Annotated in this window: 56 protein-coding genes and 1 riboswitch (2 of these 57 running past the window's edge); of the genes, 30 read left to right on the forward strand and 26 right to left on the reverse strand. The window is 64.3% G+C overall.

The features are described 5' to 3' along the window. The 3 genes from GR138_RS22955 to GR138_RS22965 all read left to right on the forward strand — a co-directional run. Window positions 1-121 carry the 3' end of a zinc-dependent alcohol dehydrogenase family protein gene (locus GR138_RS22955; RefSeq protein ID WP_160861588.1) on the forward strand. It extends 830 nt beyond the left edge of the window, so 121 of the gene's 951 nt are visible here — the last part of the coding sequence; its start codon lies off the left edge, out of view; it ends in the stop codon at window positions 119-121. Between the two features lie 69 nt (window positions 122-190). Then, window positions 191-1,117 carry a histone deacetylase family protein gene (locus tag GR138_RS22960; protein ID WP_160861589.1) on the forward strand — a complete coding sequence of 309 codons (927 nt, stop codon included), beginning with the start codon at window positions 191-193 and terminating at the stop codon, window positions 1,115-1,117. Between the two features lie 2 nt (window positions 1,118-1,119). Beyond that, a complete protein-coding gene (locus GR138_RS22965) occupies window positions 1,120-1,377 on the forward strand; it encodes an exodeoxyribonuclease VII small subunit (protein WP_160861590.1) in 258 nt (85 codons plus the stop codon). Between the two features lie 3 nt (window positions 1,378-1,380). On the opposite strand, the gene GR138_RS22970 is transcribed toward GR138_RS22965, so the two are convergent. Further along, on the reverse strand, window positions 1,381-1,767 hold the full coding sequence (locus GR138_RS22970; protein ID WP_160861591.1) for an ester cyclase: 387 nt from the start codon (window positions 1,765-1,767) through the stop codon (window positions 1,381-1,383). Between the two features lie 163 nt (window positions 1,768-1,930). Here GR138_RS22970 and GR138_RS22975 point away from each other — a divergent pair, with 163 nt between their 5' ends. The 8 genes from GR138_RS22975 (at window position 1,931) to GR138_RS23010 (ending at window position 7,491) form a co-directional block, all read left to right on the forward strand. Next, window positions 1,931-2,854, forward strand: coding sequence for a pirin family protein (locus GR138_RS22975; RefSeq protein ID WP_160861592.1), 924 nt, complete (start codon window positions 1,931-1,933; stop codon window positions 2,852-2,854). A gap of 180 nt (window positions 2,855-3,034) precedes the next feature. Continuing rightward, window positions 3,035-3,358 (forward strand): metalloregulator ArsR/SmtB family transcription factor, encoded by a 324-nt coding sequence (locus tag GR138_RS22980; RefSeq protein ID WP_160861593.1) that lies wholly within the window; start codon window positions 3,035-3,037, stop codon window positions 3,356-3,358. Beyond that, the gene (locus GR138_RS22985; protein ID WP_160861594.1) at window positions 3,355-3,783 is read left to right on the forward strand and encodes an SRPBCC family protein; all 429 of its coding nucleotides are present in this window, start codon (window positions 3,355-3,357) and stop codon (window positions 3,781-3,783) included. Before GR138_RS22980 ends, GR138_RS22985 begins: the two co-directional genes overlap by 4 nt. A 12-nt stretch (window positions 3,784-3,795) precedes the next feature. Next, window positions 3,796-4,002, forward strand: coding sequence for a hypothetical protein (locus GR138_RS22990; RefSeq protein ID WP_160861595.1), 207 nt, complete (start codon window positions 3,796-3,798; stop codon window positions 4,000-4,002). A 9-nt stretch (window positions 4,003-4,011) separates the two neighbouring features. Beyond that, window positions 4,012-4,434 (forward strand): DUF1801 domain-containing protein, encoded by a 423-nt coding sequence (locus tag GR138_RS22995; RefSeq protein ID WP_160861596.1) that lies wholly within the window; start codon window positions 4,012-4,014, stop codon window positions 4,432-4,434. 20 nt (window positions 4,435-4,454) lie between these two features. Further along, window positions 4,455-4,859, forward strand: coding sequence for a DUF1801 domain-containing protein (locus GR138_RS23000; protein ID WP_160861597.1), 405 nt, complete (start codon window positions 4,455-4,457; stop codon window positions 4,857-4,859). Window positions 4,860-5,088: 229 nt separating this feature from the next. Further along, complete coding sequence (gene dxs, locus GR138_RS23005; RefSeq protein WP_160861598.1) at window positions 5,089-7,008, forward strand: 1-deoxy-D-xylulose-5-phosphate synthase; 1,920 nt, start codon at window positions 5,089-5,091, stop codon at window positions 7,006-7,008. 210 nt (window positions 7,009-7,218) lie between these two features. Next, window positions 7,219-7,491 (forward strand): hypothetical protein, encoded by a 273-nt coding sequence (locus GR138_RS23010; protein ID WP_160861599.1) that lies wholly within the window; start codon window positions 7,219-7,221, stop codon window positions 7,489-7,491. Window positions 7,492-7,551: 60 nt separating this feature from the next. Here GR138_RS23010 and GR138_RS23015 read toward each other — a convergent pair whose 3' ends face one another. Beyond that, the gene (locus GR138_RS23015; RefSeq protein WP_246200636.1) at window positions 7,552-9,735 is read right to left on the reverse strand and encodes a methyl-accepting chemotaxis protein; all 2,184 of its coding nucleotides are present in this window, start codon (window positions 9,733-9,735) and stop codon (window positions 7,552-7,554) included. Between the two features lie 244 nt (window positions 9,736-9,979). Between GR138_RS23015 and GR138_RS23020 the strand changes: the two genes are divergently transcribed. Together GR138_RS23020 and GR138_RS23025 are read left to right on the forward strand one after the other, a co-directional pair. Next, window positions 9,980-10,732: a TlyA family RNA methyltransferase gene (locus GR138_RS23020; RefSeq protein ID WP_160861600.1), complete on the forward strand. Its 753-nt coding sequence runs from the start codon at window positions 9,980-9,982 to the stop codon at window positions 10,730-10,732. Then, window positions 10,729-11,979 carry a class I SAM-dependent RNA methyltransferase gene (locus GR138_RS23025; RefSeq protein WP_160861601.1) on the forward strand — a complete coding sequence of 417 codons (1,251 nt, stop codon included), beginning with the start codon at window positions 10,729-10,731 and terminating at the stop codon, window positions 11,977-11,979. Before GR138_RS23020 ends, GR138_RS23025 begins: the two co-directional genes overlap by 4 nt. A gap of 16 nt (window positions 11,980-11,995) precedes the next feature. Here GR138_RS23025 and GR138_RS23030 read toward each other — a convergent pair whose 3' ends face one another. Together GR138_RS23030 and GR138_RS23035 are read right to left on the reverse strand one after the other, a co-directional pair. Beyond that, on the reverse strand, window positions 11,996-12,754 hold the full coding sequence (locus GR138_RS23030) for an SDR family oxidoreductase (RefSeq protein WP_160861602.1): 759 nt from the start codon (window positions 12,752-12,754) through the stop codon (window positions 11,996-11,998). Window positions 12,755-13,051: 297 nt separating this feature from the next. Continuing rightward, window positions 13,052-13,729: a helix-turn-helix transcriptional regulator gene (locus tag GR138_RS23035; protein WP_160861603.1), complete on the reverse strand. Its 678-nt coding sequence runs from the start codon at window positions 13,727-13,729 to the stop codon at window positions 13,052-13,054. An 83-nt stretch (window positions 13,730-13,812) separates the two neighbouring features. Between GR138_RS23035 and GR138_RS23040 the strand changes: the two genes are divergently transcribed. Next, complete coding sequence (locus tag GR138_RS23040; RefSeq protein WP_160861604.1) at window positions 13,813-14,430, forward strand: hypothetical protein; 618 nt, start codon at window positions 13,813-13,815, stop codon at window positions 14,428-14,430. Between the two features lie 116 nt (window positions 14,431-14,546). On the opposite strand, the gene mcpU is transcribed toward GR138_RS23040, so the two are convergent. The 4 genes from mcpU to GR138_RS23060 form a co-directional block, all read right to left on the reverse strand. Then, complete coding sequence (gene mcpU, locus GR138_RS23045; RefSeq protein WP_160861605.1) at window positions 14,547-16,643, reverse strand: methyl-accepting chemotaxis protein McpU; 2,097 nt, start codon at window positions 16,641-16,643, stop codon at window positions 14,547-14,549. Between the two features lie 199 nt (window positions 16,644-16,842). Further along, window positions 16,843-17,598: a crotonase/enoyl-CoA hydratase family protein gene (locus GR138_RS23050; protein ID WP_160861606.1), complete on the reverse strand. Its 756-nt coding sequence runs from the start codon at window positions 17,596-17,598 to the stop codon at window positions 16,843-16,845. A gap of 9 nt (window positions 17,599-17,607) precedes the next feature. Next, on the reverse strand, window positions 17,608-19,380 hold the full coding sequence (locus GR138_RS23055; protein WP_160861607.1) for an acyl-CoA dehydrogenase family protein: 1,773 nt from the start codon (window positions 19,378-19,380) through the stop codon (window positions 17,608-17,610). A gap of 184 nt (window positions 19,381-19,564) precedes the next feature. Continuing rightward, window positions 19,565-20,110 carry a BA14K family protein gene (locus GR138_RS23060; protein ID WP_246200638.1) on the reverse strand — a complete coding sequence of 182 codons (546 nt, stop codon included), beginning with the start codon at window positions 20,108-20,110 and terminating at the stop codon, window positions 19,565-19,567. A 196-nt stretch (window positions 20,111-20,306) separates the two neighbouring features. Here GR138_RS23060 and GR138_RS23065 point away from each other — a divergent pair, with 196 nt between their 5' ends. Together GR138_RS23065 and GR138_RS23070 are read left to right on the forward strand one after the other, a co-directional pair. Then, window positions 20,307-21,398, forward strand: a complete 1,092-nt coding sequence (locus GR138_RS23065; protein WP_160861608.1) for a glycoside hydrolase family 25 protein — start codon at window positions 20,307-20,309, stop codon at window positions 21,396-21,398. A 35-nt stretch (window positions 21,399-21,433) separates the two neighbouring features. Then, window positions 21,434-22,087 (forward strand): metallophosphoesterase family protein, encoded by a 654-nt coding sequence (locus GR138_RS23070; protein ID WP_160861609.1) that lies wholly within the window; start codon window positions 21,434-21,436, stop codon window positions 22,085-22,087. A gap of 27 nt (window positions 22,088-22,114) precedes the next feature. On the opposite strand, the gene GR138_RS23075 is transcribed toward GR138_RS23070, so the two are convergent. Both GR138_RS23075 and GR138_RS23080 read right to left on the reverse strand, forming a co-directional pair. Then, window positions 22,115-23,218 carry an FAD-binding oxidoreductase gene (locus GR138_RS23075; protein WP_160861610.1) on the reverse strand — a complete coding sequence of 368 codons (1,104 nt, stop codon included), beginning with the start codon at window positions 23,216-23,218 and terminating at the stop codon, window positions 22,115-22,117. Between the two features lies 1 nt (window position 23,219). Beyond that, the gene (locus GR138_RS23080) at window positions 23,220-24,464 is read right to left on the reverse strand and encodes an aromatic ring-hydroxylating oxygenase subunit alpha (protein ID WP_160861611.1); all 1,245 of its coding nucleotides are present in this window, start codon (window positions 24,462-24,464) and stop codon (window positions 23,220-23,222) included. 111 nt (window positions 24,465-24,575) lie between these two features. Then, window positions 24,576-24,772, reverse strand: a riboswitch (cobalamin riboswitch). 299 nt (window positions 24,773-25,071) lie between these two features. Here GR138_RS23080 and GR138_RS23085 point away from each other — a divergent pair. Next, window positions 25,072-25,677 carry a DUF6656 family protein gene (locus GR138_RS23085; RefSeq protein ID WP_261001966.1) on the forward strand — a complete coding sequence of 202 codons (606 nt, stop codon included), beginning with the start codon at window positions 25,072-25,074 and terminating at the stop codon, window positions 25,675-25,677. Here GR138_RS23085 and GR138_RS23090 read toward each other — a convergent pair. Beyond that, on the reverse strand, window positions 25,674-26,732 hold the full coding sequence (locus tag GR138_RS23090; protein WP_160861613.1) for a diguanylate cyclase domain-containing protein: 1,059 nt from the start codon (window positions 26,730-26,732) through the stop codon (window positions 25,674-25,676). The two genes, GR138_RS23085 and GR138_RS23090, sit on opposite strands and share 4 nt — an antisense overlap. Before the next feature lie 159 nt (window positions 26,733-26,891). Between GR138_RS23090 and GR138_RS23095 the strand changes: the two genes are divergently transcribed. Both GR138_RS23095 and GR138_RS23100 read left to right on the forward strand, forming a co-directional pair. Beyond that, window positions 26,892-27,866, forward strand: coding sequence for an L-threonylcarbamoyladenylate synthase (locus tag GR138_RS23095; RefSeq protein ID WP_160861614.1), 975 nt, complete (start codon window positions 26,892-26,894; stop codon window positions 27,864-27,866). Window positions 27,867-27,879: 13 nt separating this feature from the next. Next, window positions 27,880-29,310: an FAD-binding oxidoreductase gene (locus tag GR138_RS23100; RefSeq protein WP_160861615.1), complete on the forward strand. Its 1,431-nt coding sequence runs from the start codon at window positions 27,880-27,882 to the stop codon at window positions 29,308-29,310. 18 nt (window positions 29,311-29,328) lie between these two features. Here GR138_RS23100 and GR138_RS23105 read toward each other — a convergent pair whose 3' ends face one another. Beyond that, a complete protein-coding gene (locus GR138_RS23105; RefSeq protein WP_160861616.1) occupies window positions 29,329-30,117 on the reverse strand; it encodes a glucose 1-dehydrogenase in 789 nt (262 codons plus the stop codon). 179 nt (window positions 30,118-30,296) lie between these two features. Next, complete coding sequence (locus tag GR138_RS23110) at window positions 30,297-32,618, reverse strand: DUF1217 domain-containing protein (protein ID WP_160861617.1); 2,322 nt, start codon at window positions 32,616-32,618, stop codon at window positions 30,297-30,299. Between the two features lie 283 nt (window positions 32,619-32,901). Between GR138_RS23110 and GR138_RS23115 the strand changes: the two genes are divergently transcribed. From GR138_RS23115 to GR138_RS23125, 3 genes are all read left to right on the forward strand, one after another. Next, window positions 32,902-33,465 carry a DUF6101 family protein gene (locus GR138_RS23115; protein ID WP_160861618.1) on the forward strand — a complete coding sequence of 188 codons (564 nt, stop codon included), beginning with the start codon at window positions 32,902-32,904 and terminating at the stop codon, window positions 33,463-33,465. A 156-nt stretch (window positions 33,466-33,621) separates the two neighbouring features. Continuing rightward, on the forward strand, window positions 33,622-33,792 hold the full coding sequence (locus tag GR138_RS23120) for a hypothetical protein (RefSeq protein ID WP_160861619.1): 171 nt from the start codon (window positions 33,622-33,624) through the stop codon (window positions 33,790-33,792). Window positions 33,793-33,906: 114 nt separating this feature from the next. Beyond that, the gene (locus GR138_RS23125; RefSeq protein WP_160861620.1) at window positions 33,907-35,280 is read left to right on the forward strand and encodes an SAM-dependent methyltransferase; all 1,374 of its coding nucleotides are present in this window, start codon (window positions 33,907-33,909) and stop codon (window positions 35,278-35,280) included. Here the strand turns inward: GR138_RS23125 and ubiA are convergent. Together ubiA and GR138_RS23135 are read right to left on the reverse strand one after the other, a co-directional pair. Beyond that, a complete protein-coding gene (gene ubiA, locus GR138_RS23130; protein WP_202402791.1) occupies window positions 35,277-36,230 on the reverse strand; it encodes a 4-hydroxybenzoate octaprenyltransferase in 954 nt (317 codons plus the stop codon). The genes GR138_RS23125 and ubiA overlap by 4 nt on opposite strands. Window positions 36,231-36,286: 56 nt before the next feature. After that, window positions 36,287-37,090, reverse strand: coding sequence for a MipA/OmpV family protein (locus GR138_RS23135; protein ID WP_420853704.1), 804 nt, complete (start codon window positions 37,088-37,090; stop codon window positions 36,287-36,289). A gap of 170 nt (window positions 37,091-37,260) precedes the next feature. On the opposite strand from GR138_RS23135, the gene GR138_RS23140 reads away from it, so the two are divergent. From GR138_RS23140 to GR138_RS23150, 3 genes are all read left to right on the forward strand, one after another. Further along, complete coding sequence (locus GR138_RS23140) at window positions 37,261-37,500, forward strand: hypothetical protein (RefSeq protein ID WP_160861621.1); 240 nt, start codon at window positions 37,261-37,263, stop codon at window positions 37,498-37,500. Window positions 37,501-37,575: 75 nt separating this feature from the next. Continuing rightward, window positions 37,576-38,847 carry a phosphoribosylamine--glycine ligase gene (gene purD, locus GR138_RS23145; RefSeq protein ID WP_160861622.1) on the forward strand — a complete coding sequence of 424 codons (1,272 nt, stop codon included), beginning with the start codon at window positions 37,576-37,578 and terminating at the stop codon, window positions 38,845-38,847. Window positions 38,848-38,951: 104 nt separating this feature from the next. Continuing rightward, entirely contained in the window at window positions 38,952-39,428 is a 477-nt protein-coding gene (locus GR138_RS23150; protein WP_202402792.1) for a plant virulence effector HPE1-like domain-containing protein, read from the forward strand. A gap of 100 nt (window positions 39,429-39,528) precedes the next feature. Here GR138_RS23150 and GR138_RS23155 read toward each other — a convergent pair whose 3' ends face one another. From GR138_RS23155 to GR138_RS23175, 5 genes are all read right to left on the reverse strand, one after another. Further along, on the reverse strand, window positions 39,529-40,023 hold the full coding sequence (locus tag GR138_RS23155) for a 2-thiouracil desulfurase family protein (protein ID WP_160861623.1): 495 nt from the start codon (window positions 40,021-40,023) through the stop codon (window positions 39,529-39,531). Between the two features lie 13 nt (window positions 40,024-40,036). Continuing rightward, entirely contained in the window at window positions 40,037-42,151 is a 2,115-nt protein-coding gene (glyS, locus tag GR138_RS23160; RefSeq protein ID WP_160861624.1) for a glycine--tRNA ligase subunit beta, read from the reverse strand. A gap of 1 nt (window position 42,152) precedes the next feature. After that, window positions 42,153-42,611 (reverse strand): endonuclease domain-containing protein, encoded by a 459-nt coding sequence (locus GR138_RS23165; RefSeq protein ID WP_338091146.1) that lies wholly within the window; start codon window positions 42,609-42,611, stop codon window positions 42,153-42,155. Window positions 42,612-42,808: 197 nt separating this feature from the next. Then, the gene (locus GR138_RS23170) at window positions 42,809-44,740 is read right to left on the reverse strand and encodes a DUF2207 domain-containing protein (protein WP_160861625.1); all 1,932 of its coding nucleotides are present in this window, start codon (window positions 44,738-44,740) and stop codon (window positions 42,809-42,811) included. Window positions 44,741-44,757: 17 nt separating this feature from the next. Then, complete coding sequence (locus GR138_RS23175; RefSeq protein WP_160861626.1) at window positions 44,758-45,306, reverse strand: LemA family protein; 549 nt, start codon at window positions 45,304-45,306, stop codon at window positions 44,758-44,760. A 217-nt stretch (window positions 45,307-45,523) separates the two neighbouring features. On the opposite strand from GR138_RS23175, the gene GR138_RS23180 reads away from it, so the two are divergent. Both GR138_RS23180 and GR138_RS23185 read left to right on the forward strand, forming a co-directional pair. Then, entirely contained in the window at window positions 45,524-45,721 is a 198-nt protein-coding gene (locus GR138_RS23180) for a hypothetical protein (RefSeq protein ID WP_160861627.1), read from the forward strand. Between the two features lie 106 nt (window positions 45,722-45,827). Then, window positions 45,828-46,721 carry an alpha/beta fold hydrolase gene (locus GR138_RS23185; RefSeq protein WP_160861628.1) on the forward strand — a complete coding sequence of 298 codons (894 nt, stop codon included), beginning with the start codon at window positions 45,828-45,830 and terminating at the stop codon, window positions 46,719-46,721. A 4-nt stretch (window positions 46,722-46,725) separates the two neighbouring features. On the opposite strand, the gene GR138_RS23190 is transcribed toward GR138_RS23185, so the two are convergent. The 6 genes from GR138_RS23190 to GR138_RS23215 all read right to left on the reverse strand — a co-directional run bounded on the left by GR138_RS23190 (window position 46,726) and on the right by GR138_RS23215 (window position 51,615). After that, window positions 46,726-47,688, reverse strand: coding sequence for a glycine--tRNA ligase subunit alpha (locus GR138_RS23190; protein ID WP_160861629.1), 963 nt, complete (start codon window positions 47,686-47,688; stop codon window positions 46,726-46,728). Window positions 47,689-47,876: 188 nt separating this feature from the next. Next, complete coding sequence (locus GR138_RS23195; RefSeq protein WP_160861630.1) at window positions 47,877-48,947, reverse strand: dTDP-glucose 4,6-dehydratase; 1,071 nt, start codon at window positions 48,945-48,947, stop codon at window positions 47,877-47,879. Window positions 48,948-49,159: 212 nt separating this feature from the next. After that, window positions 49,160-49,351, reverse strand: a complete 192-nt coding sequence (locus tag GR138_RS23200) for a hypothetical protein (RefSeq protein ID WP_160861631.1) — start codon at window positions 49,349-49,351, stop codon at window positions 49,160-49,162. Window positions 49,352-49,428: 77 nt separating this feature from the next. Continuing rightward, window positions 49,429-50,304, reverse strand: a complete 876-nt coding sequence (locus tag GR138_RS23205) for a S49 family peptidase (RefSeq protein ID WP_160861632.1) — start codon at window positions 50,302-50,304, stop codon at window positions 49,429-49,431. Window positions 50,305-50,376: 72 nt separating this feature from the next. Beyond that, complete coding sequence (locus GR138_RS23210; RefSeq protein WP_160861633.1) at window positions 50,377-51,162, reverse strand: tRNA1(Val) (adenine(37)-N6)-methyltransferase; 786 nt, start codon at window positions 51,160-51,162, stop codon at window positions 50,377-50,379. A 231-nt stretch (window positions 51,163-51,393) separates the two neighbouring features. Then, complete coding sequence (locus tag GR138_RS23215; protein WP_160861634.1) at window positions 51,394-51,615, reverse strand: putative signal transducing protein; 222 nt, start codon at window positions 51,613-51,615, stop codon at window positions 51,394-51,396. 108 nt (window positions 51,616-51,723) lie between these two features. On the opposite strand from GR138_RS23215, the gene GR138_RS23220 reads away from it, so the two are divergent. From GR138_RS23220 to GR138_RS23230, 3 genes are all read left to right on the forward strand, one after another. Then, window positions 51,724-52,740, forward strand: coding sequence for a polyprenyl synthetase family protein (locus tag GR138_RS23220; RefSeq protein WP_160861635.1), 1,017 nt, complete (start codon window positions 51,724-51,726; stop codon window positions 52,738-52,740). A gap of 163 nt (window positions 52,741-52,903) precedes the next feature. Further along, window positions 52,904-54,745: a tetratricopeptide repeat protein gene (locus GR138_RS23225; RefSeq protein ID WP_160861636.1), complete on the forward strand. Its 1,842-nt coding sequence runs from the start codon at window positions 52,904-52,906 to the stop codon at window positions 54,743-54,745. Further along, on the forward strand, window positions 54,746-55,446 hold the 5' portion of the coding sequence (locus GR138_RS23230) for a 4-(cytidine 5'-diphospho)-2-C-methyl-D-erythritol kinase (protein ID WP_160861637.1). 199 nt of this gene lie beyond the right edge of the window; 701 of the gene's 900 nt are visible here — the first part of the coding sequence; its start codon is at window positions 54,746-54,748; the stop codon falls past the right edge of the window. It begins immediately after the preceding gene.

Here is a 55,446-nt window from a genome sequence, read left to right on the forward strand (position 1 = left end):
CATCCGCGCCGGTATCCTCGGCTCCGCCGTCGACAGTGTTTTCGCCCTGTCAGACCTTGCCGCGGCCCTTGCCCGGCACGATGATCCGGCACGCGACGGAAAACTCATCCTTGCGCCGTGACGGTTGAAAAGGGTGGACACTGGCCCATTTCCCGTGGACCTCGCCAACCGCAATGGATAGCTTCCGGCCATGACGACGTTTCTCTTCGAGAACCCGATCTTCCTCGAGCATCACACGCCTGAGGGCCACCCGGAGCGGTCGGACCGCATCCGGGCGATCAATCTCGCCCTGGAACACGAGCGCTTTTCGCCCCTCGTGCACGAAAAGGCCCCGCAGGCGAACGAGGACTTCGTGCTGCTCGCCCATCCGGAAAGCCATCTCAGGGCGGTGATGTCGGCGATCCCCGAAGAGGACACCAACCAGGTCGAGGCGGATACCTATGCCAGCCCCGCCAGCTTGCAGGCCGCGCTGACCGGCATTGGCGGCGCGATTGCCGCCGTGGACGCGGTGTTTTCCGGCAAGGCGGACAATGCCTTCGTCGCCGCCCGCCCGCCCGGCCACCATGCCGAGCGCAACAAGGCGATGGGCTTCTGCTTCTTCAACAATGCCGCCATCGCCGCCCGCCATGCGCAGAAGAAGCACGGCGCCGAGCGCGTCGCCATCGTCGACTGGGATGTGCACCACGGCAACGGCACGCAGGACATTTTCTACGACGACCGATCCGTGCTGTTCTGCTCGACGCACCAGATGCCGCTCTATCCCGGCAGCGGCGCGAAGGACGAGACGGGGGCCGGCAACATCGTCAACGCGCCGCTGTCGATGAACGACGGCAGCGATCATTTCCGCGAGGCCTTCAAGTCGCGCGTGCTGCCGCGCGTCGCGGACTTCAAACCCGACATCATCATCATCTCCGCCGGCTTCGACGCGCATCACCGCGATCCGCTGGCGCAGATCAACCTCGTCGCCGACGATTTCGACTGGGCGACGGCAAAGCTGATGGAACTTTCCGAAAAATCGGCGAGCAACCGGGTGGTCAGCCTGCTGGAAGGCGGCTACGACCTGACCGGCCTTGCCGAATCCGCCGCCACCCATATCTACCGCCTGATGAGAGGCTGACCATGAGCAACCCCGCCCCTGCCGCCCCGGATGTTTCCGCCCTCACCTTCGAACAGGCCGTCGAGGAACTGGAAAAGATCGTCGCCGCCCTTGAGCGCGGCGACGTGCCGCTCGACCGCTCGATCGAGATCTACGAGCGTGGCGAAGCGCTGAAGAAACATTGTGAAACGCTGCTGTCGGCCGCCGAAAACCGCATCGAAAAGATCCGCCTCGACCGCGCCGGCAAGCCGCAGGGTACGGAGCCGCTCGACGGGGCGTGAGCCTCAGAGCTGTGCGGCGATCGCGGCCTTGTCGATGATAGACCAGACAGTGCGGATGCGTGCATCCTCGAACTCGTAGAAGACGTTTTCCGTGAACGAGACCTTCCGGCCGCTGACCGGGAGGCCGAACAGGTCGCCGACGGGCGTGCAGTCGAACAGCAGCCGGCTGGCGATGTGCGGCGGGTCGGCGACCAGGAAATCAATGGTGAAGCGCAGGTCGGGAATGGCGCGAAAATCGCCTTCCAGCATGGTGCGGTAGCCTGACAGGCCGATGCGCGCGCCATTGTAATGCACGTCCTCGTGGACGAAGCTGCCGAGGTTCGGCCAGTCCTGCTTGTTGAGGCAGCCGATATAGCCGCGATAGAGGGCTGCAATTTCGTCCCTGGTCATGCGTTTTCTTCCTGCTTCCGGCAGTGGATGCCTCCAATATGGCGCGGCCCGCCATAAAGGCCAGAGGCATGAAAGACTTACCACAGCGTCAACAGGGGCCACCCTATCCCTCCCCCTCCGCGCCCGTTAGCATGCGGGCACCAACCAACGACAGGAGGGCGCAATGAGCTTCTTTCCCGGCAAGGACCCCGAGGCTGGCGATGCACCGGCATGCGACGCGCTGGAGCTGCTGATCATTCCGCGCACCAGCGATATCGGCGGACTGGAGGTGCGGCGTGCGCTGCCGACGGCAAAGCGACGGCTGGTCGGCCCGTTCATCTTCTTCGACCGCATGGGTCCGGCGCTGTTGCGCGCGGGCGAGGCGATCGACGTCAAGCCGCATCCGCATATCGGACTTTCCACCGTCACCTATCTCTTCGACGGCGAGATCAAGCATCGCGACAGTCTCGGCACCGAAATGGTGATCGCCCCCGGCGACCTGAACCTGATGACGGCCGGGCGCGGCATCGTGCATTCGGAGCGCTCGCCGGAAAACCTGCGTGGCCATCCACAATCCATCTCCGGCCTCCAGACATGGCTTGCGCTGCCAGACAGCCATGAGGAGATGGCGCCGGTCTTTGCCCACACGACGAAGGCCGAGCTTCCGTCTTTCTCCGCCGACGGCATCACCGGACGCACCATCATCGGCAAATACGAAGGCCACGCCTCGCCCGTCAGCGTGCCGACCGATACGCTCTACACCGACCTGATGCTGGCGCCGGGTGCTGCCGCGCCGCTTGCAGCAGATTGGGAGGAGCGCGCGGTCTATGTGCTTTCCGGCACGCTCGACGTGGCCGGCGATGTGTTCGAAGCGGATCGCCTGCTCGTCTTCCGCCCCGGCGATGCGATCACCTTGAAGGCAGGGCCACAGGGCTGTCACATCATGCTGTTCGGTGGCGCGGCGCTCGGCTCGAAGCGCTACATCTGGTGGAACTTCGTCTCCTCCTCCAAGGAGCGCATCGAGCAGACCAAGGAGGAATGGCGCACCGGCCGTTTCGATATCGTGCCCGGCGACGAGGAAGAGTTCGTGCCGCTGCCAGCGGGATAATACATAGGCGATTGGCTATTTAATTGAGATGCGACCTGCATCTCTCCCGCCCGCACCCGCTATCCTGTTATGCCCATCCGCTCTATCATAGCTGTGGACGAGAAAGAGGAAGCAAGAGGGCTTGACCAATCCATAGCCATACGGCTATAAGAAAATCCATAGCCATTGAGGTATGGATTAGTGACCGAACCGCAAGATACCCTGTTCCGCACGCTGGCGGACCCGACACGCCGGGCGCTGTTCGAGCGGCTTTGCCGCGAGGGCGAAAAGACCGTCGGCGCACTGACGGCCCAGGCCGGCGTTTCACAGCCGGTCGTCTCCAAGCACCTCAGTCTGCTCAAGCAGGCCGGCCTCGTGCGCGACCGTCACGAGGGTCGCCAGACGCATTACAGCGCCCAGCTCGGCGCCCTTGCCCCGCTGGTCGACTGGACCAGCCAGATGGCGCGGTTCTGGGAATCGCGGTTCGATGATCTTGAAAATTTGCTGAGGAGAATGGACCAATGACCGTTGCATCAGAAACGCGTTCCGTCGTCGTCGAGCGCGATATCGCCCACCCGCCGGAAAAGCTCTGGCGCGCGCTGACGCAGCCGCACCTGATTACGGAATGGCTGATGCGCAACGACGATTTCCAGCCCGTCATTGGCAAGACCTTCCGGCTCAGCGGCGACTGGGGTGGTGTCGATTGCGAGGTCTTGACCATCGAGCCCGGCAAAACGCTGACCTATACCTGGAACCACGCACACGAGGATCCTGCCTTTGATCTGCGCAGCGTGGTATCCTTCACACTCACGCCAACGGCCAGCGGCACGCTTTTGCGCATGGAGCAGACAGGCTTCCGGCCAGAACAGAAGCAGGCCTTCGGTGGCGCCCGCCACGGCTGGCAGGCGCATTTCACGAACCTCGAACGGGTTCTGGCGGGACTGGAATAAGGAGGAACGGCAATGCGCTGGAACATGCGGATCCGCCAGATTCACCGCTGGCTGTCGATCATCTTCACGCTCGCCGTGATCATCAACATCGCGGCAATGACGCAGACGGAGCCGGCCATCTGGGTCGGCCTGCTCGCGCTCTTCCCCCTCATCCTGCTGTTGCTCAGCGGGCTCTACCTGTTCGCCCTGCCCTATCTGACCCGGGCACAGAGGGGCTAGGAGGACCCTATGGCAGACAAGACACCGGAAAAGCCCGTGCTTCTGTCGGGCGGCAATCCGCAGATTGCCAAGGGTTACGGCGATGGCCCGATCCAGGCCTATATAGCCGCCATGCCCGGCTGGAAGAGTGATGTCGGCCGCAGGCTCGATGCGTTGGTCAAGAAAACAGCGCCGAATGTCTACAAGGCGGTGAAATGGAACTCGCCGTTCTACGGCATCGAGGGCGAAGGCTGGTTCCTCAGCTATCACTGCTTTGCGAAATACATCAAGCTGACGTTCTTTCGCGGCACCTCGCTCGATCCGGTGCCGCCGGTCGCCTCCAAGACGCCGGAAACGCGGTACTTTCACATTCATGAAGATGACGATCTCGACGAAGCGCAGCTTGCCAGCTGGATCAAACAGGCGAGTGAGCTTCCCGGCGAGCGGCTGTAGGAAAACGAGAGGATACAACCATGGACCAGGCCAGCAGCGAAACGGAATCCCCTTCCAGGCAGATCGACAAGAGGATCGAAGACCTCGCCGACTGGCGCGGCGAGACGCTCGCCCGGCTGCGCGCGCTGGTGAAGGAGGCAGACCCCGAGGTCGTCGAGGAGTGGAAATGGCGCGGCGTTCCGGTCTGGGAGCACGACGGAATCATCTGCACCGGCGAGACCTACAAGGCCGTGGTGAAGTTGACCTTCGCCAAGGGTGCGTCGCTCGACGATCCGGCCGGCCTGTTCAATTCCAGCCTTGAGGGCAATACACGCCGCGCCATCGATCTCCATGCGGGCGAAGCGATCAATGAAGAGGCCTTTAAAGCGCTGATCCGCGCGGCCGTCTCGCTCAACAGTGCGGCCCGCGCCAAGAAGAAGAGATAGCGCGCCCTCCACCGCTGTCTGCAAAATGCCCGAATTGCCGGACAGAAGGCGGCCCTGCGTCGGTTTGCATAGTATCAATCCGGCGAAATACGCTCTAGACTTGCTGAAACGGTTGAAATTGCGCGCCGCATTCTGCATGTGACAGGCTAGCGCACTATATAGACCGCATGCCCGGGCCGTGCCTCCGCAAGGGAGCCATCGCCAGCGGGCGTGACAACGAGGCATGAGAGTGACACAAACGCCAGCCACCCCGCTGCTCGACAAGGTTCGCATTCCCGCGGACCTGAAGGCCGTCGATGACCGTGACCTGCCGCAACTCGCCAGCGAGCTGCGTGCGGAAATGATCGATGCCGTGTCGCGCACCGGCGGGCACCTTGGCGCGGGCCTCGGCGTGGTGGAACTGACCATCGCCATCCACAAGGTTTTCGACACGCCGAAGGACCGGCTGATCTTCGACGTCGGCCATCAGTGCTATCCGCACAAGATCCTCACCGGCCGGCGCGACCGCATCCGCACACTGCGCCAGGAAGACGGCCTGTCCGGCTTCACCCGTCGCGCGGAAAGCGAATACGACCCGTTCGGCGCCGCCCATTCCTCGACGTCGATTTCCGCCGGCCTCGGCATGGCGGTGGCGGCCGATCTTTCCGGCGACCATCGCAACGTCATCGCGGTGATCGGCGACGGCGCCATGTCGGCTGGCATGGCCTATGAAGCGCTGAACAATGCCGGTGCGCTCGATGCGCGCCTCATCGTCATCCTCAACGACAACGACATGTCGATCGCCCCGCCGACGGGCGCGATGAGCGCCTATCTCGCCCGCCTCGCCTCCGGCCGCACCTATATGGGCTTCCGCGATTTCGGCAAGAAACTGACGGCCTATCTCGGAAAGAAGGTCGACCGCGCCATCACCCGTGCCGTCGAGCATGCGCGCGGTTATGTGACGGGCGGCACGCTGTTCGAGGAAATGGGTTTCTACCATATCGGCCCGATCGACGGTCACTCCTTCGAGCATCTGCTGCCGGTGCTGCGCAATGTGCGTGACAATTCCAAGGGTCCGGTGCTGATCCACGTCGTTACCCAGAAGGGCAAGGGTTATCCGCCGGCCGAAGCCGCCGCCGACAAGTATCACGGCGTCAACACCTTCGACGTCATCACCGGCGCGCAGGCCAAGGCCAAGCCGAATGCACCGGCCTACACCTCCGTCTTCGCCGAAGCGCTGGTACAGGAAGCCGGTTTCGACGAGAAGATCGTCGCCGTCACCGCCGCCATGCCGAACGGCACCGGCCTCGACAAGCTTGCCGCCGCCTATCCGTCGCGCACCTTCGATGTCGGCATTGCCGAGCAGCATGCCGTGACCTTCGCCGCCGGCCTCGCCGCCGAGGGCTACAAGCCGTTCTGCGCGCTCTATTCCACCTTCCTGCAACGCGGCTACGACCAGGTCGTGCATGATGTCGCCATCCAGGGCCTGCCGGTGCGTTTCCCGATCGACCGCGCCGGCTTCGTCGGCGCGGACGGCCCGACCCATGCCGGCTCCTTCGATACGACCTATCTCGCGACGCTGCCCGGCTTCGTGGTGATGGCGGCTGCCGACGAGGCGGAGTTGAAGCACATGGTGCGCACGGCCGCTGCCTATGACGACGGCCCGATCTCCTTCCGCTATCCGCGCGGCGAAGGTGTCGGCGTGGAAATGCCGGCGCGTGGTGAAATCCTCGAAATCGGCAAGGGCCGTCTGATCAAGCAGGGCAGCAAGGTCGCCCTCCTCTCCTTCGGCACGCGCCTGGCCGACTGTCTGCTGGCGGCTGAAGACCTCGATGCTGCCGGCCTTTCTACGACGGTCGCCGATGCGCGTTTCGCAAAACCGCTCGACCACGATCTTGTTCGCCAGCTCGCCCGCCACCACGAGGTGCTGATCACCATCGAGGAAGGCGCCGTCGGCGGCTTCGGCAGCCATGTGCTGCAGTTCCTCGCCATGGAAGGCTTGCTCGACCACGGCCTGAAGGTGCGCCCGCTGGTGCTGCCGGATATCTGGATGGAACAGGCCAAGCCCGACGCCATGTACGCCAAGGCCGGCCTCGACCGCGCCGGCATCGTCTCCACCGTCTTCCAGGCGCTCGGCCAGAAGGCTGTGGGTATCGGCGCGGCGGGCTGATCGACCACCCCTCGAAGACCCAGGGCTTTCCGCTTCTCTTCTGACGCGGGATGCCCTTCCAGTCTGCTGTAAGCGACGGTGACACCCCGTCACGCTTTCTCAACCATCCCGTTTTGCAACCGCGTAACCACGTCCCTTGGGCGTCCGGAAACCTCCGGCTGCTAGTGTCCCGTCCAACGATAAAAACGACCGGACAGGGATTTCCACACCATGCGATATGCACTGCTTGCGGCTGTTGCCGCCACGCTTTGCCATGCCTCCATCGCCGCTGCCGAAGAGCGGCCTATGCACGACCCCGCCATCGAGGCGGCGGCGATCGCCATTCTGCAGAAGAAGCTGCCGGACATTCGCAAGACGCATGATATCGGCGACAATCCGCGTTTCGTGCGCGAGGCAAGGCCTCACACGCAGCCGCAGGGCATTTCCGCCCTCGCCGGCCTCGATGCGCTGGATGGTCTCGCAGGCCGCATCATCTGGCTCTAGGCGCAACGTCCCAAACAAAACGCCCCGGTGATGAGCCGGGGCGTTTTTGGTTCTGTCGCTTCAGAATTCCGTCCATTCCTGCGCGACAGCGGCGTTTCCATGGCTGGCCAGCGACCGTCGTGGCGTGGGTCTCGCCGCCGTCTCCATCTGGCGATGGACGGCGCGCAGGTCCCGGGTAACGCCGGAGACATTGGGCAGCGCGAAGCGGGAAATCTGCTCGCGCAGCCGCACCGCTTCATTGGCGAGAGACGCGCTGGCGGCATTGGTTTCTTCGACCATCGCGGCGTTGCGCTGCGTCACCTGGTCCATCTGGTTGACGGCGGTGTTCACCTCGCTGAGGCCGACCGACTGTTCGCGAGCGGAAATGGCGATGGCATCCATATGCTGGTTGATCGTGCCGACATGCACGCTGATCGCCTGAAGCGAGACGCCGGTATCCTGCACCAGCCGCACGCCGCCCTCGACCTCGGTGCTCGACTTGCGGATCAGCTCCTTGATCTCGCGCGCCGCCTGGGCCGAGCGCTGCGCCAGTTCGCGCACCTCCTGCGCCACCACGGCAAAGCCCTTGCCCGCCTCGCCCGCCCGTGCGGCCTCGACACCGGCATTGAGCGCGAGCAGGTTCGTCTGGAAGGCAATCTCGTCGATGACGCCGATGATGTTGGAAATCTGGCCGGACGAGTGCTCGATGCGCTTCATCGCCTCGATGGCGCCGGCGACGATTTCGCCGGATTTCTGGGCGCTGCGGTTGGCTTCGCCAGCGACGGCGCGCGCCTCGTCTGCCCGCTTCGTCGAGTTGGCTACATTGGCGGTGATCTCGTCGAGCGCTGCGGCGGTCTCTTCCAGCGAGGCGGCCTGCTGCTCGGTGCGCTTGGAAAGGTCGTCCGCGCTCACGCTGATCTCGCGCGAACCGTCGTCGATCGAGCCGCTCGAGGTCGCCACCGCGCCGAGCGTCTCGCCAAGCTGAGCGACCGCCGTGTTGAGGTCATGGCGCAACTGCTCGAAATCCGGGGCGAAGGCCTCAGTGAGCTGGAAGCTGAGATCGCCGGCCGCCAGACGGCGCAGGCCTCCGGCAAGGCCGGAGGTCGCCTGCTGGAGCCGCGCCTGGGCGGCGGCTTCCGCATCCTCCTGCAGGCGAATACCTTCCGCCTCCGCGCGGCTGCGGTTTTCCGCGGCTTCCGCTTCGAGCCGGCGATTGGCGATGGCCGCCTGCCGGAACACTTCCACGGCACCGGCCATCTCGCCGATCTCGTCGCGGCGGCCGGCATAGGGGATGGCCGAGGCGGTATCGCCGCCGGCAAGCAGCGTCATCGCCTTCGTGGTGGCAACGACCGGCCGGGACACCGACCGGCCGATGAGAAGCACGGTCGCGGCAATGGTGGCGATCGCAGCGAGGATTGCGGCGATTGCGATGGTCCGGGTCTTGGCAAGGGCGGCGACGCTGTCCGCTTCGGCCTTCGCCTTGTCGCTCGCGATGCCGGAGGACATCTGGTCGAACACCGGCTCGACCGCGGCGAAGGCATCGGAAACGCCCTTGCTGGCGGCGGCTTCCGTGCCGGCAATGGCGGCGTAGTCGTCAAACGCCTTGCCGTAGTCGTCAAGCGCCATGAGGATCGCTGCCTGGTTTGCCGCGCCGCCAAATTTTTCGGCCGGCGTCTTGGCAAAAGACGCCCGCTCCTCGGTATGTTTCGCAACATATTTCGCATCGCGCCGCATGATAAAATCCTTCTCGTGGCGGCGCATCGTCAGCATGCTCGCCTGAAGGCCCTTGTCATCGACGGACTTCAGCAGTTCCTCGATGGAGTGCACCGCCGCGCGCATGGCGCCTTCGCGGCCCGAGGACGGATCGAGACCGAGCGCGATGCTGGCGTCGGCCAGCGTTGCAAAGCTCTGCTGGTAGGTGGTGTAGCCATCGGAGATTTTCTGGAGGTCGGCGCGCGTCGCCGGGTTGTCGACAAGACCGCCGAGCGTGGCGAGCGTCTTTTCCGCGCGTGCGGAAATCTCCTTGTGGGCGGCGACATATTTTTCATCGCGGCGCAGCAGAAAATCCTTCTCGGCCCGCCGGTTCTGCAGGAACTCGATTTCCAGCGCGCGCAGTTCCGTCTCGGCACTGCGATGGCGCTCGACCCTTGCGCGATAGTCGTCGGCGATGCGTTGCTCGACGGAAAAGATGCCGACGATAAGAAGAATGCCCGCGACGGCTATCGGCGCCATCAGGCCGATCCGGTGGGACAGACGTAGGGTCATGCGTGCTCCTTGTGCCCGCTTGCCACGGGTCCAATCCACAAAAATGTTCGAGAAGCCCCCTTCGCGTGGGGCAGACGCCGGCCTCATGCCAGCATAGGCTTAATGAATCCTGACTGTCATAATTTAAGGAAATGTGAATGTAGCGGTGCCGCTTCTTGTCTTTCCGACCGTCCCGGCGATTCATGTGGGGCGGAATGCGCCGGACGGGGCTTGCCACCTGCGGCGCAAGGCGTCATGAGAGGCAATGTCCCAACCTGTAGAAACCATCCGCCTCGACCAGCTCCTGCTGAATGCCGGCCTCGTTGCCAGCCGTTCGCGGGCGCGTGACGCCATCTCGCGCGGCACCGTGCGCGTCAACGGGCGCGTCGTCACCAAGCCGAGCTCGACCTTTCCCGCCTCCGCCGCCATCGAGATCGACGACCCCGCCCAGGCCTATGTCTCGCGTGCGGCGCTGAAATTGAAGGCCGCGCTCGACGCATTCGGCCTCGATCCCGCCGGCCTCGACTGTCTCGACATCGGCGCCTCGACGGGCGGCTTCACGGATATCCTGCTGGAGCGGGGCGCTGCCCATGTCATCGCGGTCGATGTCGGCCACGACCAGCTTCACCCGCGGCTGCGGGCGGATGAGCGCATCACCAACTACGAAGGCCTGAATGCGCGCGTGCTCGACGAGGAGCATCTCGAAGACCGCGCGATCGGCGCGGTCGTCTCCGACGTCTCCTTCATCTCGCTGAAGCTGGCGCTGCCGCCGGCCCTCGGCTTCGCCGAGCCGGGCGCCTTCTGCGTGCTGCTCGTCAAGCCGCAGTTCGAAGCCGGCCGCGAGGCGATCAGCAAGGCGGGGCTTCTCAAAGATCCCGACAGCGCGCCTGCCGTTGCAGCCGAGCTGGAACGCTGGCTCACCGAAGACATGGGCTGGCAGAGCCTCGGCCTTATCCCCTCGCCCATCACCGGTGGCGACGGCAATGTCGAGTACCTGCTCGGAGGCCGCAAGCCATGACGACGGAGACGCTCACGATCGCCCGTCTCGGCAGCGGCGGCGATGGTATTGCCGAGACGGCGGACGGTCCGGTCTACGTGCCCTTCACCCTGCCCGGCGAGACGGTCGCCGTTGCACGCGTGAAGAACCACGGCACTGTCATGTCGATGACGGTCGCCTCGCCCGAGCGGGTGGCGCCGCCCTGCGTGCATTTCGGTCCTGAGGGCAAGAACGGCACCTGCGGCGGCTGCACCTTGCAGCATGCCGGCGATGCGCTCTATCATCATTTCAAGCGCAACCTCGTCGCGCAGGCCCTCAAAACGAAGGGCCTGACGCCGGAAGTTGCGCCGCTGGTCATCGCCCGTCCCGGTGAACGCCGCCGCGTCGTCTTCACCGCGCGCAGGACGGAAAAGGGCGTGCTGCTCGGCTTCAACCAGGCCGGCAGCCACCATATCGTCTCCATCGATCACTGTCCGATCTCGAGCGAGGGCATCATCTCTCAGCTTGCGGCAATCCGCCGGGTGGCCGGCGCGATCGCGACCTCGGCCGAACCGTTCCGCGTAACCGTGCTCGAAACCCTTCCCGGCCTCGACCTCGCCTTCGAGGGCGTGAAGAAGGTGGGGGACAAGGAGCGCCGCGCTGTTACCGAATGCGTGCTTTCGCTCCGCGGCATCGCCCGCGTTTCCAGTGACGGCGAAATCCTCATCGAGCCGCAGAAGCCGGTGATCGATTTCGGCGGGGTGCGCGTCTCACCGCCCGCCGGCGGCTTCACGCAGGCAACCAAGCCCGCCGAGGATGCCATGGCCGAACTGGTGCTGACGGCCCTCGGCAAGGCCAAGCGCGTTGCCGACCTTTTTGCCGGCTCCGGCACGTTTGCCCTGCGTATCGCCCGGCAGGCGAAAGTGCATGCGGTGGAAGGTGACGAAAAGGCGTTGAAGGCGCTCGATCACGCCGCGCGCAACACACAGGGCCTGAAGCCCGTGACGGTGGAAAGGCGCGACCTCTTCCGCCGGCCGCTGATGGCCTCAGAACTGAAGGTCTATGACGCCGTCGTCTTCGATCCGCCGCGCGCGGGGGCGGAAGACCAGTGCAAGGAACTGGCCCGCTCCGGCGTGAAGACGATCGTTGCCGTCTCCTGCAATCCCATCAGCCTTGCCCGCGACCTGTCGATCCTGACCGCCGCCGGCTACCGCATCCGCCTCGTGACGCCGGTCGACCAGTTCCTCTGGTCGGCGCATGTCGAGGCGGTGGCGGTGCTCGACAGGTAGGTCACCGCAAGCCGCATCAGGGTAGCTGCGCGGGAAACACCCCGCCGTCATCCGCATCCAGCACGATGGAGAGCGAGATGTTGCGCGGGCGCGTGACGGCGAAGAGGACCGCTTCCACCACATCCCGGTTGGTGGCGCGCGCGCTCTTCGCCCGCGCGGGCGCCTCGGCCCATGCCGGGTCGGCCGGCTGGATGTCGTCGAGATCGGGCGGATGCAGGATGATCGAGCGGACCGGCGTTCCCGCCAGCATTTGCCGCAGACCTTCCGCAACCGCCGTCTGGCCCCGCTTGGCGGCGTAGAAGGGAACGGAAACGCCGTCGAGCAGCCCATTCGGCAGACCGCTGACCGAGCCGATGGTCACTATATCCGGGGTGGCGGAGCGTCGGAGAAGCGGCAGAAGACCTTGCGTGAACAGAAACGTGCCGGTGATGGCGGAGTTGATCACGCCGAGGACCTCTTCGGCCGTGTGCGGCTCGTCGCGCGCTTCTAGCCACATCGCGCCGTTGTTCACCAGCAGATCGATATGCTCGTGCGACCGGGCGATCGCCTCGACGGCCTGGCGCACGCCGTCGTTATCGGCGAGATCGACGCTGATGCAGACCGGGCGAAGGCCGGTCGTCGCCGCAATACCATCCGCCACTGTTTCGAGTGCCGCCTGGTTGCGTCCGCACAGCACGAGATTGGCCCCGGCCTCTGCCAGAGACACGGCAAGCGCCGCCCCAAGCCCTCTGCCCGCACCGGTGATGACGACCGTCCGTCCCTGCAAATCCGCCATTTTTCATGCCCCCAAAATATCGACACACGATGAACCCCGTGTAGATGGGCATTCCGCTGATGCGTAGCAACCCTTTGGCATCATTGCAGAACCAAAAAGAAAAAGGCCCGGGAACGACCCGGGCCTTCTGTTTTCAATCTGGCCGCTCAGGCCGCGGGGCGGTGGCTGGCGGCGGTCTGCTCCTCCACCATGGCGGCGTTCTGCTGCGTGCCCTGGTCCATCGTGTTGACGGCAGTAGATCTCCTGCAGCCCCGTCGACTGCTCGCGGACGGCGTTGCTGGAGAGATAGGCGCAAGACTACAAGGATTTGAGGTAGTTTTGAAAACGCTTGCCATTTTCATGTCTAAAAGTCAGCCCGGCCGGCTCGAGCTCGGCTATTCGATCGAGCCGGAAGTTGCGAAAATCCTCTCGTTCCTCGCACCAGGCGGTCAACAACCAGACAGCATCGAACAGGGTCAGGCCTAACGGGCGTATCGTCCGTCTGCTCTGCTTGTCGTTCAGATCACTGTAGGACAGCGTGACCACCGCCCTCTCCCGAATGCAAAGACGCAGGAACGACAGTTGCTTGTTTGCCTTGTCGGATTCCGCCGTTTTTCGGGACACCGCTCTCAATGGCAGATTGCTGTAGAGGCTTTCTACACCTTTCCCCATCGTGGCAGCGAGCTTGCCGGAAACCCGGGCGGCTGCCGACGCCAAAGTGGCGTCTCCTTTGGCCATGACAAGACGGACACCGAGCATGATGGCATCCATCTCGTCCGGATCGAGATGCAAGGGCGGCAGAAAGTATCCTTTTTCCAGCTGGTAGCCGAGGCCAGATTCTCCTCGGACAGGCGCCCCCATTGCCTGAAGCGTCGCCATGTCCCGATAGATCGTTCGCGGGGAAACCTCCAGCTCGCGCGCCAAGTCCGCCGCCGAGACAGGCGCGGACGCCACGCGCAAGCGGTCGAGCAGCGAGAAGAGGCGAAGTGTTTTCATAGCCGCACCTATAGCATCCCCCTGACCGTATCTGTCAGGGGGATGCGTGTATCTGCCACCCCGCGAACAGCAAGGAGACGGATATGACAACACCATGCTTTGAAATCATTGTTTACAAAGTGGCTGGGACAACGACAGCCGATCTGGAAAGAACCAGGGCTCAGAACCGCGTGAAAAGCTTCCCGGGCTTCCTGTCCTGGACGCCATTCTCAGGCATTGAGACTGACGTCGATCGGGTTGATCTCGTGGCGTGGGCAACCCTGGAGGATGCGCAGGCGGCCGCCCGGCGCGTTGGACACGATCCGGAATTTGCAGCCTTCAGACATACTGTCCGCAACATAGAGACAATGGGGCACTACATAGCCGGAGCGACGGTCCCGCCGGCCGCGATTTCCGCGAGCGGTGTCGAACTCGGGCGGTTTCGCCTCAAGGAGGGCGTACGGGAAGAGGACATGCGTGCGGCCTATACCACCATGGTCAGCAGCCATCTCAGGTGTCAGGCAGGCTGGTGTGCGCAGCATCTGATCAAACTGAAGGACGGTGTTTTCGTCGATCTCGCCCTGGCAGAAAACCCGCAATATGCCGAAGAGATTTGCAGTAGCTGGCATGGCAATGCCGATTGCGAAGCGTTTCTCGCGCTGATTGAGCCGATCAGCATGGAGTTCGGAACAATACTCGAAACATCCGCGGGCAACGCGTAAGCAGGCTTTCCTGCAAAACAGCCAGCATCCGAAAAAATGGGTTTCGTGTTGATTTTCCCGGATAAAGTCCTGTCGCAAAGCCACAGCATTGCGACAGGAAGCTGCGCCTGTTTCGTTCAGGCCGCGCGCCGCGCCGCCGGGCTGGCGGCGTAGGTTGCAGCCCCCTGCCCGAGCCGGAACTGCGCCAGCAGCGCGTTGAGGGCTGCGGCCTCGGCGGCGAGGCCGTGGCTGGCGGCGGTCTGTTCCTCCACCATGGCGGCGTTCTGCTGCGTGCCCTGGTCCATCGTGTTGACGGCGGTGTTGATCTCCTGCAGCCCCGTCGACTGTTCGCGGGCGGCGGTGACGATGGCGTTGACGTGGCCGTTGATCTCCTGCACCTCGCGCACGATCGCTTCCAGCGCCGCCCCCGTCTCGTCGACCAGCGACACGCCGGAGCGCACCTGTTCGCCCGACGTGGTGATCAGCGCCTTGATCTCCTTGGCCGCATTGGCCGAGCGCTGGGCAAGCTCGCGCACCTCCTGGGCGACGACGGCAAAGCCCTTGCCAGCCTCACCGGCACGCGCTGCCTCCACGCCGGCATTCAGCGCCAGCAGGTTGGTCTGGAAGGCGATATCGTCGATCACGCCGATGATGTTGGTGATCTCGCTCGAGGATTTTTCGATGCCCTGCATGGCCGAGACGGCGCGGCGCACCACCTCGCCCGACTTTTCCGCGCCGCTGCGGGTGCGCGAAACCAGCGAGCCGACCTCCTCCGCCCGGCGGGTCGAGTCCTTCACGGTCGTCGTGATCTCCTCAAGTGCTGCGGCGGTCTCCTCGACGGAGGCGGCCTGCTGTTCCGTGCGGCGGGCGAGGTCATCGGCGGCGGTGCGGATTTCCATGGCGCCGGCATCGATGGCGCGGGCATTCTGGCCGACCGTCGTCATCGCCGTGTGCAGCTTGGTGACGGAGTGGTTGAAGTCGGTGCGCAGGCGATCGAGATGGCCGGCGAAGGGGGTGTCGATGCGGTGGGCGAGGTCCCCCTCGGCAAGCCGCCCGAGGCCATCCGCCAACGCCTCGACGGCGTGGTGGATTTCGGCCGCCTCGCGGGCCTTGAGCGCCTCACGCTCGCGGCGTTCGCCTTCGGACAGCACGCGGCCCTCCTCGGCGGCGTTTTCGAGGCGGGTGCGCTCGATGGCATTGTCGCGGAACACGGCGACGGCCGCCGCCATACGGCCGATCTCATCGGTACGGTCCTGGCCGGGGATTTCCGTGCGCACGTCACCCGAAGCGAGCTTGTCCATGGCGCCGGTCATGTCCTTGACCGGGCGTACGACGAGGCGCGACAGCACGGTGGCGAGGAAGCCCATCATGACGATGACGGCGAGCACGGTGGCAATCGTCGCGGCGATGCGGAACTGGTCGATGGCGGCGAACGCCATGCCCCTGTCGATGGTGAAACCGAGATACCATTCCACCGACGGCAGGCCGGTGACCGGCACGAAGGAGACGAGCACCGGTTTGCCGGCATAGGTCGTGTGCGCGATGCCACCGCCGATGGCGGGCGTCGCCCCCGGGAAGGCATCGGCGAGCGTCTTGGTGACGAGCGCCTTGTCCTGGTGCACGAGGATCTGACCATCCTTGTTGACGAGGAAAGCAAAACCCATGCCGCCGAGATCGACCGAGTTGATCATGTCGACAAGCGATGCCAGCGAAAAGTCGCTGCCGGCGACGCCGACGAGCTTGCCGTCGCGCTTGACGGGGACGGCCGAGCTGATGATCAGGCCGTTGGTGGAGGCGTCGATATAGGGCTCGGTCAGCACGGCGCCGTTTGCCTTGACGGCATCCTGATACCAGGGGCGCTTGCGCGGATCATAGCCTTCCGGCATGTCCGACTTCGGCCACTGCGTGAAGATGCCCGCCTCGTCACCGACATAGGTGGTCATGAACTGGCCGACCAGCACGTCATTTTGCAACACCGCCTCGATGCCGGCGGGATCGGCCGCCTTGCCCGCGGCATTGCCCGCCATCTCGGTCAGCGCCACGCGGGCGTTCAGCCAGTTGGCAATGCTCTGGGCGGCCTGTTTGCCGGAGCTATCGATGCTTTCCTCGACCGAGTTGGTCAGCACGCTGCGCTGCAGGCTGTCGATATAGACGGAGAAGCCGGTAAAGGCGGCAATGACGACGAGAGACGCGACGACGAGGATGCGCGTCATGAGATTGGAGCGCTTGGACATGGGGCGCGATATTCCTTCGGGAGCGTCCCGCCGGGGCGGCGGGCGCTTGATGCTGAACGGCATGCCGGAGGGCGAGGATCGGACGCATCATGCGGCCGCCGGCAGGACGCCGGAAAGTGGCCGCACCATAGGAAAACGTGTTTAAGGGCCTGTTAAAATTGACAGACCACAAATCGCAAGCGGCTCGCCGGATAGACCCTCAGCGGCGCGCCATGAAGGCCTCGAAGGCGGCGCGGGCTTCCGGGCTTTTCAATTGTGCCGCGAAATGTCCCGCCTCTTCGTCGATGCGCGTGGCAACATCGGCACGGTCGCCGCGGATGAGGTTGCGGGCGATGGCGAGCGCCTGCGGCGGCTTGGCGGCGAGGCGCCTTGCGGCCGTCAAAACCTGCTCTTCCACCGCCGCCGGTTCGACGACGGCGTAGATGAGCCCGGCATCACGCGCTGCGGTCGCGGAAAAGCCCTCACCGGCGGCGAGCAATGCGAAGGCGCGCTGGTGGCCCATCAGGCGCGGGGCCAGCAGGCTGGAGGCGGCTTCCGGCACCAGGGCGAGATCGACGAAGGGTGTGCGGAACTCCGTGCGGATCGACGCGTAGGTCAGGTCGCAATGCAGATGGATCGTCGTGCCAATGCCGATCGCCAGGCCATCGACGCCGGAGACGAGCGGCTTGGTGTGGGCGGCGAGCGCATGGAGGAAATCGATGACCTCGCGGCCCATCGTGCCGCCCATGGCAAACGCCATGAAATCGTTGAGGTCATTGCCGGCGGAAAAGCAGCCTTCCGAACCGAGGAAGACGGTGGCGCGCACGCTTTCATCCGCATCCCCCTCCTTCAGCGCATCCGTCATCGCCTGGTACATGGCACGCGTGATGGCGTTTTTCTTTTCCACGCGGTTGAGGCGGATTATCTGGACACCGGGCGCATTTTCCGGGCGTTCTATCAGAATATGGTCGGTCATGTTTTTCCTTCAGCCCAGAACCGCGCGCGCCGCCGCAAGGCTTGCGGCACCGCTCATGACACGGTCCTTGAGCGCGACCGTTTCCCCGATGACATTTTCCGCGGCAAAGCGGCAGAGGACTGCGCGTTCGCCATTGCGGCCGTCGCCGCCATCGGCAAGCGCACCCTTGGCGAGATAGGCGCCGGTCAGTACCAGACCGAACAGCCGTTGATAGGGCGTGGCACCGGCGAGGGCTTCGGCCTGCTTGCCCTCGGCGAGCGTGGCAAGCAGCCATTCGGTGGCGGCTTCGAGATCGGCGATGCTGGCCTCGAGCCGGGCGCCGGTCTCGCCGAGTTCAGGCGTGTTTGCCGCGCGAGCCTTCGCGGCGATCTCGCGCAGTTCGGCGATGAAGCCACGGATGTGGTTGCCGTCCGACAAGGGCAGCTTGCGGGTCACAAGATCGATGGCCTGGATGCCGTTCGTGCCCTCGTAGATCGGCGCGATGCGGGCGTCGCGATAGAGGCGGGCAGCCCCCGTCTCCTCGATGAAGCCCATGCCGCCATGCACCTGCACGCCGAGCGAGGAGACATCGACGCCGGCATCGGTGGCAAAACTTTTTGCGATAGGCGTAAGCAGGCTGGCACGGTCGGCCCAGTGTTTTGCATCATCGCCGTGCGATAGATCGACGGCGTGGGCGCAGGCATAGGTGATGGCCCGGGCGCCCTGGGTCAGCACCTTCATAGTCAGCAGCATGCGGGCGACATCCGGATGCTCGATGATCGGGCTCATGCCCGACCCCTGCCGGCCGGGCGCCTTGCCCTGCGTTCGCTCCTTCGCATAGGCGATCGCCTTCTGCGTGGCGGCTTCGGCAATCGCCACGCCCTGCATGCCGACGGCGAGGCGGGCATTGTTCATCATGGTGAACATGCAGGCGAGTCCGCGATTCTCCTCGCCGATCAGCCAGCCGATGGCGCCCGGCGCGTCGCCGAAGCGGCCGTCGCCGTAGATCATCGTGCAGGTCGGTGAACCGTGGATGCCGAGCTTGTGCTCGATGGAATGGCAATGCGCATCGTTGCGGGATCCAAGCGAGCCATCGTCGTTCACAAGGAATTTCGGCACGAGGAACAACGAGATACCGCGCGTGCCGGCCGGCGCGTCCGGCAGGCGGGCCAGCACCAGATGCACGATGTTGTCGGTAAAGTCGTGTTCGCCATAGGTGATGAAGATCTTCTGGCCAAAGAGACGGTAGGTGCCGTCGTCGCGGCGTTCGGCGCGGGTTTTCATGACGCCGAGATCCGAACCGGCATGGGGTTCAGTGAGGTTCATCGACCCCATCCACTCCCCGGACACCATCTTGGGCAGGTAGGTGCTCTTGAGGTGGTCGGAGCCGTGCGCCGTCAGCGCCTCGATGGCACCGATCGTCAGCGTCGGGCCGATCGCGAAGGCCATTGAACCGCTATTCCACATTTCAAGCGCCGCGACATGCAGCATATGCGGAAGTCCCTGCCCGCCGAAATCCGGCGAGGCCGTCAGCGAGTTCCAGCCGCCTTCCGCCCAGGCCCTGTAGAGCGCCGGCCAGCCATCGGGCATGGAGACCGTGCCGTCGACGAAACGCGCTCCTTGCGTATCGCCGATTGCGGCAAGCGGTGCGACCTCCTCGGTGGCGAAGCGGCCGGCCTCGGACAGGATGGCGTCGACGAGATCGTCCGTCAGATCACCAAGATGCCCGCCGTCCAGTGCGGGCGTCAGCCCCGCCACGTGTTTCAGCGTGAACGCAATCTCCTCGACCGGCGCCTTGTACATCTTTATCCTCCTCCCATCCGCTCTCCCGGGCTCGGGCTGCGGCGACGTGTTGGCAGCAGATTATTGATTTTTACGTAAACGTCAACTTGATGGACGCCTGCCTGAAAGCAGAAAGGCCGACCGGAACACTGTCCGATCGGCCTGTTTGCTGTGCCGGAGGCCCGGCATCTGTTATTTCAACCGGTCAGCGATACGGCGACAGGCACTGACGGCGCGGTCCGTTGTAGGGCTGATAGGTGTTATCGTATGCACGATACGAGCGGTAACGGTTGGCACACCAGTTTACGTGCGAACCACCGCCGACGTAGCCGCGGTCATTGGCAATCGCGCCGCCGATAATGGCACCGGCACCAAACGCGGCAAGCGGGAACCAGTAGCCGTTGTGGCTGCGATAACCGTGGCGATAGTGGCGGTAGCCGCGATGCCCGCGGTACCAGCCATAGCGATCACCGCGGTCACGCCAGCCGACATGGCGATTCCGGTTCCATCTGCGGCTCTCCCGCCAGCCGCGATCGCCGCGCCAACCGCGGTCACCACGCCAGCCGCGATCGCCACGTCTGATCCAGCGGCGGTGATCGCGATCACGCACCAATTGCACATCGCTTCCGCCGGTGGACGTGACGGGCTGACTGACGGAACCCGCCACCGGCATCGCGTTTACGGGCACGACGGGCGTTAGGGCAAACAGCGCCGACATCGCGACGGCCATACATTTGCTGATTAGCTTCATGACACTTCTCCCTATCGGTGCCTTTCGGCTCTTGCTCGAATGGCAATTTGAACGCGAAACGCACCAAAGTCCCTTTCGTTCCATATGTGCTTCATCGGGCAGCACTTTCAATAGGCGGCGGGCGTTAGCCCTCCGTTAACCATGCCTGTCGCACGATGACCGCTTGCGGAGGCGCGGGAATCGAACAGGAGCGTCCATGAACCCCAAGCATCTTTCCGGCCTCGTCGCCCTCATGGCGCTGGCGACCCTGCCCTTTTCCACCCGGGCAGCCGATGTGGAACCGTGGAAGACGCCGGAAAACGCCATCGTCATCGACGCCTACGAGTTGAACGAAATCGACTGGTCCGAGATGCTCTCCGACAAACGCATTGCCGGCTTCATCTCGAAGGCCTCCGACGGCCTGCCGGAAAGCTATAGCTGCAAGGGCGAGCACAGCGGCGACACGGTGGCGCACTGCAAGACCATGTGGCGCAAATATGCCGTGAGCCGCGAGCTCTACGAAACGCGCCGCCTGCTGGCCCGTGCCAAAGGGCTGCTGTGGGGGGCCTATCACCTCGCCCGTCCCGGCAACCCGATCGACCAGGCCAATCATTTCCTCGACTATGCCAAGCCGCAGGATGACGAGATGATGGTGCTCGACATCGAGGGTATCGAACCCGACAATTACATGTCGCTCGAGGATGCGCAGATCTTTGCCGGCCACGTGAAGACGCGCACCGGCCGCTATCCGGTGCTCTATACCAACCATTCCACCGCCCGGCACATCGCGCTCAACCGCGACAAGTACCGCATCCTCTCGCGCCTGCCGCTCTGGTATGCCCGCTACAAGCCGGGGATTGAGGGGGCGTTCCCGATGGGCAACTGGGATAATTATGCGCTCTGGCAGTTCTCCGCCGCGGCGAATTGCTCCAAGCGCCGCTGCCCGTATCGCGTCAAGGGGGCGGAAAACGACATCGACGTCAACGTCGCGCCGATGACCAAGGCAGAGCTGCAAAAGGCCTGGACGTTTGGCGCACTGCTGCCGGAAAAACCCTTCGAACCGCTGGACGAGATGCTGACCGCGTCCATCCCGACGGGCGGCGCCCTGAAGGCGACTGTCGAAGCGACCGTCACCATCGGCACGGGGGCCCAGACGGCAGGCATCGTCACGCTCGCCGACGGCAAGACGCCCTTCCCCATGACGGTCAGCGCGGAGGTTCGCGCCGGCATCATGGCGAACGGCACCACGACCACCCTGCTCGGGCCTCGCGTGGTCGAGGTCACGCCGATGAACTACCAGGATTTCTGAGCGCCAGCCCTCCGGTCCGCAGGGGCAGTATCCGCATGGCCTATACGTTCGCCGTTGGCGACATCCACGGTTGTATCGACCCGATGAACAGGCTGCTCGCCCGTATCGAGGCCTATGCGGCTTCCGGCACCGTGGTCTTTCTGGGAGACTATATCGATCGCGGGCCGGACAGCCGCGCGGTGCTCGACCGGCTCATGGCCGGCCCCTCCGCCGCCTTCTGCTGGATATGCCTGATGGGCAACCATGAAGACATGATGTGCGGAGCCTATGAAGGGCGCAGCGAGCGCGACTGGTGGCTCGACAATGGCGGCCTCGAGACCGAAATATCGTTCGACGGCCGCGTGCCGGCCGCCTGTCTCGACTGGGCGGCGAAACTGCCGCTCCTGCATGCCGATGAACACAGGCTGTTCGTCCATGCCGGCGTATCGCCCGCCTTTCCGCTGGAACGGCAAAGCCGGCGCGACCTGCTCTGGCTGCGGTTTAAATCCGACCAGTCAGAGGACTACTGGGGCAGGCATCTGGTGCACGGCCACACGCCGTCGAAATCCAACCCGATCACGGTCGGCAACCGAACGAATATCGACGGCGCCTGTGTTTTTGGCGGCAAACTCGTCTGCGCGGTTTTCGACGATGCCATCGCCGGCGGGCCGGTCGACTTCATCGAAGTCGCGGCCGCCGGTGATGCATAAACGGGACGCCCCGGCGTTCCTATCGCGTCACGCCTCAATCGACACGTCGCCGATCGGCCGCGAGCAGCAGGCGAGGATGTAGCCCTCCTCGATCTCGTCGTCGAGGATGCCGCCATTGTGGCGCATGTCCACCTCTCCCGAGACCTTCATGACGCGGCAGGTGCCGCACAGGCCGCCCTCGCAGGCCGCGCCGATGCGCACGCCCGCGGCACGCGCCGTCTGCAGGATCGTCTGGCCGGGCGGGCATTTGCTTTCCTTGCCGGCCATGGTGAAGGAGATGGTGGCCACCGCATTGGCGTCGACCTCGATCTCGCCGGCGCCGGCCCGAATGGCGATCTCCTCCGGCGCGGGCGCTGCGGCCGGCTGGAAGCTTTCCTCATGGTAGCGGTCCATGTTGAAGCCGCAGACCTTGAGCATGTCCCTGACGCCGCGCATGAACGGTTCCGGGCCGCAGCAGAAGACGGTGCGGTCGCGGAAGTCGGGCGAGAGCAATGACAGGCGGGCGGCGTCGATGCGGCCGCGCAGGCCATGCCAGCCGTCGCGCGGATTGTGGCCCTCGACGACGAAGCCGAGCGCCAGGTTCGGCATGTGGGCCGCCAGACATTCGAGTTCGGCCTTGAAGAGCAGGTCGTCGGGCCTGCGGGCACAGGTGACGAAGGCGACATCCGACTGCGGCGCGCAGTCCGACATCCAGCGGGTCATCGACATCATCGGCGTGACGCCGGAACCGGCCGAGATGAAGAGGTACTTTTCCGCAGGATAGCGCACGAAGGAGAAGTCGCCGAGCGGGCCGAAGGCCTTCAGCGTCATGCCCGGCTTCAGATGGTCAAACATCCAGCGCGTGCCGATCGAATTCTTCTGCGCCTTCACCGTCACGGCGACGGTGAAGGGACGCGAAGGCGTCGAGGACAGCGTGTAGGTACGCATCACAGGCTCGTCTTCGGAGACCGGCAGTTCCAGCGTGACGAACTGGCCCGGCAGGTAGCGGAACCAGTTGTCGCGATCCGAGCGGAAGGTGAAGGTCATCACATCCGTCGTCTCGACGGTGGCGGCGACACATTCCAGCAGATTGTGGCGGTCGTGCCAGGGATTGAGTTCGTCGAAATGGCGGAAATGGCTGGCGATCGTCATGTCAGGCCACCCGCGACAGCGGCCGCTTGGCGCCGTCGAGCCGTTCAATCATGAAATTGGCGTACCATTCGACGAACTGCATGACGCCGCCTTCGTCCTCCGGGGAATAGGGTCCAGGCTGGTAGGCCGGCGAGCGGATGCCGAAGGCGTTTTCCTCGACGATCCGGCGGTCCTGGTCGTTGGTCTCGGTCCAGACATGGGTGAGTTCGTCGAGACGATAATCGACGCCTTCCACCGCATCCTTGTTGACGAGCCATTTGGTGGTGACCTGCGTCAGTTCCGGGCCGAGCGGCAGCACGCGGAAGGTGATGGCGTGGTCGGCCAACACATGGTTCCACGTCGTCGGGTAGTGGAAGAGCAGCAGCGTGCCAATCCGGCTTTCCAGCACGTCGCTGGACAGCGGGCGGGCGACGGCGCGCGCGCCCGACATGGTGTAGCTCTCGGCATCCTGGATCAGCGGCATGCGGGCGGCGCGGAACTGACCGGTCGGCGACATGCGGAATTCGCTCGGCAGGCCAGCGGCCTCGCATTTGGCCCAGTGTTCGGCAATCACCGGATCGTCCTTGGCGCCCTGCACGCCGGTGGCGCTCGGCGCTTCCGGATAGGTGCGGCAGAGTTCCGGGTGGTTGGCGGCACAGTGATAGCACTCGCGGTTGTTTTCCCAGACGAGCTTCCAGTTGCCCTTCTCGATGATCGTGCTTTCGAAGGCAACCTTGGTTTCACCAAGGCGGTGACGGGTGAGATAGGGTTCGACCAGGGCGCGGAACGGCGCAAAATCAGGCGCTTCGTCGGCAAGGCAGACGAAGATGTAGCCGCCGACGGTCTCGCAATGCATACGCTTCAGGCTGTGCTGCGTCCTGTCGAAATCCTCCGCCATGTGGCGCGCGAAGAGCAGCGAGCCGTCGAGTTCGTAGGTCCACTGGTGATAGGGACAGACGAGCTTGGCCGACGAGCCCTTGTGCTGGGTGCAGACGCGCGAGCCGCGATGGCGGCAGGAATTGTGCAGCGCGCGCACCGTTCCGGAGCGGTCGCGGGTGATGACGACGGGATAGTCGCCGACCTGCACGGTGAAATAGTTGCCGGCCTTGGGGATCTCGCAGTCGTGGCCGATGAACAGCCAGTCGCGGTACCAGATCGTCTCCAGGTCGAGCTTGTAGTGATCGGGGTCGATGTAGAAGGCCTGCTCGAGGCTGTAGCCGTCGCGCCGGTTCTTGAGCTTGCGGAGCACGTCGCTGCGAATGTCCATGCCGGATCCTCAGAATATCCAGGTTTTGAAGACCGAGGCGCACGGAAGGAGACGGCATCCGGGCGGCAAGCCGCACGAATTGCACGCTTCCCGGCCGCCCGCCGCAGCCAGTCACGATCGTTTCTCCAGGCTGGTTTCCGGGCTGAGGAATGTCCCGAAGGACCGGTGCAGCGCCTTCCCAGACCTCCCGTCCAGTGGCTTCTGCTGCACCTTGTTCCAACACCGTTGCGGGGGCAGCGCCGGATTTCAACCGGCTTCCCAATTCTCCACCCTCCCTGAGAAGTGGCACCTTGAGTGTGCTTATCTAAGCGCAAGAATCGGCGCACAACATGTCGAAAAACGACACGGCCTCCTGATTTGACGACAGCGTATTCCAGAAGGAACGAGGTGCACCGATCCGGCTTTTTCCAGTCATACCAAAGCGATATGCCCAATTTTTCGGCGGATTGCCCTGCCCGCAGCAACGCCGGGGTCACGCATTATGCGCTTGTCATATTGCGACCATGATATCGGCGAGACAGGAATTGGGAGTGCGTCAGCAAGGATTGCTTAACGACGTTTTCTTACTCTTGTGTGCGATCAGGGCGCGAGGATGGAGTGCCGCCACGTGCAGCAGACGAAATTTCGATATTACGACGCCGTAGCCTACAAGCGCGCCAACCCGCCGAAAGCAGCCATCCACACTCAGTTCCTGCGGACCGGCCGTATCGACCGTGACGTCAGCTGGAGCCCGAGCGAGAAGCGCTACCTCTCCTATCAGGAAGTGGCCGAGCGCACCGGCCGCAAGCTGGAGCGGGCGGGCAATGTCACCCACGACCGCATCAACGGCTTTCATGAGACGATCCAGTTTCCCAAGCTGATCTTTCACCGCACGCTCGCCCAAACGCCGCATCTCGGCTACTGCCACATCACGGTGGCCAATTCCCGTTTCGCGGAATTCCCGAACGTGCAATGGGCTTTCTACATGACGAACTTCCTTGCCGAGATCGGCGACGAAGACCAGTTCTTTGCCGGCATTTCGAAGAAGCCGGGCCGGATGTATTTCGCCATCGCGATCACCCCGACGGAAGAGGAAGGCCGCCTCACCATCGACCGCAAGGTGCGCGGCAACGGCGTGATCTTCCGCACCGACGACCCGAAGCTCGCCATGAAGAATGTGCTGATGCTCGGCGCCCGCAACGAGGCACTGCGCAAGGTCATCCGCGCGATTTAGGACGCCCGGTACAGCATCCATTCCTTGCCCGCCGGCACTTCGTCGCCGCGACCGTAGACGACGACGAGATCGCCCCCGGCGCCCTTTGCCTCCAGAAGCGCCCGTTCGCAGGCCGATGCCAGGTCGAGCGCGCTCTCGGCACGGTCCGACATGCACACACCGGCAGACAGGGTCAGATGGCCGAGATTGCGGCCGGTGCGCGGGTCGCGCAGCGCCATCGTCTGGAACGCTGCACGCAACAGATCGACAAGCCGTGTCACCTCGCCCTCGTCCGAGGTCTGGAACAGGAAGCCGAAGCGCAGGCCGTCGAAGCGCACGGCGAGGTCGCTGGTCGGGAACGCCTGGCGGATGAGGCCGCCGTAGAAGGTGACGAGATGGTCCGAAAGGGCCTCGATCTGGGCCGGCGAGAAGCGGCGGTCGGCATCGACCTCGGCGACGACGACGCCGCAGAGCATCGGCAGGTCCGGATTGGCATAGACGCGGGCGAGCGCCTTGTTGAAGGCGCGACGGTTGCCGAGCTTCGTCGGCGGATCGACGAATTTCATCGCCTCGAAATCCGCCATCTCCTTCTGGATACCTTCCATGACGGCAGATTGCGCGGCGACCTTTGCCGCCATTTCCGCGGTGTGGCTGACGCGCAGTTCCGTCGCGCGTTGCAGGGCCGCAAGCGAGCCGCCGAGCACGTCCTCGCCGCCCGCGTTGCGAATGACCTGCGAGGCCTCGCCGATCAACCGGCCATAATCGGAAAGCGATGTGCGCTCCTGGCTGAGAAGGTCCATGAAATTGCTCATCTCGCCGCTGATCGCACCGGCGGAGCGTTGCAGCACGCTCGCCTCGTGCTGGTGCGGCAGATATTTCCGGCCGAGCTCGTCGAGCATGGCCTGGGTCTTGTATTTGCCGAGTGCCACGAAATCGCGCACCAGATCCGGATTGGCGCCGGCATAGGCCTCGTAGACCAGTTCGTAATTGCGCGGCAGGCCATCGATGCCCATCTGCTTCATGGCCGTTGCGACGCGCAAGGCGATGTCGGTCGTCGAGGATTTCTTGTGAGCCATGAATTGGGGACCTGCGTGCGGGACTGTTCACCCCATCCCTAGCAGGCCGCTCTTTCGACCCCTCTAATCCGGTCGTTCGAATTTTAGGCAAACCGCCCGAGCCCTTGGCATTTGCCGCCAAAGCCCTGTAAAGGAAGCCGGAAACGACGGAAGGGCGACATGGCGGACATCGTGGATACGCGGACGGAACCGGAAGTGGCGCTGGCGCGGGCAGCAGACGTGCTCGGCCGCGGCGTGCCGGTCGCCATCCCGACGGAAACGGTCTACGGCCTTGCCGCCGATGCCACCAATCCGCTGGCGATCACCCGCATCTACGAGATGAAGGGCCGGCCGCGCTTCAATCCGCTGATCTGCCATATGGCCGATCTCGCCATGGCGGAGCAACATGCCGTCTTCGACCCGCTGTCCCGCCAGATTGCAGAGGCCTTCTGGCCCGGCCCGCTGACACTCATTCTGCCGATCCGGCCGGAGAGCGCCATCCACCCACTGGCGCGCGCGGGCCTAGACACGGTCGGTATCCGCGTGCCGACCGGTTTCGCCAGCCGGCTGCTTGCCGCCTTCGGACGGCCACTGGCAGCCCCCAGCGCCAACACGTCCGGCCGGATCAGCCCGACGACCGCCCGCCATGTTGCCGAGGATTTTGGCGCGCGGCTGGAGCTGGTGCTCGATGCCGGGCCTGCCGTCGTGGGGCTCGAATCCACCATCCTCAAGGTCGAGGGCGAGACGATCCGGCTGCTCCGGCCCGGCGGGCTGGATGCGGCCGAGGTGGAACGCATCACCGGCCGCCCCGTGCTGCGCAACGACACGGCCGGCGCGACGATCGAGGCGCCGGGCATGCTCGCCTCGCATTATGCGCCCGACGCGCCCGTGCGGCTGAATGCCAGCGATGTGCGGCCGGGCGAGGTGTTGATCCGCTTCGGCGGCAAGACGCTTCCCGGCGAGGCCGATGCGGCGCTCGTGCTGGACTTGAGCCCCAGCGGTGATCTCGCGGAAGCGGCCGCAAATCTGTTCGGCTATATGAAACAGGCGGACGCCGCCGGCGCAGGCTCGATCGCCTTTTCGCCGATCCCCGCAGATGGCCTCGGCGAGGCGATCAACGACCGTTTGCAGCGCGCGGCCGCGCCGCGCGGCTAACAAGGACGACGTGATGGCCAAGGCAACGCTTTCTCCCGACCTGATCACCCGTTTCGCCGCCATTACCGGCGAGGCCTATGCGCTCACCGAAGACCGGGACATCGCGCCCTATCTCATCGAAAGCCGCGGGCTTTATCATGGTACGTCGCCGCTGGTGCTGCGGCCCGGTTCCGTCGAGGAGGTCTCGGCCATCCTGGCGCTGGCCACCGAAACCCGCACGGCCATCGTGCCGCAGGGCGGCAATACCGGCCATGTCGGCGGCAGCGTGCCGCGCGAGGATGCGACGGATGTCGTGCTGTCGCTCTCCCGTCTCAACCGCATCCGCGATGTCGATCCCGTTGGCAATGTCATCGTCGCTGATGGCGGCGCGGTGCTTGCCGACATCCAGAAGGCGGCAGAAAATGTAGACCGGCTGTTTCCGCTGTCGCTTGGCTCGGAAGGCTCCTGCCAGATCGGTGGCAACCTTTCCACCAATGCCGGCGGCACCGCCGTGCTTGCCTATGGCAATATGCGCCAGCTCTGCCTCGGTCTCGAAGTCGTGTTGCCGACCGGCGAGGTGTGGAACGGGCTGCGCCGCCTCAAGAAGGACAATACGGGCTACGACCTGCGCGATCTCTTCATCGGCGCGGAAGGCACGCTCGGCATCATTACCGGAGCGGTGCTCAAGCTGCTCCCGCGGCCCCTCGGCCACGAGGTCGCCTTTGCCGGGTTGAAATCGGTGGCGGACGCCCTCACCCTCTTCGAGCGTGCCTCCAGCCGCTGCGGCCCTGCGCTGACCGGCTTCGAACTGATGCCGCGTCTCGGCGTCGATTTCACCACACGCCACATTCCGGGCGTGCGCGATCCCCTCGCCACCCGGCACGACTGGTATGTGCTCATCGAGATCTCCACCTCCGACGACGCCCAGACGGCGACGCGCATGATGGAAGCGCTGCTGTCCGAAGGCATCGAGGCGGGGCTCGTCGAAAATGCGGTGATCGCCTCCAGCGAAGAGCAGCGCCGGGCGCTCTGGCACATGCGCGAAAGCATGTCGCCAGCGCAGAAGCCGGAGGGCGGCTCGATCAAGCACGACGTCTCCGTGCCCGTCTCGGCTATTCCGGCGTTCATGGCGGAAGCCGATGCGGCGGTGATGGCGGCCATTCCAGGGGCGCGCATCTGCTCGTTCGGCCATATGGGCGACGGCAACATTCACTACAATATCTCGCAGCCCGTGGGCGCCGACAAACAGGCCTTCCTCGACCGTTGGCGCGAGATCAACCACCTCGTGCACGGCATCGTGCTGCGTTACAACGGCTCGATTTCCGCCGAGCACGGCATCGGCCAGTTGAAGCGCGACGAGCTGGCGGATGTGCGCGAACCGATCGAGATGGACCTCATGCGAAGGGTGAAGCGTTCCTTCGACCCTGCCGGCATCATGAACCCCGGCAAGGTCGTCAACGCCTGAAGGCGTAGATCCCGCCTGTCAGACCAAAACCATGCCGCCATCGACGACGATCGATTGGCCGGTGACATAATCCGAACCCGATGACGCGAGAAACTGGGAGATACCGATCAGGTCATCTGCGGCGGACGGCCGGCCAAGCAGGATGCCGGCGGAAAAGTTCTCGAATGCTTCGTTTTCGCGACTGGTCAAGCCTTCATCCTTGAAGCCCTTGTCGATGAGCTTCCACATGTCTGTCGCGACGACGCCGGGGCAGATCGCGTTGATATTTATCTTGTGCGCACCGAAGGCCCGGGCAGCCGCCTGGGTCAACGCCACGACGGCGAACTTGCTGGCGCTGTAGTGTGCGAGCGGCTCGTAACCCTGCTTGCCCGCGATCGATGCGGTATTGACGATTTTGCCGCCGCCGCCCTGGCTGATAAATTGTTTCACCGCCTCTTGAATGCCGATGAGCACACCAAGTCCATTGACGTCCATGACGCGATGCCAGTCGTCTTCGGTAATATCGAGAAATTGCCGCACCTGCGCGATGCCGGCATTGTTGAACATGACGTCGAGGCGGCCATGGGCGGTGACAGTGGCCTCGATCATCGCCCTGACGCTGGCGCGATCGACCACATCGACGGCAACACCGATAGCTGTTCCGCCCTCGCTGACGATGCTGTCGGCAACGCTGCGGGCACTGTCTTCGTTGATATCAGCGATCGTCAATCTGGCGCCGGCGACGGCAAGGCCGCGGGCAATCGATTCACCGATACCGCGACCGGCCCCGGTTACAATGATGGAACGATCTTTGGTGCTTATGGACATGGCTTCCTCCCTGTTGAACCCTCGCGGGGTCGAACAGAAAGAGCAAAGGTCGTGCCATTTTTCTCAGATCGAAGAAAATCAATCGGTTACTCCGTGAACGATGAAGCGACCGCCCACGGCATATGTGGCACGCGCCGCACCATGTGTGGCACGTGCCACAGGTGTTGCGGCATCCAGAATCAGCCGCCGGTGCGCAGCTGCGCCAGCGACATCATCAGGTCGGCGCTGATGCCGGCGGTGCCGGAACCGGTCAGCACCGAAAGGGCGGGATCGGTCGTGCTCTGATTGTCGAGATCGTAGAGCACGGCGAACTTGACGATCATCTTGGAGACTTTTCCCGGATCCTGCAGGTCTTCCAGCTCGAGATAGCGGTTGATCATGTCGGCCTGGGCATCGATATCCGCGCTGCCGATTTCGTCCGGCAACTGATAGAGCACCTTGAAGACCTCGAAGAGCGCGTCGTCGGCAAGAAGATCGTAGGCGCTCGAAATCGTGTCCGCCTTGCGCTCGAAATAGAGCGCGAGGCGCACGCCGGCATTGTCGTTGCCGGCTTCCTCTTCGAGCATCTGGCGGACATAGTTGTCGAGCGTCTCGTAGATGCCGCGCCGCGACTGGATCTGCGCGTCGTCCGGCCGCTCGACAAGCCCTTCGGCGTTGAAGTTGAACGAGGCGACGATCTTGCGATAGGAGCGGTCGGCCTGCTGGTTCACAAAACTCTTCGGATCGTCGAGATCGGAGGTGAAGATCTTCGCCATGAATTCGGCATCGACGCTCGCCGGATCGATATTGTTGGCTTCCAGAACGAAGGCGACGAGGCGCGGATCGGACAGGAAGTCCTTGACGGAATCGATCTTCTGCATCTGGACGGAGTAATATTTCGCCTCTTCCTCAGCGAGCTTGCGGTCGTCCTCCGTTCCGAAACGGGACTTCTCTACCACATAGCCGCGCGACATGACGAGGATTTCGGATTCGGACTGCGCCAGCTTCGGCTGGGTGATATTGCCGTCCGACCCGAAATTGAACGCCTTGGCAAGTTCCACATAGCGCTCGTCGTCGAGCTGGTACACGTAGCTCTTCGGATCGTTGAGGTCGCTTTTCAGCACGTTCTTGATCGTCAGCGCCGAGACCTTCGTGGGATCGAGGCCAAAGGCCTTCAACGCGAAGTCGTAAATCGTCGCCTCGCCCAGGAAATCCTGAACGGTCTTCACCGCGCCGATCTGGCCCTTGAACCGCTTGATGGCGGTTTCGTCCGCCTCGTCGTCGGCATCGTTGTAGCGGACCATGTAGCCGCGCGCGGTCGTCGCGGTCTGGGCGGCGGTCTGCGGCGTGTCGCCGGCCGCCAGCGTTCCGTCTTCCTGGAAGTTGAAGACCGCACGCAACGCGATGTACTTTTCCTTGTCGGCACCGCCGAACAGGTTGATGTAGCTCGTCGCATTGTTCGGGTCGGGGTCGCTGGTGATGATGTTGCGCAGCGTCAGGCCGGCAACGGACAGCTTGTCGAGATCGAAGGCGACCTTGAGATAGGACACGATGCGCGGATCGGCGACGAGTTCGTTGGCCGTGGTGATGCTGCCGATCCGGCTTTCGAAATATTCCTTGTTCATCAGTGCCGCCGCCGTTGTCACGCGCGGATTGGAGAGCGTGTAAAGCTCGTTCGTGCTCTTCTTCTGGTCAGCGTCCTGTACGGTGCCGGCGGTCGCCGTGCCATCCGGGTTGAAATTGAAGGCATCCGCCAGCGTGCGGTATTTGTCGACATTGGTGATGATGGCCGTCTGCCGGTTGATCTCCGCCTTGAGCTGGTTGATGCGCGCCTGGTTGGCGGCGTTCGATTCGAGCCCCGCCAGCTCGTCGCTCGCCGCCTGTCGTGCTGCGGTCGCCGCCGTCGCCTTGGCCTCGAATTCCGTGTTGAAATAGCTTGCCGGGTCGTTGCGATCGCTCGACAGCACGCCCTTGATCGCCGCGCGCGAATAGTTTTCCGGGTCGATGCCATAGGCGGTGAACACGTAGTTGCGCAGGCGCTCATTGTTGAGCAGCTGGTCGGTGCTCGTCACCGTGTCGATGACGATGTTGTAATAGCGGGTCTCTTCCTTGATCACGTCTCCCGCACTGGCGGCCGTCGCGGAATAGAGGCCGATGATCTCGTCGAGCTGCACCTCGGTCTGCGCCACGGCGGTGGCGCCGGTGAAGCTGAAGGCGGTGGCGAAGTCGCGATAGCGCGTATCGGTCAGCATGTTCACGAAGCTGTTGGCGTCCGAGATATCGCTGTCCAGCACCTTGCGCATGAAGGCCTTGGCATAGGTCATCTCTTCCAGGCCGTGCGCTTTCATGGCGTAGGAGTAGAGCCGGTAGTCGTCGAGGAACTCATCGACGGAGGAAACCTTTCCGATGTTCTCCTTGTAATATGCCGCCTCGCGCGCCGTCGTCGTCTCGCTCGCCGTGCGGTCCAGCGACGTCAACATGTCGCGCGCGATGAGGTTGTAGCTCGTATAGGTGGACAGCATCGGCAACTCTTCCTTCGTGGCAACGGCAGGCCAATCGAAGGCTATTTTCGCGCGCGAGGCTTGTCCCGGCCTTTCGAGGGCGTGGGACACAAGCCGGCCGCGCCGTTCACCTTCCCTAAACCCTGTGCCGTGCGGTTTTGCTAACCATCGGGAAGCGCAAAGTTTTCTTAACCGCAATTTTTAAGCGGCGAGGAAGGGGGCCCGCCTATTCTCCCCCTCAGAGGACGCAAAGTCCCAATGAGAAGACCGGATAGGGCTCTCAAGGAAAACAAGGGCGAAAGACATGCTGAATACCGTTTCCAAGCCGGCATGGGCCGGCAACACGCTCCGGCTCGATCCCAAGCGCTTCCCGCAGCAGGTGACGTTCGAGCTGCGTGGCGAAGGAACCGATGCCACCATCACCCTCGACGAACGCGGCGCCGTGCTGCGCAAGGTCCTGCCATCGAGCGGCCTGCCGCTTTCGATCGCACTGCCGGCCCGAGCCTTCAAGGGTGTCGCCGCCCGCGCCATCGACCACGGCAACGGCGACGTGACCGTTACCCTCGAACTGCACCATCCCGACCCAGACCTCTGCATTCCGCTGCTCGTGGCGCATGACCTCTGCGATATCGCCGCCGACTGGCGCAGCTGGGCGGATGCCTACCGCATTCCGATGCTGATGGTCGAAGCCGATGGCATCGCCCGCCCGCTCGATGACAATCTGACTGTCGGCAGCCGCCCTGCCAAGCCGCGCCGCCGCCATTCCTACTTTGCGGATCGCCGCCCACGCTTCCTCGTGCGCCGCACGACGGGCAAGCTCGGCGTCCAGATGAAGATCGACGGCCGGGAGATCATCGCCCGGCGTTGATGCCCCGACGAAGACATGACCTCCGGAAGAGCCGGCCGTCCCTGCGGCCGGCTTTTTCGTGCCCTGTTCCCTGCGGAACATGTTTCCGGCGCCCGGCGTGGGAAACAGCGTTCAACACAGCGGCAAAGTCCGCACGAACGCAAGGGACCGATCGTCATGGCAAAGCTCTTCACCACCCTCCTCGTCCAGATCCGCAAGGCCGATGCAGCGCTCATCGAACGTGGTCGCCCGCCGCGCCGGGGTTTCGAGATCGCCATGCACCCGGCGACCCTGCGCCGTTCGGAAGAGCGTCCGCATGTCGGCGCGCGTTCACCCCGCTACCGCTAGGCCGCAGGCCTGCATATGCGGTGCGCCTTTTGCCCGGCGCCTGCCCGCAGCGGTTGACATCCGGGCGTGAAACAGCGCAATTGCACTCCGGTTTTGAACGTCGGGAAGTCTTGCATGTCTCGTGAACTCGGTACGCAGCGTGAACTGGAAGCCACCAAGGCTGTCATTGGGGAGCTGGCGAAGCATCTCAATGTCAATGTTGCCTTGGAACTGTGGGACGGCACGGTCATCCCGCTCGGCAAGGGCGCACAGGAGGAAATCCGCTTCGTCGTTGCTTCCGCCAACGTGCTGCGCCGCCTGCTGCGCGAACCATCGCTGATCAGCGTCGCCGAACTCTATGCCACGGGCGACCTCGACATTGTCGGCGCAAACCCGGTCGATGCGATGCGCGGCGTGGATCATCTCCAGTTCCTGCGGCTTCCCAAGAAGGTCAACAAGGCGCGGCTCCTGAAGATGGCGCTGCCCATCCTGCTCAAGAGCTATTCGGCCTCGTCCTTCGTCAAGCGCTTTACCAAGAAGGCGGGCGCCACCCCGACCAGCGGGCGCGACGACAAGGAGATGATCGGCTTCCACTACGATCTTTCCAACGAGTTCTACAGCCTCTTCCTCGACGAGGAGATGGTCTATTCGTCGGCCTATTTCCCGACACCCGATGCCACGCTCGACGACGCGCAGCTCAACAAGCTGGACCTCATCTGCCGCAAGCTGCGCCTGGCGCCGGGCGATCGCCTGTTCGACCCGGGCTGCGGCTGGGGCGGCCTTCTGTGCTATGCCGCAAAGCATTATGGCGTCGACGCCTATGGCACGACGCTGTCCACCGAACAGTTCGACTTCGTCAACGCCAAGATCGCCAAGATGGGTCTGGGCGACAAGGTCAAGATCGAGCTGCGTGACTGCCGCAGCATTTCCGACGACAAGATCTTCGACAAGATCGCGCAGGTGGAGATGATCGAGCATGTCGGCATCGCCAACCACCACGATTTCTATCGATACCTGCGCAAGCACATGCGCCCGCGTGGCGTCTATTTCGGCCAGGCAAGCTTCCGGCGGAACACCGAGCGGCCGGAGGATTTTCCGAAACTCACGCCCTACATGCAGTTCATCGTCAAATACATTTTCCCCGGCGGCGAGCTTGACCATGTCGGCATGACCACCGGCGCGCTGGAACGGGCAGGCTTCGAGGTCCACGAGGTCGAGGCCGTGCGCGAACATTTCGGCTACACGACCGAACACTGGGTCCGCCGCCTCTATGATCGCAGGGAAGAGGGCGCCGCCCTCGTCGGCATGCCGCAGACGCGCATCTGGCTGCTCTACCTGTCGCTGTGCGCCCTCTCCTTCCACCGCGGCGCGCTCAACGCCTTCCAGGTGGTCGCGACCAGCCGCCATTCCGGCGCCTCCGGCGTCGGCTTCGACCGCATCACCGAATATGGCGGCGCCCGCCGCATCGGGACGGACGACGCGTCCGAAACTGCGCGAAAAACCGCTTAAGCGAAGGGCAATGCGGCGACGAGGCCGATAAACAGGATCAGCCCGACGACACCGTTGAACTTGAACAGTGCCAGGCACTGTTCGGGATCATCGATGTCGAGCGTGGCGATCTGCCAGGCGAGCATGATGCCGGCAACGGCAAGGCCGAGCCAGGCGACGAGGCCGACACCGGTAAGCCAGAACGACAGCGCGATTAGCGCCACCGTCAGGCCGTAGAGACCCATCAGCCATTGCGCCGTATTCTCGCCGAACAGACGCGCGGTGGAGCGCACGCCGATCAGCGCATCGTCTTCCTTGTCCTGGTGGGCATAGATCGTGTCGTAGCCGATCGTCCAGGCAATGGCGGCAATATAGAGCGCGACAGAGGCGCTCGAAACCTCCGAAAATTCCGCCGCCCAGCCCATCAGTGCGCCCCAGGAAAAGGCCATGCCGAGGAAGAATTGCGGCCAGTCGGTGAAGCGCTTGGCAAAGGGATAGATCGCGACGATCGCCAGCGACGCGACGCCGAGCACGATGGCGAAAAGATTGAACTGCAACAGCACGACGAGGCCGACAAGCGCCTGCAGCGCCATGAAGATCTTTGCCTGCCGGCGCGTGACGCGGCCGGACGGCAGGGGGCGCGAGCGGGTGCGGGCGACCGCCTGGTCGATATCGTGGTCGACGAGGTCGTTATAGGTGCAGCCGGCGCCGCGCATGGCGACGGCGCCGACGAAGAAGAGCAGGAGATGCGTGACGAAACGCGTCAGATCGAACGTGCCGACCGCCGCCGAAAGATTGGCCGCCAGCGCCGTCGACCAGAGGCAGGGCAAGAGCAGGAGCTGCCAGCCGATCGGCCGATCCCAGCGCGCAAGCTGTGCATAGGGCCAGGCGCCGCGCGGCAACGCGCGGTAGACCCAGTTGTTGGACGGCGCATCGGCGACGCGGCCGGAATCGGACGGAGAGGTGATCATGCCCCTAGATCGCAAGCGGCCTCGCCCCGGTCAAGCCGGCACGAAGCCGCAGCCAACTACGGCATCGTGAAATCGAAGCGGTAGGTGGCGGAGAGGCCGATCAGGAACTGGTCCTTGTCGCCGCGCTCCTTGACAAGGCTCGACTTCGCGGCGTCGCCGACGAGGCGCTTGTATTCGGCAAAGGCGCTAGTCTCGATCTTTTCGTTGACCTGCCAGGTGATGGCGGCACCAGCGCCGACCGAATGGATGCCGCCATCCGGATCGTAGGCGGCAAGGCCCGATTCTGCCACCTGGTTCGGCTTCACGCCGTAATAGGTGTCCATGTAGTCGTTCGAGGCGATGGTGACGCGCGGTCCTGCCGAGAGGCGCACATCGGGCCGCACGTCGACGAAGGCGTCCGCCGAAATATCGGCGACGATGCCATCGTGGCTGCGGATGCCGTGGCGCACTTCGCCGCGCACGCGCAGCCAGTCGGTCGGGTAGGCTTCGGCAAAGGCACCGAGTTCGCCGCCGAACTTTACCGGCGTCAGGCCCTTGAGGTCGTCGGAATCGCCGTCGTCGCGCGACATGACCAGCTTGCCGGTCGCACCGGCGCGGAAGCCGCCATTGTCAATGAGCGCGAAGGACGGGTTGTCGTTGCGCGACGAGAAACGCACGGTGCTGCCGGCCTTGCCGAGCGAGATCATCGGCGTGACCTGGAACAGGTATTTCTTGGCGCCTTCATAGTCCGGGGCGGCAAAGCCGGCTGCGCCGACCTTCAGATACCAGTCGCCGGACCAGAAATAATCGCCGGCAAGGGCGCTGGCGGGCGCAAACAGCAGGGCGGCCGCAGTCATTGCGGTCGAAACACGGATACGCAAAACTAAAATCCTCGCTTCACCGGCAGACCCGCCGCGGGCTGCCGAAATCTTTGATTTGGTGAACATTAGCCGCGTTTCATTACCGTTTCGCTAACCATCGCTCCGGCCGCACGGCAGGAACGATTCGCTCCAGTCTGCGTTTTTCGACAGGAGAAACAAGGAGTTTTCCCATGACCGTCAGCACGATGGAACTGAAGCTGCAGGCAATTCGCAACGACACCGGCCTTTCCCGCAAGGAGAAGATCGAAAAACTCGAAAAGCTGCGCACCGAAGCCCGCGCCCTCCAGCGCGCCGCGACCGAGAGCGCCATGGTCGAGGATGACGGCTGGTACGAGGACGTGCACCTGATCGACACCGAGCTGGAAAACCTCGGCCGCGGCGTCGAGGAAAAGGGTGCGGCGACGCTCTGACGCCCCGCAGCCCTTGACCTTTCGGCCTCACCCGCTTAACCCGCCTGAAACCAAGGACGGATCGAGGGTGCGGGCATGAAGGTTCTGTTGATCGGATCGGGCGGACGCGAGCACGCCCTTGCCTGGAAGCTGGCGCAATCGCCCCTTCTCACCACGCTCTATGCGGCGCCGGGCAATCCCGGCATTGCCGAATGCGCGACACTCGTTTCGCTCAACATCGACGACCATGCCGCCGTCTCGGCCTTCTGCAAGGAGAATGGCGTGACGTTCGTGGTCGTCGGCCCGGAGGCCCCGCTTGTCGCCGGCATTGCCGATGTGCTGCGCGCCGATGGCATCGATGTGTTCGGCCCCTCCGCGGCGGCCGCCCAGCTCGAAGGGTCCAAGGGTTTCACCAAGGACCTCTGCGCCAAATACGCTATCCCGACCGGCGCCTATCAGCGCTTTACCGACGCCGTCTCCGCAAAATCCTACGTCAACGAACAGGGCGCGCCGATCGTCATCAAGGCGGACGGGCTTGCCGCCGGCAAGGGCGTGACTGTTGCCATGACGCTCGACGAGGCGCTTGCCGCCGTTGACGACTGCTTTGACGGCGCATTCGGCGCAGCCGGCGCGGAAGTCGTCGTGGAAGCGTTCCTCGACGGCGAGGAGGCGAGCTTCTTCTGCCTCTGCGACGGTGTGAATGCCCTGCCGCTTGCCTCCGCCCAGGATCACAAGCGCGTCGGCGACGGCGATACCGGCCCCAACACCGGCGGCATGGGCGCCTATTCGCCGGCTCCGGTGATGACGCCGGACATGGTTGAACGCACGATGAAGGAGATCATCGAGCCGACGATCCGCGGCATGGCGGCGGATGGACACCCCTTCCAGGGCGTGCTCTTCGCCGGGCTGATGATCACCGCGAAGGGCCCCGAACTCATCGAATACAATGTGCGCTTCGGCGATCCGGAATGCCAGGTGCTGATGATGCGGCTGGAAAGCGACCTGCTGCCGATCCTGCATGCGGCGGCGATCGGTCGGCTCGACAAGGTTTCCGCCGAATGGCGCGACGCGCCGGCGCTGACCGTCGTCATGGCCTCCAGGGGCTATCCCGGCAGCTACGAAAAGAACACGCAGATCCTGTCGCTGCCGGCCGACGACGCGGGCACCAAGGTGTTTCATGCCGGCACAGCCCTGAAGGACGGCACGCTGGTGGCGACCGGCGGGCGCGTGCTCAATGTCACGGCCGTCGCCGAGACCGTCGCGGAGGCACAAAAGACGGCGTACCAAGCACTCGACCGGGTAAAATGGGACAACGGCTTCTGCCGCCGCGATATCGGCTGGCGCGCTGTTGCCCGCGAACAGGCCTGAGGCGGTCGCTAAAAACCGCCTGGTTGCTCAAATTTTACCATTTCTCCTGACGGGACCGTAACCGGTGGGCGCTATTCTCCCTGTACTGATTAGGGAGAACCGTGATGCGTACCCTGCTGCCGACCCTTGCCGTCGTGCTCCTTGCCGCCCCCGCCTTTGCCGGGTCGATCGAACCCGTTGGCGCGGCCGCATCGGCAGGTTCGAGCATCGAGGCGATCAGTTGCAACGACTGCCCGCCCCTGAAGCCGAAGCGCGAGCTCAGCACCTACCACGTCGATGATATCGCGCCCGGCACGCAGAAGGTCGAGATCCGCGAAGCAGACGGCGAGCGCAAGATCTTCCGCACCGAGGCCTGGATGGGCGGTTCGCCCGTGCTGTTCGTCAGCAAGGCGCCGGTGGAAACGACGCAGGCCGCAGAGGTTGAAAAGCCGGCGGAAGAGAACGCCACGGCGACGGAAACCGTCGATGCCAGCGCCAAGACGAGCGCGGTGGACGAGACCGCCGCACGCAAGGCAGCAACGGCGACGATGGCCTCCTCACGCGAGTTTGATCCGTCGAAATTTGCACTTCGGCTCAATTGACCCCATATTGGGGGGACCCTGCCCTTCAGTCCCTCCAGGCTGACGGATCCGTGAAAACGGACGTTTTGCGCCCCTGACCTCAAGCGGGGGCGCAGGCGTGTTAGCCGCCCTCTCCAAAATCTTTCGCCAGTTGATCCACCTGCCGGTCGGAATAGACGGCGATGCCGTTGCGGCGCAGCAGCGCCGCCGTCACCCCCTGCCCCGCATGCCGCACGCCGGAAAAGCTGCCATCATAGACGAAACCCGACCCGCAGGACGGGCTGCCGTCGATGAGCAGCGCATGCTCACAGCCGTTCTGCCGGGCCACGTCGAGCGCGATCTGCGCACCGGCGATATAGGCCGCGGAGACATCCGCACCAGAAAATTCCAGCACCCGCGCCCGTCCATCGAGCACGTCGTCGCCGTTCAAGCCGTTTTCAATTTCCGCCGGTGGCCGCGGCACCTGAAACCCGCCCGCAAGCTCCGGACAGAGCGTCACCAGGCGTCCCTCCGCCCTCCAGCGGTCGACAGCAGCATGCAGGAGCGGCTTCGCCGAGCCGTTGTAACGCACCGGCAGGCCGGCAAGGCAGGCACTGATGAGGATTTTTCCGACCATCAGCGCCCGCCCCTCACCCCGCGATCTTCGAGAAATCCGCGACCGTGCCCGTCGCCGCGCGAATGGCGGCGAGAAGGGCGAGGCGGTTGGCGCGGATGGCCGGGTCTTCGTCGTTGACGAGCACGTCGTTGAAGAACTGGTCGACCGGCGCACGCAGGGCCGACAGCGCTTCCATGGCGGAGCGGAAATCCTCCTGGGCAACGGCGGCAGCCGCGTCACATGAGGCCGTTTCAACAGCGGCGTAGAGCACCTTTTCCGCATCGAGCTTCAGCAGATCGGCCGAGACCGCGCCTTCGACGACGGTACCCTTCTTCTCTTCGGCAGCGAGAAGCTGCGTGGCGCGCTTGGTGCCGGCGAGCAGGTTCTGCCCCTCTTCGGAGGTAATGAACGCCGTCAGCGCCTCGACACGGCGGGCGACCATCAGCAGGTCAACCGCCTCCGGCGTCAGCACAGCGTCGATCAGGTCGTGACGCGCGCCCATGTCGCGCAGGTAGACTTTCAGGCGATCCTGGAAGAAGGCGAGAAGGTCCGGATCCTTCACAACGGAGCCGAGCGGAAGGCGGATGTTCTTTTCCAGCAGCATGCGGGTGACGCCGAGCGCGGCACGGCGCAGCGCATAGGGATCCTTCGAACCGGTCGGCTTCTCATCGATCGTCCAGAAGCCGATAAGCGTGTCGAGCTTGTCGGCGAGCGCGACCGTCAGGCCGACCTTGCCCGCGGGTACGCGGTCGGACGGGCCTTGCGGCTTGTAATGGTCTTCGATCGCCTCGGCGACAGCGGCGTCCTCGCCCTGAAGGACCGCATACTTGCGCCCCATGATGCCCTGGAGTTCCGGGAATTCGCCAACGGCTTCCGTGCGCAGATCGGCCTTGGCAAGCACCACCGCGCGATCAACGAGCGCCGCATCGGCACCGGTCACCTTCGCGAGTTCAGCAGCGAGCGTGCGGATGCGCTCGACGCGCTCGCCCTGCGTGCCGAGCTTAGCGTGGAACGTCACGTTCAGCGCGTCAAGCTTGGCCATGCGCTGGTCGAGCGGCTTCTTGAGGTCGAGGCTGAATTTTTCGGCCGAGGCCGTCAGCGTCTCGAGGTCCGGCAGGTCGCGCTGGTCGCGCAGCCAGAAGTGTTTTGCATCCGAAAGGCGCGCGCGCACGACCTTGCCGTTGCCGTGCACGATTTCCTTGCCACCGTCCTTCGCCTCGATATTGGAGACGAGGATGAAGTGGTTGGAGAGCCCCTCTTCGCCCGGCTTGCGGGTGACGAAACATTTCTGGTTCGTCTTGATCGTCAGGCGGATGATTTCCGGCGGGATCGCCAGAAACTCTTCATCGAACGTGCCCATCAGCACCTGCGGCCATTCGACGAGGCCGGAAACCTCTTCCAGCAGGCCCTCATCCTCGACCAGTTCGAGGCCGTTGGCGAAGGCGATATTGTTGGCATCCGTGGCGATGATCTGCTTGCGGCGCTCGGCATCGAGCACGACCTTGGCCTTCTCCAGATTGGCCGCATAGTCCTCGAAGCGGCGCACGGTGATGGCGTCCGGCGCATGGAAGCGGTGGCCGTAGGTGACATTGCCGGCAACGAGCCCGTCGACCTCGAAGGGCACAACGCGCGTTTCCTCCGTCTCCGAGCCGAAGGTGCAGACGATCGTTTGCAGCGGGCGCACCCAGCGCAGTGCGCCGGGTTTCGCCGAGGCGGCACCGGAGCGCATCGACTTCGGCCAGGGGAAGTTGCGGATGATGCCGGGCATCACCTCGGCGATGATCTCGTCGGCCGGACGGCCCGGCTTGACGATATGGGCAACGTAGAAATCGCCCTTCTTCGGGTCGGAATGCACATGGGCTTCGGAAATCGAGGCGAGGCCCGCCTTGCGCAGAAAGCCCTGGATCGCCTGCTCGGGCGCCGACGTCGCCGGCCCCTTGATGTCCTCGCGCACGTCGCTGGAGCGCGCGTTGAGGCCGCGGATATCGAGCGTCAGGCGGCGCGGCGTCCAGTATTCACGGGCACCCTCATAGGTCAGGCCCGCCTCCACCAGCGCATCGGTGACAAGCTTCTTCAGGTCCCCCGCCGCCTTGCGCTGCATGCGGGCGGGAATTTCCTCGGAGCGGAGTTCAAGCAGGAGATCGGGCATGTCAACTTTCCTCACCCTCGCCTTGGCGGAGAGGGGCGGCACGCAGTGCCGGTGTGGGGTAAAAATCGTGTGCCTCTGCTAGCAAAGTTAGGCGCTGCTGTACAACGGCAAAAATGGTGTCCAGGACGGCATCGAGTTCGGTTATGACGTCGTGGCTCCAGAAACGGATGACATCATAGCCTTGGCTTTCAAGAAAAGCCTTACGCTCGGCGTCCTGTTGGAGGGCAGCATCCTCGGCGTGCTGACTACCGTCCAGTTCAATGATGAGCCCGCTCTGGTGGCAAGCGAAATCGGCGAAATATTTGCCGATCGCCACCTGGCGACGAAAGTGGGTACCCTCCAACGGGATGCGTTCCAGGTGGCGCCAAAGCTTCGCTTCGGCATCGGTGCTGTCGTTTCGCAGGCGGCGGGCGTTGGCGATCTTGAAGCGATCGAGCCCCAGCGGTTTCTTTCCTGCCACGCGTCACCCCCACCCGCCGCGTCGCGGCGACCTCCCCCCTCAAGGGGGAGGTAAGGCTTTGCCGCACCGACTTACCAAGTCCGAACTGTCCTTAATTTACTCCAACCTTCAACGCGGAGCACCCACCCTCCCCTTGAGGGGGAGGGTCGGGCCAAAGGCCCGGGGTGGGGTGACCGCCTCCGCACAACGGGCAAGGCCTACCACCCGCCCCCACCGCCGCCGCCCCCACCTCCACCGGAGGAGCCGCCACCGCCACCCGAGGAGAAGCCGGAGGAGGAGCTTTTCGGTGGGTCGGGCAGTGACGACGTCATGGTGCCGGCCATGGAGCCGGCGAAGCCGCCCATGCGGTCGGTGAAGTTGCCGGAGGAGAGGCTGTCGCCGTGGTACCAGACGGGCTGGTAGGTGGCGGCACCGGCAGCGGCGGCTGCGAGGAGCCAGCGATCGAAGGTTTCCGACCAGGGTTTTTCCACGCCAAGCGCCACGGCATAGGGCAGCAGCGTCTCGAAATGACGGGGGGACATCTCCGGCGCGCCGGCCATGTTCATGCGGTCCTTTTCTGCAAGCGTCAGGTATTGGCGCAGGCCCGCGATGCCGTCCATCATCTTGCGGCCGAGCGGGGTCGGCGCGCCCATCAGGAAGAAGAACACCAGATTGGTGACGACGATGCCGCCAATGGCGGCAAACAGCGGCAGTTGGCCGGTCGCGGCACCGGTGGCGAAAAGCGCGAGCACGATGCCGCCGAACACCGTCAGGAAGACAAAGCTGATGAAGGCGATGATGGCAACCGCGAAGATGCGCGCCCCGAGCGACTTCGACCGCCGGAAATTCTGGCCGAGCGCGACCGCGAAGATCGACACGAAGACCGAGGCAAAGACCGGCAGGATGACGAGCACGATGCCCTCCTCCGGCAGCGAGCCGAAGAGGAGCAGGCCGGCAAGGCAGGCAAGCGACAGCAGGATGCCGCCGATCGCCTGCGGCCAGTTGGCGAGGTAATATTTGCGCCGATGCTCCTTTTCCATCGCATCGCGGAAACTGCCGCCAAGCGTCTGCACGCGCTTGCCGTTCGCCTTGTCGATGGCAAGGCTCGTGCCGGCAGCGCCCAGCGCGCCGAGCAGCACCTTTTCACCCGTCGGCAGATCGCCGGCAGCCTTGTCCGTGCGGGTGACGACGATCGATTTTTTCAGGTCCTGAAGCTCGACCAGCCCCTTGACCGCAAGGTTAAGGAAGGCGGCCGAAATCGCCGTCCAGCCCTGCCCGCCAAAGCCCTTCTCGTCGATATAGTTGACGAGCGCTGGAGAGATGCCGTCCGGCGCATCCCAGCGCGGCACGACGACGCCGCGCGGCGGATCGCGCCCGACGGAAAGCCAGGCCCAGAGGTAATAACCGACGACGAGGACGAGGCCGCCGAAGGCGAGGAAGAGATTGCGGTTGTCCTGGAAGAACAGCGCCCGCTCCTCTTCCGGCGTCGGGCGGTTGATGCTGCCGGTCGGCATTTTCACGCCGATCGTCAGGCCCTCCTGGGCCGCCAGTTCGCGCGTCGTCTCGAAGCTCGCCTGATTGCCGCGGTTTTCCGCGCGCGCGTCCTTGCCGGTCGCGCCGAGCGGACCGGTGAAGACGGTCAGCTCCTCGGCCCGCACGCCCTCCGGCAGCGTCACCGTCGCGCTTGCGCGGTGGATGGGAAAGGCCCACTCCGTCCCGGTGACGTTCCAGAACAGTTCGTCATGCGTGTCGAAGAAGCGGATCTGCCGGGTCGTCTCGTAGGTCAGCCGGTACTGGTGGAAGCCGGGGTCGAGCAGCACATCCGCCGAGCCGAAATAGATGCGGATGCCACGGCGGATGGTTTCCGTGCGGTAGGGTTCAGGACGTCCGTCGCGCTCGACGCTCAGGATCTTGAAACCGACCTCGCGCTCCCGTCCTTCGGCATCCGTGAAGGTCAGCGGGAAATCGCGGTAGATGCCGCGGCGGATCTGGTTGCCTTCGGCATAGACTCGGATCGTTTCCGTCACCGTCAGCGTGCCGTTCCTGGCGAGCGCGATATCGGAATGGTAGCGGTCGAAATACTCTTCCGCCCGGGCAGCGCCTCCGACCAGAAGGCAGAGCCACAGTGTCAGGAGAGCGGCAATCCGCATCACATGGGACCTCAAATCTAGAACTTCACTGTCGGCACAGCCCGGTCGGCCGGGTTTTCGATCTCGAAATAGGGCGCCTTGAGGAATTTGAAGAGGCTGGCGACGAGGTTCGACGGGAAACTTTCGACCTTGACGTTGAGATCGCGGGCAGCGCCGTTGTAGTAGCGGCGCGACATCTGGATTTCATCCTCCAGCGTTTCCAGCGTCTGCTGCAACTCGGCAAAGTTCTGGTTGGCCTTGAGATCCGGATAGGCCTCGGCAAGGGCGAAGATGCGGCCGAGCGCCTGGCTGAGCAGGCCTTCCGCCTGGGCGCGGCCGGCGACATCGCCTGATGGCACGGCCTGCGCGCGGTTGCGCAGTTCGACGACCTTTTCCAGCGTCTCCTTCTCGTGGCTCGCGTAGCCCTTCACGGTCTCGATGAGGTTAGGAATGAGATCGGCGCGGCGCTTCAACTGCACGTCGATGCCGGACCAGGCCTCCTCCTTCACCTGCCGGGCGCGCACCAGGCCGTTGTAGATGATGATGGCGTAGATGACGACCACCGCCGCGATTGCCAGACCGATCATGACGTTCTCCACTCCTTCTGTGCGTTCGCCGCGACCTTAACATTCGTAACAGGGCTGGAAAGCCCCCCATCCGCATGCCGGTACCTTCTCCCCGCTGGGGAGAAGGGGAAGATCGCCGACGTCTCGTTTCCCTTCACCCTGTCACCGCGGGAACCGCGCGGCGGCGGGCTTTGGCCGATAGTCGCTCATCGACAACACGAACCCCGAAGCGACCGTCATGAAAGCCCTCGTCCTCACCATCAACGTTCTCGGTTTCACCGCCCTGTTCCTCGCCTACACGATGGGCGCTGCGGTCGATCGTCCGTCGGGTGTGCGCCGGGCTCTCCAGACCTATGCCGGCCAGCTCCCCACCGGTGCCTTCCCGACGCTGAAACCCGTCTGGGAACTCGGCGTGAAGGTCACGACGATCGCTTGAGGCCCGCTCCCTCCGCCGGCCGCCCTTGCCGAAACGATCCTGCCGATCATATTGAAATGACGGTGCCGCCGGTGCGGCCTGCCTGTCCGTGACGGAGGACCCTGGGATGAAGACCGTAGCCGCCGGATCGCTCGAGATCGCCTATATCGAGACCGGGCCCGCTGACGGGCCTGCCACCGTGCTGCTGCATGGCTTCCCCTACGATGTGCACGCCTATGATGCGGTCACCGAAATGCTCGCTGCCGCGGGCCATCGCTGCATCGTGCCCTTCCTGCGCGGCTTTGGCGCGACCCGCTTTCTTTCCGCAGAAACGCCCCGCTCCGGCGAGCAGGCCGCACTCGGCGCGGACCTCCTTGCCCTGCTCGACGCGCTGTCCATCGAGAAGGCCTGTCTTGGCGGCTACGACTGGGGCGGGCGCGCAGCGTGCATCGTCTCGGCGCTGTGGCCGGAGCGGGTGCAAGGGCTCGTCAGTTGTGGCCAGGGTTACAATATCCAGGACATCGCGCAGGCGGGCACGCCCGCTTCACCGGAGGAAGAGGCGCGCTACTGGTATCAGTATTATTTTCATTCGGAGCGCGGTCGCCGGGCCTTGCAGGAAAACCGCCGGGAGCTCTGCACTTTCATCTGGAAACTCTGGTCACCGACATGGGGCTTCGACGCGGCGACGTTCGATCGCTCGGCCGCCGCCTTCGACAATCCGGATTTCGTCGAGATCGTGATCCATTCCTACCGGCATCGCTTCGGCGGTATTCCCGGCGACCCGGCTTTTGCCGGCATCGAGGCAAGGCTGGCACGGCAGCCGGATATTTCCGTTCCGACGATCGTGCTTTTGGGGGCCGACGATGGCGTCGACCCGCCCTCGCCCATCGATCACCACAGGCGGCATTTCACGGCATCCTATGACCGGCGCATCGTTCCCGGCGCCGGCCACAACCTGCCCCAGGAAACGCCGGACGCCTTCGCTGAAGCCGTGCTCGACCTGACCCGCTACGCTGGATAGCCGCTCAGGCCGCGTCCTTGGTCCAGTTCACGCCACCGGCATCCGTCAACAGGAAGGCTTCGCCGCAGGCCTTGGCCAGCGTGCGCACCCGCAGGATGTAGCTCTGCCGTTCGGTCACCGAGATGACCCCGCGCGCATCGAGCAGGTTGAAGACGTGGCTGGCCTTGATGCACTGGTCATAGGCCGGCAGCACACATTTGTGCAGGCGCTGGTTCTCTGCGTCACCCGGCGCGCCGGCGGCGAGCAGCGCCTGGCACTCCTTCTCCGCATCGATGAAATGGCGGTGCAGCATGGCCGTGTCGGCGAATTCGAAGTTGTGGCGGGAATATTCCTGCTCGGCCTGCAGGAAGACGTCGCCATAGGTGATTTTTTCCGCGCCCTCACGGCCGTTGAAGTTGAGGTCGTAGACGTTGTCGACGCCCTGCACATACATGGCGAGGCGCTCGAGGCCATAGGTCAGCTCACCGGCAACCGGCGAGCACTCGATGCCGCAGACCTGCTGGAAATAGGTGAACTGCGACACTTCCATGCCATCGCACCAGCACTCCCAGCCTAAACCCCAGGCGCCGAGTGTCGGGCTTTCCCAGTCGTCCTCGACGAAGCGCACGTCGTGCAGCAGCGGATCGAGGCCGATGGCGGCGAGCGAGCCGAGATAGAGTTCCTGCAGGTTCGACGGGTTCGGCTTCAGGATGACCTGGTACTGGTAATAGTGCTGCAGACGGTTCGGGTTCTCGCCATAGCGGCCGTCGGACGGGCGACGCGACGGCTGCACATAGGCGGCGCGCCACGGGCGGGGGCCGAGCGCACGCAGTGTCGTTGCCGGATGGAACGTGCCCGCACCCACTTCCATGTCATAGGGCTGAAGCACCGCACAGCCCTTGTCCGCCCAGTAGTTGTGCAGCGTCAGGATCAGCCCCTGGAAGGAGCGGGTCGGGTTCATGTGGTCAGGCAGGGCGGCTGAGGTCATCGGTTTCGTCCGGCATTCTTTGGAAAAGCTGGCGGACTGGTGCCACGATGCGCCCGAGGGGTCAAGGGAAAGAGGAGTTGGGCAGTAGGCAATAGGCAGTAGGGCGTGAATCGTCGGACGAAGTCTTATCGCGGCGCCCCATGCCTAAACCCTACTGGCTACTGGCTATTGCCTAACCCCTCTCAGCCTCAGTGCCGCTCGAGCGAGCGGAAGAGGCCGGAGCCGGCAACCTGCGTGACCGCCTGGACCCGCTGCGGGGCAAGATCCGGCACCTGGCTCATCTGCCGGCGAACGCCGCCCGGCACGCGCGCGGCATACCAGGCCGCAAGCACGGGAAGTTCGCGGCGCAGCGAACCTGCCGGCTGCCAGCCGAGCGCACGCAGCGCCCGGGTATCCAGCGGCGAGCGGGTAACATTGCCGGGTCGGCCGCCGATGAAGCTGACGCCCGCAACGGAGCCCTGAACCGTATCCAGCACCATCCGGGCGATGGAGAGCACGTCGTGCAGTTCGTCGCCGGCGACATTGTAGGTGGCATTCTCCGCACCGGTCGACACCACGCTGCGCAGCGCCGAACAGAGATCCGAGACCGCAACGAAAGCCCGCTTCTGCGCGCCGTCGCCATGCACCGGCAGCGCGCGGCCGACGGTCGCCAGCTCCAGGAAGCGCGGCAGCAGCTTTTCGACATTCTGGCGCGTGCCGACAATGTTGACCGGGCGCAGCACACGGATATCGAGATCGAAAGAGCGGCGCAGGCCGGCGATCAGCATTTCGGCGGCGGCCTTGGAGGCGCCGTGCGGATTGTCGGGCAGGAGCGGCGCGAGTTCGCCGATCGGCTGGCCGTTGCCGGCGCCGTAGACCTCGGCGGAACTGATATGGATCATCAAGGGCACACGGCGGCGGCCCATCGCCTCCACCAGCACCTGAGTGCCCAGCGCATTGGCGAGCGTGAAGCGTTCCGGCACGGAAAAGGCGCGTTCCACATGGCTTTCGCCGGCCGCATGCACCACGAGATCGGCGTCCTTCAGCATCTCGGTCACAAGATCGAGATTGCCGACGTCGCCTTCCTGCAAGGTCACGCGGCCCGTGCGGAAGGCGGCGTCGAGATGCGCCATGTCGGCGGCATAGGTGAAGCTGTCGAGCACGCGGATACGTGCATTCGGGCAATGAACGAGAAGGTCGTCGACGATGTGCGAGCCGACGAAGCCGGCACCACCCGTCACGACGATGGTGCGGATCCGATCGAGGTCGAGCGAGGCCATGGTGTACTCCGTTCATCGCAGGCGCCTTGCAGACCGCCCTCATGGCGATCCTGAACCGTTAGATCGGTCTTCCTGCGCGCGGGAGCAAGTAAAACCCCAGGCTGCATGGCGGTAAATCGGATATTAACCTTACGTAGAATGGTTAACGTGTCGAGCCGGCACGACAGGGCCGCTTTACGCTTCCCGACACGGCACGCGACTGTGCCAAAACGTTACTCGTCGTCGCGGCGCACGCGATATTCGCCGGTTTGCGGGTCCTTGACCAGCGTGCCGGTGGCGCCGGTGCGGCGTTCCTCTTCGGCACGCTTGTTGATCTTGCTCAACCGCTCGGCATCCGCGATGAACTTGCGGTAGCCGAACCAGGCCAGGCCGACGATCAAAAGAAGAAAAATGATCTGGGCCATAGCCCCTCCCCTTTTTTGTTTTTTCGCAATTCCGAACGCAAAACCGCTTCACACTCTTGCTGGAATTGCTCCTTGCCTTATCCGGAAAGCCCGAAGCGGCCCCACAGCGCCTTTTCTTCCGCGAGCCCGGCAACGGCCGCGACGCCGGCCGAGCCTATACGGCCGGCGATGTCCTCGGAAAGCCCCCCGATGCCCGGCGCCTTGCGGCCGAACAGGCCCTTGGGCGCGGCGACCAGCTCAAGCCGCGTCTTCGGCCCATAGCGCCGCTTCAGCTCCGAGCGCATGTCCGAGAGCCCGTCGACGAGGCCGAGCGCCTTGCCGCGACCGCCGGTCCAGAACAGGCCGGAAAACAGGTCCGGGTCGTCGGCGAGTTTCGCGCCGCGACGCTCCTTCACCATGTCGATGAAGACCTGGTGGATTTCGAGCTGGAGCGACTTCAGATACTCGATGTCGCTCTCCTTCTCCGGCTGGAACGGGTCGAGGATCGCCTTGTTGCTGCCGGCCGTGTAGACGCGGCGCTCGACGCCGATCTTCTTCAGCATTTCCGGAAAGCCGAAGCCGCCGGAGACGACGCCGATGGAGCCGACGATCGAGGTCGGATCGGCAAAGATCTCGTCGCCGGCCAGTGCGATCATGTAGCCGCCGGACGCCGCAACATCCTCGACGAAGACCAGCACGCGCTTGTTCTTCTCGGCGGCGAGCTCACGAATGCGCTGGAAGATCAGCCGCGACTGCACCGGCGAGCCGCCGGGCGAGTTGATGGAGATCGCCACCGCCGGCGCATCCTTGTAGGCAAACGCCTTTTCCAGCGCCGGTGCCGCCGTGGAAAGATTGAGCGGCGGCCGGAACTGGCTGCCACTCGCCATGATCGCGCCGTTCAAACGGACGACCGGGATCGCGACACCTTCCTTGCGAAATCTCTTCGGCACCAGCGTCTTCAAAAATCCGGCCATCGCGCGATCCTGTCTCCTGTTTATCTGCCCGGCTGATGTATGCACGACGGGCGAAAACACAATGGCGCGCCCTCAAATTCGGGTTTTTGACAGGCGCGGATAGCTTGCCCGACCGTTGTTCAGGTCGTTGACGAAGGGCGTGAAGGCGTGCTGCGGGCCGTCATGCATGATGAGCGGCATGCGCAGCGCGAGGCGGGCGCGGGAGCCCTTTATGGCGGTCACGAGGATGCGGTGGGCGCTTTCGCCCGCGCGGGGGTGGATCGGCGTGATTTCGATGCCGCCGAAGCGGCGGCCGCAGGCGGCGATGATGTCGGCGATCGATTCCGGCCGGGCGATCAGCGAGAGCTGGCCGCCGGGCTTCAGGATGGCGCCGGCCGTCTTGATCCAGCGCTCGAAGAGGTTTTCGTCCATCGCGTGCGCTTCCGCCTTCAATGCATCCGGCGCGCGGCGATCGGCGCCATCGTTGAAGGGCGGGTTCATGATGACGTGATCGTGAACGTCGTCGGCCAGGCCGGCGGCAACCCGCGCCCTGCCGGACAGCGAGACATCCGCCTGGAGAACGGATAGGCGGCCGGCAAGGGCGGCATTGGCCTCCAGCGCGACGGATTTGCGGGCGAAATCGGCCATGAGGGCGGACCGCTCGACGAGCAGCACGTCGGCCTTCTCGATCCGCGCGGCGACGGCGAGGCCGGCAGCGCCGGCACCCGCGCCAAGATCGGCCACCCGCATCGGTCCCTCACCGGCCACGAGGGCGGCGAGCAGCATGGCATCCATGCCGGAGCGATGCCCTGTGCCCTTCGGCTGAACGACGTGGAAGCGCCCGTAGTGGAAGGCATCGACGGTTTCGGCGACGGTCATGAGGGAGCGACCCTATGTAGATCGGAGAGGGCACCGAGAAGCCCCTTCTCCCCCAGGGGGGTCGCAGGCACAAAAAATAAAAGCTTCATCCGCCCGGCCCCCTCATCCGCCTGCCGGCACCTTCTCCCCGTCGGGGAGAAGGGGAAGGACGAGCCATCTTTCGTTCCACATCTGACCTCCCCGCGAGGCAAGACGCGCGGCAGGCTGCATGCCCCGGCGCGAAGCCCACTCTCACGGGCGCAGCTCCGCCGCCAGCCCCGCATCCGTGAAAATCTGCCGTGCCTCATCCTCGCGGTCGCTTTCCACGAGAAAACGGCGCGGCAGCATGCCGAGCGAGCCTTCGAGGATGCTCATCGCCTGGTCGGCGATCAGGCAGTGGATGCCGGCTTCCTTCATCAGGCTTTCCGCGAAGGAAAGCAGCACGGCGTCGTTGGTGCGGATCAGTTCGATCATTCCGGTCTTTTTCCAGCCATTATTGCCGAGGCGGGACAATTCGCCTCTTGCCGCAGCAAGCCCCGCTTTCTATTGTCTTTCAACAAAAATGAACAGGAGTCCGGGCATTTGGGCGTCGTGATACCGCTTGAAGAAGGCAAAAACAAACAGGCGTCGGTCAAGCCGCTCGTCGACCTCACGAAGGCCGACATGGAGCGGGTGAACCAGCTCATCCTGTCGAAGGCCGGTTCCGACGTGCAGATGATCCCGGAGGTCGCCAACCACCTGATCTCGTCCGGCGGCAAGCGCCTGCGCCCCATGCTGACCCTCGCCGCCGCCGCGATGTTCGGCTATGACGGCGACCATCACATCAAGCTCGCGACCAGCGTCGAGTTCATGCACACGGCGACGCTCCTGCATGATGACGTGGTGGACGAAAGCGACCTGCGCCGCGGCAAATCCACCGCGCGCATGATCTGGGGCAACCAGGCGAGCGTGCTCGTCGGCGATTTCCTCCTCGGCCAGGCCTTCAAGATGATGGTCGAGGTCGGCTCGCTGGAGGCGCTCGACGTGCTGTCGACCGCCGCGACCGTGATTGCCGAAGGCGAGGTGCTGCAGCTTTCCGTCGCCAAGAACATGGAAACGACCGAGGACGACTATCTCCAGGTCATCCGCGCCAAGACGGCCGCCCTCTTTGCTGCCGCCGCCGAAGTCGGCCCAATCATCGCCAATACCAGCAAGGCGGAGCGCAATGCGCTCAAATCCTACGGCATGAATCTCGGCCTCGCCTTCCAGCTCGTCGACGATGCGCTGGATTACGGCGGCAAGGCGGCCGATCTCGGCAAGAACACCGGCGATGATTTCCGCGAAGGCAAGATCACGCTGCCGGTCATCCTGGCCTGGCGCCGCGGCACGGCGGAAGACCGCGCCTTCTGGCGGGACGCCATCGAAGGCGGCCAGAGCGACGACGCCAATCTGGAACGCGCCTTCGGGCTGATCACCCGCTATGGCGGCCTGACGGACACCATCGCCCGCGCCCAGCATTACGGCATGATCGCCCGCGATGCATTGGCACCGCTGCCGGCCAGCCCCTGGAAGAACGCGCTGCTCGAAGTCATCGACTTCTCCATCGCCCGCGTCAGCTGATCGGACGGCGTGAAAACGGTCCGGCAGGATTTTCTTGCCGCACCGCGCCAAAAAAGCCATTCTCTACCGTCATGAGTCCGTGACTGATTTGGGCGCCATCGTGGCAGGATTTGTCATGCGAGGCTTCCGGGGCTTATTTCATTCCTGCTGGAAAGGCATTTTGATGCGGCATTCCCTTCTCCTTCGGCTTCTTTCCGGCGTGGCGATTGCGGCCAGCCTCGTGCTGACTGGCCCTCTCGCGGCCTATGCGGAGGAAAAGCCCGCGGCGGCGGTAGCCGAGGAAACGCCGTTCGACCCCTTGAACGTCAACACCTTCTCCGGCGCCTTCCTTGCCGCCCGCACGGCGGATTTCGACAAGGACTACGAGACCGCCGTCACGCTCTACAAGATCGCGTTGCAGTTCGACCCGACCAATCTCGACGTCAAGCAGCGGCTGATGATCACGCAGCTGATGAACGGCGACTTCGATGAAGGCGTGAAACTCGCCGACACGCTGAAGAACGATTCGTCCGTCGAGCGTATCACGGCCGTCGTGCGCGGCATGGAAGCGATCCGCAAGCGGGAATACAAATCCGCCGAAAAGATGCTCGTCTACAAGGGGCCGAACGACCTCGACAAGATGATGAACGACCTGCTGCTTGCCTGGGCCAAGTTCGGCGACGGCAAGTCAAAGGAGGCACTCAAGCTGATCAGCGGGATGGAAGGGCCGGAATGGCTTGCCATCTTCAAGAACTACCATGCCGGCGCGCTCGCGGCTGCATCCGGTGACAAGGCGACCGCCCGCGCGCGCCTCAACGAGGCGATCCTCGACCGCAATGGTGCAGGTGCGGCACCCGACACGTTCATTCGTGCCGTGATGGCGCTCGCCCGTCTCGAAGCGCGCGAAGGCAACAAGCAGAAGGCGCTGGATGCGATTTCGGTCGGTGACAACTTCATCACCAGCTACGCACCGCTGAAGGCGCTGCGCCAGAGCATCGAGGCCGGCGAGAAGCAGGAACAGCAGGTCCGCACCGCCGCGCAGGGCGCTGCCGCCGTGCTCTTCTCGATCGGCGGGGCGCTCAACCGCGATGGCGCCGAAGACATCGTCTCGCTCTATCTCCAGGTCGCGCGCGCGCTCGATCCGGACAGCGACGACATGCTGGTGCTGCTCGGCGGCCTTGCCGAGAACCAGAAGAAGCCGCAAAAGGCGATCGACTATTATCGCGCCGTGCCGGAAAAGTCGCCGATGCGGCGCATTTCCGAGTTGCAGCTCGGCCTCAACCTCGCCGATACGGGCAAGGTCCCGGAGGCCAAGAAGCATCTTCAGGCGCTGATCGATGCCGATCCCGCGGATCTGCGCAGCTATCTGGCGCTCGGCAGCGTGCTGTCCGATGCCAAGGACTACAAGGACATGGCGACGCTGTACGATCGCGCGGTGGAAGCGATCGGCGCTGTTCCGACCCGCAACCACTGGAGCGTCTTCTTCCAGCGCGGCATCGCCTATGAGCGGCTGAAGGAATGGGAGAAGGCCGAGCCGAACTTCCGCAAGGCGCTGGAACTGAACCCCGAGCAGCCGCAGGTGCTGAACTATCTGGGTTATTCCTGGGTGGACATGAACAAGAACCTCGACGAGGGTCTGGACATGATCCGTCGCGCCGTCGCCCTCAAGCCGGATGATGGCTATATCGTCGATTCGCTCGGCTGGGCCTATTTCCGCCTCAACCGCTTCAACGACGCCGTGGCGGAACTGGAGCGGGCAGCGGAGCTCAAGGCCGGCGACCCGACGATCAACGACCATCTGGGCGATGCCTATTGGCGCGTCGGCCGCAAGCTGGAGGCGACGTTCCAGTGGAACCGCGCGCTCGGCCTGAAGCCGGAAGAGGCGGAAATCCCCAAGATCAAGCTGAAGGTCGAGAACGGCCTGCCGGAGCTGAAGAAGACCGAGCCGGCCTCCGCCGAGGCGAAGGATGAAAAGCCGGTGCAGAATGTCTCTCCGGAAGGCGCTGCCGCAGACCGCAAGTCGTAAATGCCAGGCACCGCCAGCCTGCCGGGCTTTGCCGTCACCGAGCAGGCGCCGGCCAAGATCAACCTAGCGCTCGCCGTTATCGGCCAGCGCGAGGACGGTTATCATCTCCTCGACAGCCTTGTGACCTTCACCGCCTTCGGCGACCGCATCGGCCTGTCGCCGGCGGCGCAAGATCGTCTCACGCTCTCCGGCCGCTTTGGCGATGCGCTTGCCGCGGACGCCGACAACCTCGTCACGCGCACCCGTGACCGCCTGCGTGGTGCCCTGGCCGCATCCGGCCGGGCGAGCCCTCCGGTGCACATCCATCTTGAAAAGAACCTGCCCATCGCCTCCGGTATCGGCGGCGGCTCGGCGGATGCGGCGGCCACGCTGCGCGGCCTCCTCACCCTGTGGCAGACAGACGTGCCGAAAGCCGCGCTAGACGCCATGGCGATTAGCCTCGGCGCCGATGTGCCGATGTGCCTCGCCAGCCGCCCGCTGATTGCCCGCGGCGTCGGCGAGGACATCACGCCGGTGCCGATGCCATCCCTGCCCATGGTGCTCGCCAATCCGCTTGTCGGGGTTTCGACGCCCGCCGTCTTCAAGGCACTAGCCTCGAAACACAATCCGCCGCTCGTCCTCGACAGGGCGCCCGCCGACTGGCCGGAAGCGATCGGCCGGCTGCGCAACGATCTGGAGCCACCGGCCCGCGCGCTTTGCCC

The organism is Shinella kummerowiae (assembly GCF_009827055.1).
In the GTDB taxonomy this organism is placed as follows: Bacteria; Pseudomonadota; Alphaproteobacteria; order Rhizobiales; family Rhizobiaceae; genus Shinella; species Shinella kummerowiae.

Coding starts and splice junctions, on each gene's coding strand:
- GR138_RS22960 (WP_160861589.1), top strand. CDS start 191: ATGACGACGTTTCTCTTCGAGAACCCGATCTTCCTCGAGCATCACACG.
- GR138_RS22965 (WP_160861590.1), top strand. CDS start 1,120: ATGAGCAACCCCGCCCCTGCCGCCCCGGATGTTTCCGCCCTCACCTTC.
- GR138_RS22970 (WP_160861591.1), bottom strand. CDS start 1,767: ATGACCAGGGACGAAATTGCAGCCCTCTATCGCGGCTATATCGGCTGC.
- GR138_RS22975 (WP_160861592.1), top strand. CDS start 1,931: ATGAGCTTCTTTCCCGGCAAGGACCCCGAGGCTGGCGATGCACCGGCA.
- GR138_RS22985 (WP_160861594.1), top strand. CDS start 3,355: ATGACCGTTGCATCAGAAACGCGTTCCGTCGTCGTCGAGCGCGATATC.
- GR138_RS22990 (WP_160861595.1), top strand. CDS start 3,796: ATGCGCTGGAACATGCGGATCCGCCAGATTCACCGCTGGCTGTCGATC.
- GR138_RS22995 (WP_160861596.1), top strand. CDS start 4,012: ATGGCAGACAAGACACCGGAAAAGCCCGTGCTTCTGTCGGGCGGCAAT.
- GR138_RS23000 (WP_160861597.1), top strand. CDS start 4,455: ATGGACCAGGCCAGCAGCGAAACGGAATCCCCTTCCAGGCAGATCGAC.
- GR138_RS23010 (WP_160861599.1), top strand. CDS start 7,219: ATGCGATATGCACTGCTTGCGGCTGTTGCCGCCACGCTTTGCCATGCC.
- GR138_RS23015 (WP_246200636.1), bottom strand. CDS start 9,735: ATGACCCTACGTCTGTCCCACCGGATCGGCCTGATGGCGCCGATAGCC.
- GR138_RS23020 (WP_160861600.1), top strand. CDS start 9,980: ATGTCCCAACCTGTAGAAACCATCCGCCTCGACCAGCTCCTGCTGAAT.
- GR138_RS23025 (WP_160861601.1), top strand. CDS start 10,729: ATGACGACGGAGACGCTCACGATCGCCCGTCTCGGCAGCGGCGGCGAT.
- GR138_RS23030 (WP_160861602.1), bottom strand. CDS start 12,754: ATGGCGGATTTGCAGGGACGGACGGTCGTCATCACCGGTGCGGGCAGA.
- GR138_RS23035 (WP_160861603.1), bottom strand. CDS start 13,729: ATGAAAACACTTCGCCTCTTCTCGCTGCTCGACCGCTTGCGCGTGGCG.
- GR138_RS23040 (WP_160861604.1), top strand. CDS start 13,813: ATGACAACACCATGCTTTGAAATCATTGTTTACAAAGTGGCTGGGACA.
- mcpU (WP_160861605.1), bottom strand. CDS start 16,643: ATGTCCAAGCGCTCCAATCTCATGACGCGCATCCTCGTCGTCGCGTCT.
- GR138_RS23050 (WP_160861606.1), bottom strand. CDS start 17,598: ATGACCGACCATATTCTGATAGAACGCCCGGAAAATGCGCCCGGTGTC.
- GR138_RS23055 (WP_160861607.1), bottom strand. CDS start 19,380: ATGTACAAGGCGCCGGTCGAGGAGATTGCGTTCACGCTGAAACACGTG.
- GR138_RS23060 (WP_246200638.1), bottom strand. CDS start 20,110: ATGAAGCTAATCAGCAAATGTATGGCCGTCGCGATGTCGGCGCTGTTT.
- GR138_RS23065 (WP_160861608.1), top strand. CDS start 20,307: ATGAACCCCAAGCATCTTTCCGGCCTCGTCGCCCTCATGGCGCTGGCG.
- GR138_RS23070 (WP_160861609.1), top strand. CDS start 21,434: ATGGCCTATACGTTCGCCGTTGGCGACATCCACGGTTGTATCGACCCG.
- GR138_RS23075 (WP_160861610.1), bottom strand. CDS start 23,218: ATGACGATCGCCAGCCATTTCCGCCATTTCGACGAACTCAATCCCTGG.
- GR138_RS23080 (WP_160861611.1), bottom strand. CDS start 24,464: ATGGACATTCGCAGCGACGTGCTCCGCAAGCTCAAGAACCGGCGCGAC.
- GR138_RS23090 (WP_160861613.1), bottom strand. CDS start 26,732: ATGGCTCACAAGAAATCCTCGACGACCGACATCGCCTTGCGCGTCGCA.
- GR138_RS23095 (WP_160861614.1), top strand. CDS start 26,892: ATGGCGGACATCGTGGATACGCGGACGGAACCGGAAGTGGCGCTGGCG.
- GR138_RS23100 (WP_160861615.1), top strand. CDS start 27,880: ATGGCCAAGGCAACGCTTTCTCCCGACCTGATCACCCGTTTCGCCGCC.
- GR138_RS23105 (WP_160861616.1), bottom strand. CDS start 30,117: ATGTCCATAAGCACCAAAGATCGTTCCATCATTGTAACCGGGGCCGGT.
- GR138_RS23110 (WP_160861617.1), bottom strand. CDS start 32,618: ATGCTGTCCACCTATACGAGCTACAACCTCATCGCGCGCGACATGTTG.
- GR138_RS23115 (WP_160861618.1), top strand. CDS start 32,902: ATGCTGAATACCGTTTCCAAGCCGGCATGGGCCGGCAACACGCTCCGG.
- GR138_RS23120 (WP_160861619.1), top strand. CDS start 33,622: ATGGCAAAGCTCTTCACCACCCTCCTCGTCCAGATCCGCAAGGCCGAT.
- GR138_RS23125 (WP_160861620.1), top strand. CDS start 33,907: ATGTCTCGTGAACTCGGTACGCAGCGTGAACTGGAAGCCACCAAGGCT.
- ubiA (WP_202402791.1), bottom strand. CDS start 36,230: ATGATCACCTCTCCGTCCGATTCCGGCCGCGTCGCCGATGCGCCGTCC.
- GR138_RS23140 (WP_160861621.1), top strand. CDS start 37,261: ATGACCGTCAGCACGATGGAACTGAAGCTGCAGGCAATTCGCAACGAC.
- purD (WP_160861622.1), top strand. CDS start 37,576: ATGAAGGTTCTGTTGATCGGATCGGGCGGACGCGAGCACGCCCTTGCC.
- GR138_RS23150 (WP_202402792.1), top strand. CDS start 38,952: ATGCGTACCCTGCTGCCGACCCTTGCCGTCGTGCTCCTTGCCGCCCCC.
- GR138_RS23155 (WP_160861623.1), bottom strand. CDS start 40,023: ATGGTCGGAAAAATCCTCATCAGTGCCTGCCTTGCCGGCCTGCCGGTG.
- glyS (WP_160861624.1), bottom strand. CDS start 42,151: ATGCCCGATCTCCTGCTTGAACTCCGCTCCGAGGAAATTCCCGCCCGC.
- GR138_RS23170 (WP_160861625.1), bottom strand. CDS start 44,740: ATGCGGATTGCCGCTCTCCTGACACTGTGGCTCTGCCTTCTGGTCGGA.
- GR138_RS23175 (WP_160861626.1), bottom strand. CDS start 45,306: ATGATCGGTCTGGCAATCGCGGCGGTGGTCGTCATCTACGCCATCATC.
- GR138_RS23180 (WP_160861627.1), top strand. CDS start 45,524: ATGAAAGCCCTCGTCCTCACCATCAACGTTCTCGGTTTCACCGCCCTG.
- GR138_RS23185 (WP_160861628.1), top strand. CDS start 45,828: ATGAAGACCGTAGCCGCCGGATCGCTCGAGATCGCCTATATCGAGACC.
- GR138_RS23190 (WP_160861629.1), bottom strand. CDS start 47,688: ATGACCTCAGCCGCCCTGCCTGACCACATGAACCCGACCCGCTCCTTC.
- GR138_RS23195 (WP_160861630.1), bottom strand. CDS start 48,947: ATGGCCTCGCTCGACCTCGATCGGATCCGCACCATCGTCGTGACGGGT.
- GR138_RS23200 (WP_160861631.1), bottom strand. CDS start 49,351: ATGGCCCAGATCATTTTTCTTCTTTTGATCGTCGGCCTGGCCTGGTTC.
- GR138_RS23205 (WP_160861632.1), bottom strand. CDS start 50,304: ATGGCCGGATTTTTGAAGACGCTGGTGCCGAAGAGATTTCGCAAGGAA.
- GR138_RS23210 (WP_160861633.1), bottom strand. CDS start 51,162: ATGACCGTCGCCGAAACCGTCGATGCCTTCCACTACGGGCGCTTCCAC.
- GR138_RS23215 (WP_160861634.1), bottom strand. CDS start 51,615: ATGATCGAACTGATCCGCACCAACGACGCCGTGCTGCTTTCCTTCGCG.
- GR138_RS23225 (WP_160861636.1), top strand. CDS start 52,904: ATGCGGCATTCCCTTCTCCTTCGGCTTCTTTCCGGCGTGGCGATTGCG.